Source organism: Sphingomonas sp. BL2 (genome assembly GCF_056680015.1).
Genome location: NZ_CM155261.1, coordinates 1,635,515 through 1,691,846, shown reverse-complemented (window position 1 = coordinate 1,691,846; position 56,332 = coordinate 1,635,515). Strand labels below are relative to the sequence as shown.

At 65.8% G+C, this 56,332-nt stretch carries 52 protein-coding genes, 1 tRNA gene and 1 pseudogene (2 of these 54 cut by a window edge); 27 read left to right on the top strand and 27 right to left on the bottom strand.

Annotation, left to right across the window (positions count from 1 at the left end):
- The 5 genes from AC1ME3_RS07845 to AC1ME3_RS07825 all read left to right on the top strand — a co-directional run.
- Nucleotides 1-1,393 carry the 3' portion of a PepSY-associated TM helix domain-containing protein gene (locus AC1ME3_RS07845; protein WP_480955528.1) on the top strand. It extends 167 nt beyond the left edge of the window, so the window shows 1,393 of its 1,560 coding nt (coding positions 168-1,560); the start codon falls outside the window, past its left edge; it ends in the stop codon at nt 1,391-1,393.
- Nucleotides 1,386-1,691, top strand: a complete 306-nt coding sequence (locus tag AC1ME3_RS07840; RefSeq protein WP_480955527.1) for a hypothetical protein — start codon at nt 1,386-1,388, stop codon at nt 1,689-1,691. Before AC1ME3_RS07845 ends, AC1ME3_RS07840 begins: the two co-directional genes overlap by 8 nt.
- 86 nt (nt 1,692-1,777) lie before the next feature.
- Complete coding sequence (locus tag AC1ME3_RS07835) at nt 1,778-3,124, top strand: amidohydrolase family protein (RefSeq protein WP_480955526.1); 1,347 nt, start codon at nt 1,778-1,780, stop codon at nt 3,122-3,124.
- A gap of 134 nt (nt 3,125-3,258) precedes the next feature.
- Nucleotides 3,259-4,389 carry an alpha/beta hydrolase gene (locus tag AC1ME3_RS07830; RefSeq protein ID WP_480955525.1) on the top strand — a complete coding sequence of 377 codons (1,131 nt, stop codon included), beginning with the start codon at nt 3,259-3,261 and terminating at the stop codon, nt 4,387-4,389.
- A gap of 327 nt (nt 4,390-4,716) precedes the next feature.
- The gene (locus AC1ME3_RS07825) at nt 4,717-4,950 is read left to right on the top strand and encodes a hypothetical protein (protein WP_480955524.1); all 234 of its coding nucleotides are present in this window, start codon (nt 4,717-4,719) and stop codon (nt 4,948-4,950) included.
- A 73-nt stretch (nt 4,951-5,023) separates the two neighbouring features.
- Here the strand turns inward: AC1ME3_RS07825 and AC1ME3_RS07820 are convergent, their stop codons facing one another.
- The 7 genes from AC1ME3_RS07820 to rpmI all read right to left on the bottom strand — a co-directional run bounded on the left by AC1ME3_RS07820 (nt 5,024) and on the right by rpmI (nt 12,821).
- Complete coding sequence (locus AC1ME3_RS07820) at nt 5,024-6,592, bottom strand: peptide chain release factor 3 (protein WP_107963072.1); 1,569 nt, start codon at nt 6,590-6,592, stop codon at nt 5,024-5,026.
- A gap of 296 nt (nt 6,593-6,888) precedes the next feature.
- Entirely contained in the window at nt 6,889-7,773 is an 885-nt protein-coding gene (locus AC1ME3_RS07815; protein WP_480955523.1) for an aldose 1-epimerase family protein, read from the bottom strand.
- A 184-nt stretch (nt 7,774-7,957) separates the two neighbouring features.
- On the bottom strand, nt 7,958-10,480 hold the full coding sequence (gene pheT / locus AC1ME3_RS07810) for a phenylalanine--tRNA ligase subunit beta (protein ID WP_480955522.1): 2,523 nt from the start codon (nt 10,478-10,480) through the stop codon (nt 7,958-7,960).
- Nucleotides 10,477-11,571, bottom strand: a complete 1,095-nt coding sequence (pheS, locus tag AC1ME3_RS07805) for a phenylalanine--tRNA ligase subunit alpha (RefSeq protein ID WP_480955790.1) — start codon at nt 11,569-11,571, stop codon at nt 10,477-10,479. The genes pheT and pheS overlap by 4 nt, the downstream gene beginning before the upstream one ends.
- A 22-nt stretch (nt 11,572-11,593) precedes the next feature.
- Nucleotides 11,594-11,923, bottom strand: coding sequence for a GIY-YIG nuclease family protein (locus tag AC1ME3_RS07800; RefSeq protein WP_480955521.1), 330 nt, complete (start codon nt 11,921-11,923; stop codon nt 11,594-11,596).
- A gap of 309 nt (nt 11,924-12,232) precedes the next feature.
- Complete coding sequence (rplT, locus tag AC1ME3_RS07795) at nt 12,233-12,598, bottom strand: 50S ribosomal protein L20 (protein ID WP_056054375.1); 366 nt, start codon at nt 12,596-12,598, stop codon at nt 12,233-12,235.
- Between the two features lie 19 nt (nt 12,599-12,617).
- Nucleotides 12,618-12,821, bottom strand: a complete 204-nt coding sequence (rpmI, locus tag AC1ME3_RS07790; protein ID WP_031395289.1) for a 50S ribosomal protein L35 — start codon at nt 12,819-12,821, stop codon at nt 12,618-12,620.
- A gap of 168 nt (nt 12,822-12,989) precedes the next feature.
- Between rpmI and AC1ME3_RS07785 the strand changes: the two genes are divergently transcribed.
- Nucleotides 12,990-15,125 (top strand): AsmA family protein, encoded by a 2,136-nt coding sequence (locus tag AC1ME3_RS07785; RefSeq protein WP_480955520.1) that lies wholly within the window; start codon nt 12,990-12,992, stop codon nt 15,123-15,125.
- 580 nt (nt 15,126-15,705) lie between these two features.
- On the opposite strand, the gene AC1ME3_RS07780 is transcribed toward AC1ME3_RS07785, so the two are convergent.
- On the bottom strand, nt 15,706-16,545 hold the full coding sequence (locus tag AC1ME3_RS07780) for an inositol monophosphatase family protein (protein ID WP_480955519.1): 840 nt from the start codon (nt 16,543-16,545) through the stop codon (nt 15,706-15,708).
- 90 nt (nt 16,546-16,635) lie between these two features.
- Here AC1ME3_RS07780 and AC1ME3_RS07775 point away from each other — a divergent pair, with 90 nt between their 5' ends.
- Both AC1ME3_RS07775 and AC1ME3_RS07770 read left to right on the top strand, forming a co-directional pair.
- Nucleotides 16,636-17,175: a peroxiredoxin gene (locus AC1ME3_RS07775; RefSeq protein WP_056061405.1), complete on the top strand. Its 540-nt coding sequence runs from the start codon at nt 16,636-16,638 to the stop codon at nt 17,173-17,175.
- A 120-nt stretch (nt 17,176-17,295) separates the two neighbouring features.
- Complete coding sequence (locus tag AC1ME3_RS07770; protein ID WP_480955518.1) at nt 17,296-18,324, top strand: GGDEF domain-containing protein; 1,029 nt, start codon at nt 17,296-17,298, stop codon at nt 18,322-18,324.
- Nucleotides 18,325-18,738: 414 nt separating this feature from the next.
- Here the strand turns inward: AC1ME3_RS07770 and AC1ME3_RS07765 are convergent, their stop codons facing one another.
- Both AC1ME3_RS07765 and AC1ME3_RS07760 read right to left on the bottom strand, forming a co-directional pair.
- The gene (locus AC1ME3_RS07765; protein ID WP_480955517.1) at nt 18,739-19,356 is read right to left on the bottom strand and encodes a YbhB/YbcL family Raf kinase inhibitor-like protein; all 618 of its coding nucleotides are present in this window, start codon (nt 19,354-19,356) and stop codon (nt 18,739-18,741) included.
- Between the two features lie 3 nt (nt 19,357-19,359).
- Nucleotides 19,360-19,872 carry a hypothetical protein gene (locus tag AC1ME3_RS07760; RefSeq protein ID WP_480955516.1) on the bottom strand — a complete coding sequence of 171 codons (513 nt, stop codon included), beginning with the start codon at nt 19,870-19,872 and terminating at the stop codon, nt 19,360-19,362.
- Nucleotides 19,873-19,972: 100 nt separating this feature from the next.
- Between AC1ME3_RS07760 and AC1ME3_RS07755 the strand changes: the two genes are divergently transcribed.
- Nucleotides 19,973-20,398 carry a DUF1810 domain-containing protein gene (locus AC1ME3_RS07755; protein ID WP_480955515.1) on the top strand — a complete coding sequence of 142 codons (426 nt, stop codon included), beginning with the start codon at nt 19,973-19,975 and terminating at the stop codon, nt 20,396-20,398.
- A gap of 66 nt (nt 20,399-20,464) precedes the next feature.
- On the top strand, nt 20,465-20,590 hold the full coding sequence (locus AC1ME3_RS07750) for a hypothetical protein (RefSeq protein ID WP_259457500.1): 126 nt from the start codon (nt 20,465-20,467) through the stop codon (nt 20,588-20,590).
- A gap of 153 nt (nt 20,591-20,743) precedes the next feature.
- Here the strand turns inward: AC1ME3_RS07750 and AC1ME3_RS07745 are convergent, their stop codons facing one another.
- Entirely contained in the window at nt 20,744-21,391 is a 648-nt protein-coding gene (locus AC1ME3_RS07745; protein WP_480955514.1) for a DsbA family oxidoreductase, read from the bottom strand.
- Between the two features lie 103 nt (nt 21,392-21,494).
- Here AC1ME3_RS07745 and AC1ME3_RS07740 point away from each other — a divergent pair, with 103 nt between their 5' ends.
- Nucleotides 21,495-22,082 (top strand): alpha-ketoglutarate-dependent dioxygenase AlkB, encoded by a 588-nt coding sequence (locus AC1ME3_RS07740; RefSeq protein WP_480955513.1) that lies wholly within the window; start codon nt 21,495-21,497, stop codon nt 22,080-22,082.
- A gap of 10 nt (nt 22,083-22,092) precedes the next feature.
- On the opposite strand, the gene gyrB is transcribed toward AC1ME3_RS07740, so the two are convergent.
- From gyrB to AC1ME3_RS07705, 7 genes are all read right to left on the bottom strand, one after another.
- Nucleotides 22,093-24,624 (bottom strand): DNA topoisomerase (ATP-hydrolyzing) subunit B, encoded by a 2,532-nt coding sequence (gene gyrB / locus AC1ME3_RS07735; protein ID WP_480955512.1) that lies wholly within the window; start codon nt 24,622-24,624, stop codon nt 22,093-22,095.
- Between the two features lie 517 nt (nt 24,625-25,141).
- Nucleotides 25,142-25,960 carry an OmpA family protein gene (locus tag AC1ME3_RS07730; RefSeq protein WP_480955511.1) on the bottom strand — a complete coding sequence of 273 codons (819 nt, stop codon included), beginning with the start codon at nt 25,958-25,960 and terminating at the stop codon, nt 25,142-25,144.
- Nucleotides 25,961-26,044: 84 nt separating this feature from the next.
- A complete protein-coding gene (locus AC1ME3_RS07725) occupies nt 26,045-27,244 on the bottom strand; it encodes a DNA replication/repair protein RecF (protein ID WP_480955510.1) in 1,200 nt (399 codons plus the stop codon).
- Nucleotides 27,245-27,424: 180 nt separating this feature from the next.
- Nucleotides 27,425-28,234 (bottom strand): Coq4 family protein, encoded by an 810-nt coding sequence (locus AC1ME3_RS07720; RefSeq protein WP_480955509.1) that lies wholly within the window; start codon nt 28,232-28,234, stop codon nt 27,425-27,427.
- Between the two features lie 202 nt (nt 28,235-28,436).
- Entirely contained in the window at nt 28,437-28,865 is a 429-nt protein-coding gene (locus AC1ME3_RS07715; RefSeq protein WP_480955508.1) for a type II toxin-antitoxin system PemK/MazF family toxin, read from the bottom strand.
- An 8-nt stretch (nt 28,866-28,873) separates the two neighbouring features.
- Nucleotides 28,874-29,992 carry a DNA polymerase III subunit beta gene (dnaN, locus tag AC1ME3_RS07710; RefSeq protein ID WP_056017955.1) on the bottom strand — a complete coding sequence of 373 codons (1,119 nt, stop codon included), beginning with the start codon at nt 29,990-29,992 and terminating at the stop codon, nt 28,874-28,876.
- Between the two features lie 130 nt (nt 29,993-30,122).
- Nucleotides 30,123-30,788 carry an outer membrane protein gene (locus AC1ME3_RS07705; RefSeq protein ID WP_480955507.1) on the bottom strand — a complete coding sequence of 222 codons (666 nt, stop codon included), beginning with the start codon at nt 30,786-30,788 and terminating at the stop codon, nt 30,123-30,125.
- A 141-nt stretch (nt 30,789-30,929) separates the two neighbouring features.
- Between AC1ME3_RS07705 and AC1ME3_RS07700 the strand changes: the two genes are divergently transcribed.
- From AC1ME3_RS07700 to AC1ME3_RS07685, 4 genes are all read left to right on the top strand, one after another.
- Nucleotides 30,930-31,613, top strand: coding sequence for a histidine phosphatase family protein (locus AC1ME3_RS07700; protein WP_480955506.1), 684 nt, complete (start codon nt 30,930-30,932; stop codon nt 31,611-31,613).
- The gene (locus tag AC1ME3_RS07695; RefSeq protein ID WP_480955505.1) at nt 31,610-32,083 is read left to right on the top strand and encodes an invasion associated locus B family protein; all 474 of its coding nucleotides are present in this window, start codon (nt 31,610-31,612) and stop codon (nt 32,081-32,083) included. Before AC1ME3_RS07700 ends, AC1ME3_RS07695 begins: the two co-directional genes overlap by 4 nt.
- A gap of 224 nt (nt 32,084-32,307) precedes the next feature.
- Nucleotides 32,308-33,513 carry a dual-specificity RNA methyltransferase RlmN gene (gene rlmN / locus AC1ME3_RS07690; protein WP_480955504.1) on the top strand — a complete coding sequence of 402 codons (1,206 nt, stop codon included), beginning with the start codon at nt 32,308-32,310 and terminating at the stop codon, nt 33,511-33,513.
- On the top strand, nt 33,506-34,264 hold the full coding sequence (locus tag AC1ME3_RS07685) for a sulfite exporter TauE/SafE family protein (protein WP_480955503.1): 759 nt from the start codon (nt 33,506-33,508) through the stop codon (nt 34,262-34,264). Before rlmN ends, AC1ME3_RS07685 begins: the two co-directional genes overlap by 8 nt.
- Here the strand turns inward: AC1ME3_RS07685 and AC1ME3_RS07680 are convergent.
- Together AC1ME3_RS07680 and AC1ME3_RS07675 are read right to left on the bottom strand one after the other, a co-directional pair.
- Nucleotides 34,255-35,799, bottom strand: a complete 1,545-nt coding sequence (locus AC1ME3_RS07680) for an ABC transporter permease/substrate-binding protein (RefSeq protein ID WP_480955502.1) — start codon at nt 35,797-35,799, stop codon at nt 34,255-34,257. The two genes, AC1ME3_RS07685 and AC1ME3_RS07680, sit on opposite strands and share 10 nt — an antisense overlap.
- A 10-nt stretch (nt 35,800-35,809) precedes the next feature.
- On the bottom strand, nt 35,810-36,583 hold the full coding sequence (locus AC1ME3_RS07675) for an ATP-binding cassette domain-containing protein (protein WP_480955501.1): 774 nt from the start codon (nt 36,581-36,583) through the stop codon (nt 35,810-35,812).
- 48 nt (nt 36,584-36,631) lie between these two features.
- On the opposite strand from AC1ME3_RS07675, the gene AC1ME3_RS07670 reads away from it, so the two are divergent.
- A complete protein-coding gene (locus tag AC1ME3_RS07670) occupies nt 36,632-37,423 on the top strand; it encodes an SDR family oxidoreductase (RefSeq protein WP_480955500.1) in 792 nt (263 codons plus the stop codon).
- A 144-nt stretch (nt 37,424-37,567) separates the two neighbouring features.
- On the opposite strand, the gene AC1ME3_RS07665 is transcribed toward AC1ME3_RS07670, so the two are convergent.
- Nucleotides 37,568-37,864 carry a 4a-hydroxytetrahydrobiopterin dehydratase gene (locus AC1ME3_RS07665; protein WP_055881974.1) on the bottom strand — a complete coding sequence of 99 codons (297 nt, stop codon included), beginning with the start codon at nt 37,862-37,864 and terminating at the stop codon, nt 37,568-37,570.
- Nucleotides 37,865-37,912: 48 nt separating this feature from the next.
- Between AC1ME3_RS07665 and AC1ME3_RS07660 the strand changes: the two genes are divergently transcribed.
- From AC1ME3_RS07660 to AC1ME3_RS07630, 7 genes and pseudogenes are all read left to right on the top strand, one after another.
- On the top strand, nt 37,913-38,323 hold the full coding sequence (locus tag AC1ME3_RS07660; protein WP_480955499.1) for a metallopeptidase family protein: 411 nt from the start codon (nt 37,913-37,915) through the stop codon (nt 38,321-38,323).
- On the top strand, nt 38,320-38,892 hold the full coding sequence (ccmA, locus tag AC1ME3_RS07655) for a heme ABC exporter ATP-binding protein CcmA (RefSeq protein WP_480955498.1): 573 nt from the start codon (nt 38,320-38,322) through the stop codon (nt 38,890-38,892). The genes AC1ME3_RS07660 and ccmA overlap by 4 nt, the downstream gene beginning before the upstream one ends.
- A complete protein-coding gene (locus tag AC1ME3_RS07650; protein ID WP_480955497.1) occupies nt 38,889-39,530 on the top strand; it encodes a heme exporter protein CcmB in 642 nt (213 codons plus the stop codon). Before ccmA ends, AC1ME3_RS07650 begins: the two co-directional genes overlap by 4 nt.
- Nucleotides 39,531-39,539: 9 nt before the next feature.
- Nucleotides 39,540-40,250, top strand: a pseudogene (locus AC1ME3_RS07645) (oxidoreductase); the annotation flags it as partial.
- Between the two features lie 183 nt (nt 40,251-40,433).
- Entirely contained in the window at nt 40,434-42,041 is a 1,608-nt protein-coding gene (locus AC1ME3_RS07640; protein WP_480955496.1) for a sensor histidine kinase, read from the top strand.
- Nucleotides 42,038-42,622 (top strand): response regulator transcription factor, encoded by a 585-nt coding sequence (locus AC1ME3_RS07635; protein WP_480955495.1) that lies wholly within the window; start codon nt 42,038-42,040, stop codon nt 42,620-42,622. The genes AC1ME3_RS07640 and AC1ME3_RS07635 overlap by 4 nt, the downstream gene beginning before the upstream one ends.
- A gap of 275 nt (nt 42,623-42,897) precedes the next feature.
- Nucleotides 42,898-43,383: a PilZ domain-containing protein gene (locus AC1ME3_RS07630; RefSeq protein ID WP_480955494.1), complete on the top strand. Its 486-nt coding sequence runs from the start codon at nt 42,898-42,900 to the stop codon at nt 43,381-43,383.
- 11 nt (nt 43,384-43,394) lie between these two features.
- Here AC1ME3_RS07630 and AC1ME3_RS07625 read toward each other — a convergent pair whose 3' ends face one another.
- Nucleotides 43,395-44,018, bottom strand: coding sequence for a TetR/AcrR family transcriptional regulator (locus AC1ME3_RS07625; RefSeq protein WP_480955789.1), 624 nt, complete (start codon nt 44,016-44,018; stop codon nt 43,395-43,397).
- Nucleotides 44,019-44,222: 204 nt separating this feature from the next.
- On the opposite strand from AC1ME3_RS07625, the gene AC1ME3_RS07620 reads away from it, so the two are divergent.
- Nucleotides 44,223-45,548, top strand: a complete 1,326-nt coding sequence (locus AC1ME3_RS07620) for a spinster family MFS transporter (protein ID WP_480955493.1) — start codon at nt 44,223-44,225, stop codon at nt 45,546-45,548.
- Entirely contained in the window at nt 45,545-47,179 is a 1,635-nt protein-coding gene (locus AC1ME3_RS07615; protein ID WP_480955492.1) for a carboxylesterase/lipase family protein, read from the top strand. Before AC1ME3_RS07620 ends, AC1ME3_RS07615 begins: the two co-directional genes overlap by 4 nt.
- A 10-nt stretch (nt 47,180-47,189) precedes the next feature.
- Here the strand turns inward: AC1ME3_RS07615 and AC1ME3_RS07610 are convergent, their stop codons facing one another.
- The 3 genes from AC1ME3_RS07610 to AC1ME3_RS07600 all read right to left on the bottom strand — a co-directional run bounded on the left by AC1ME3_RS07610 (nt 47,190) and on the right by AC1ME3_RS07600 (nt 52,179).
- The gene (locus tag AC1ME3_RS07610; protein WP_480955491.1) at nt 47,190-48,770 is read right to left on the bottom strand and encodes an AMP-binding protein; all 1,581 of its coding nucleotides are present in this window, start codon (nt 48,768-48,770) and stop codon (nt 47,190-47,192) included.
- Between the two features lie 5 nt (nt 48,771-48,775).
- On the bottom strand, nt 48,776-51,019 hold the full coding sequence (locus tag AC1ME3_RS07605; protein ID WP_480955490.1) for a TonB-dependent receptor: 2,244 nt from the start codon (nt 51,017-51,019) through the stop codon (nt 48,776-48,778).
- Nucleotides 51,020-51,297: 278 nt separating this feature from the next.
- Nucleotides 51,298-52,179 carry a 3-hydroxyacyl-CoA dehydrogenase NAD-binding domain-containing protein gene (locus tag AC1ME3_RS07600; RefSeq protein ID WP_480955489.1) on the bottom strand — a complete coding sequence of 294 codons (882 nt, stop codon included), beginning with the start codon at nt 52,177-52,179 and terminating at the stop codon, nt 51,298-51,300.
- Between the two features lie 292 nt (nt 52,180-52,471).
- Here AC1ME3_RS07600 and AC1ME3_RS07595 point away from each other — a divergent pair, with 292 nt between their 5' ends.
- Nucleotides 52,472-53,836, top strand: a complete 1,365-nt coding sequence (locus AC1ME3_RS07595) for a hypothetical protein (protein WP_480955488.1) — start codon at nt 52,472-52,474, stop codon at nt 53,834-53,836.
- Between the two features lie 930 nt (nt 53,837-54,766).
- On the opposite strand, the gene AC1ME3_RS07590 is transcribed toward AC1ME3_RS07595, so the two are convergent.
- Together AC1ME3_RS07590 and AC1ME3_RS07585 are read right to left on the bottom strand one after the other, a co-directional pair.
- Nucleotides 54,767-54,940: a hypothetical protein gene (locus AC1ME3_RS07590; RefSeq protein WP_480955487.1), complete on the bottom strand. Its 174-nt coding sequence runs from the start codon at nt 54,938-54,940 to the stop codon at nt 54,767-54,769.
- Between the two features lie 404 nt (nt 54,941-55,344).
- Nucleotides 55,345-55,420: transfer RNA gene (locus AC1ME3_RS07585), tRNA-Thr, on the bottom strand.
- A 134-nt stretch (nt 55,421-55,554) separates the two neighbouring features.
- Here AC1ME3_RS07585 and AC1ME3_RS07580 point away from each other — a divergent pair.
- Nucleotides 55,555-56,332: the 5' portion of a PAS domain-containing protein gene (locus AC1ME3_RS07580; RefSeq protein WP_480955486.1), read on the top strand. Its footprint extends 389 nt past the window's final position; 778 of the gene's 1,167 nt are visible here — the first part of the coding sequence; it begins with the start codon at nt 55,555-55,557; its stop codon lies beyond the right edge, outside the window.

Sequence of the window (56,332 nt, the reverse complement as noted above, 5' to 3'; positions counted from 1 at the left end):
CGTCTCGACCGCGCACGCCGCGCAGACTGCGGTCACGCACCTGCAACGCGTCGGCGCGGACGATATCCAATGGTTTATCTACCTTCCCGATGCGCGAACCGCGGTCACGCGGATCTTCGAACAGCGCAAGCCGGACCCCAAGACCGCCAAGCGTCGCGCGCCGGAGATCGTGCTCGATCCCGCGACCGGTGACGACGTGCGCGCCCGCGAGACGCGCGGCGGCGAGCATTTCTATCGCTTCCATTTCCAGCTGCAATTGCCGCATCCCTGGGGACGCTGGCTGGCCGGGTTGTGTGCGATGTTCATGCTCGGCGCGATCGTGTCGGGCGTCATCACGCACAAGCGCATCTTCGCGGACTTCTTCACGCTGCGCTGGAACAAGGGGCAGCGTAGCTGGCTCGACGCGCATAACGTCTCGGCGGTGCTGGCGCTGCCGTATCACGCCATGATCACCTATACCGGGCTGATCACGCTAGTGGCGATGTACATGCCCTGGCCGGTCGTCGCGAACTACGCGAAGCCCGCCGATTTCGCGCAAGCCGCGTTCGGCACGCCGACCGAGCGCGAGGCGACGGGTACGCCGGCTCCGCTAGTCGCGATCGGCCCGCTGGTCGCCGATGCGGAGCGGCGCTTCGGTGCGTCCGTGGCGACGGTCGTAGTGCGCAATCCGAACGATGCCGCTAGCACCGTCACGCTGTACCGCCATTCGAGCGCCTCGCTCAACGGACGCGGACCGTCGGTCACCTATGCGGGCAGCGACGGGCGGTTCCTGGAGGGTGCCGCCGATGTCGGGTCCGCGCTCGCCACGACGGGCGTGATGCTCGGACTGCACGTCGCGCAGTTCGCAGGTCCGGCGTTGCGCTGGGCGTATTTCGTGCTGGGGCTGACCGGCGCGGCGATGGTCGGCACCGGGCTGCTGCTGTGGACCGCCAAGCGCCGCAAACCGGGTGCGACGCCGTTCTTCGGACTGAAGCTCGTCGAGCGGCTGAACATCGGGGTCATCGCCGGCCTGCCGATCGGAATGGCCACCTATCTGCTCGCCAACCGCGTGATCCCGGCCGACGCCGCGAACCGCGCCGATGCCGAAGTCGCGACGATGTTCTGGGTATGGGGCGGCGTTGCGCTCCTGCAACTGCTGCGACCGGCGCGCCGCGCGTGGACCGAAGGGTTCGCGATCGGCGCACTCGCGTTCGCGGCGATCCCGTTGGCCGATACGCTCACCACATCGCGCGGACTGCCCGGATCGATGCTGTCCGGCGACACGCTGTTCGCGGCATTCGACGTCGCCATGCTCGCGGTCGCCGCCCTCCTCGCACTGGGTGCATGGCGCTCGGCCCGAAGCAAACCCGTTGCAAAGATCCGCAAACCCCTATCGGAGACCGTTCATGCTTGAGGCTACGATACTGTGCTTCTTCGGCTGGCTGCTGCTGGCGGCGACCGCGTTCAAGTATCGCCGCGACCTCGGGATTGTTGCGCCGTCCGCGATCCGCGTGCTGCGAATTGTCGCGGCGCTCGTGCTCGCGGTGGCACTGTTCCACTGTGGCGCGCCGCTGACCGGCGAGCGTTTCGTGCGGTTCCTGGGCGCGGCGTCGATCGCTGGCGTCGCGCTGGTGATGCTGCTCTCGTTCAAGCCGGTCGAGACGATGCAGCCGATCCGGATCGCGTTGAAGGTCGCGCGCGCTCGGCGTTGACGGACACGGTTCGGAACGGGCGTCATCCGCTGACGTTTCAGGGGGATAGCGTCCCGCCGGCGCATCCTCCCGAGAAGGACATCATCGTGCGCCGAACCAAAATCTCCGCTCGCCTCTGCACGATCGCCCTCGCGGCATCGGCCCTGACCGCCGGGTCCGCTACCGCGCAGACGATCGCGCTGACCGGTGTCCGGTTGATCGACGGGCGCGGCGGCGTACCGGTGGACGACGCGACGATCGTGATCGTGAACGGACGGATCGTCGCGGCGGGCAAGGTCGCGGTGCCGGCGGGCGCGGATCGGCGCGACTATCGAGGGCGCACCGTGTTGCCCGGCCTAATCTCGGACCACAGCCATGTCGGACAGGTCAGCGGCACCGAGACGGGCGCGGAGAACTACACGCGCGCCAACATCGTCGCGCAGCTCGCCCAGTATCGCCGCTACGGCGTGACGACGGTGACGGCGCTCGGCAATAACGGTCCGGCGTTCGTCGGGATACGCGCCGACGCACATGCCGGACGGATCGACGGCGCAGACCTGTTCGGCGTGATGCAGGGGATCGGCGTCCCCAATGGCGCGCCACCGCAGGCGATGCTCAAGGTCGGGCCGGACCAGTTGTTCCGCCCCTCGACGCCCGAGGAAGCCCGCAAGGCGGTCGCGATAATGGCGGCCGAGAAGACCGATCTCGTGAAGCTGTGGCTCGACGATTTCGGCGGCAGCGTACCGGTCAAGATGAGCCCCGCCGTCTACCGCGCGGTGATCGCCGAGGCGCACGCGCGCGGGTTGCGCGTGGCGGCGCATATCCACGATCTCGCTGATGCGGAGGCTATCGTCGCAGCGGGGGCGGACATCATCGCGCACGGTATCCGTGACACGCCGGTGCCCCCTGCGTTCGTCGCGACGCTGAAGGCGAAGGGCATCTGGTACATCCCGACGCTGCAACTCGACGAGGCGACGTTCGCCTGGGCCGATCGCGCACCGTGGACGCAGACGCCGTTCGCCCGCGCCGCGCTGTCGCCTGCCCTCGCGCAACAGGTCGACGATCCGGCGTGGCGTGCCAAGATACTGGCCGATCCGAAGACGGCCGATGCGCGGAAATCGCTGGCGATGAACCTGCGTAACCTGAAGACGCTGTACGACGCCGGCGTGAAGATCGGGTTCGGCACGGACAGTGGAGCAAGTGCAGTGCGCGTGCCCGGCATCGCCGAACACCGTGAGCTGGCACTGATGGTCGAGGCGGGGCTGACGCCCGAGCAAGCCTTGCGGGTTGCGACGGCTGCGGGTGCGGACCTGCTCGGGTTGCGCGATCGCGGCGTGATCGTGGCCGGAACGCGTGCCGATTTGCTGGTCGTCGATGGCGATCCTTCGCGCTCGATCGCCGACGTCGATAGCGTCGTCGAGACTTGGGTCACAGGACGCGCTGCACCATTCTGATACGACAGAGAACGACTTCGGCTGTCCAAAAACACGTGTGAAAAGCGTCGGTTACAAGAGCCTGCGGGAACGTAAACCCGATCGCGCGGTTCTAAGCGGCGAGTGGGGGCACTCGAAACAGGATACCATACCGCATGACCAACCGCTCATCGCGCACGCTGATGGCGCTCGCCACCGCGACCTTGATCACGACATCGGGTATCGCCCTGACGAGCGGCGCGATTGCGCAGTCCGCACGGTCGGTCGATGCGCCACCACCGCCGCCGCCCGCACCGACCGCGACCCAGCCGGCAAAGGCCGCGCCCGACATGCAGGTCGTGCTCGACCAGCTCGCCGCGCTCGGTGGAAAGCCGATCGAGACGCTCACGCCAGCCGTCGCGCGGATGCAGCCGTCGGCAGCCGATGGCGCCAAGCAGGTCATGATCAAGCACGGCCTGTCGGCGACGCCCGACGCGACCGTGACGACGCGCGACGTTCCATACGGCAGCAACGCGAACCAGTTCGCACGGATCTACAAGCCGGCATCGCTCGCCAACGCCAAGAACCTGCCGGTCGTCGTCTATTATCACGGCGGCGGCTGGGTGATCGCAACGGTCGACACCTACGACGCGGCACCACGTTTGCTCGCCAAACAGCTCGGTGCGATCGTCGTGTCGGTCGAGTATCGCCATGCACCGGAGTTCAAGTTCCCGGCGCAGCATGACGACGCAGCCGCCGCATATCGTTGGACGCTGCAGAATGCGGCGAGCTGGGGTGGCGATCCGCGCAAGATCGCGGTCGCAGGCGAGAGCGCAGGCGGCAACCTGGCGGTCGCGACGGCAATCTACGCGCGCGACAACCGGCTGACCACGCCGCTCCACATCGTGTCGGTCTACCCAATCGCGAACAGCAGCATGACGCTGCCGTCGCGGATGGATTCGGCGAATGCGAAGCCGCTGAACGGCGCGATGCTCAAGTGGTTCGGCTATTATTACCAGACCAATCCCGCCGATGCGCAGGACCCGCGGTTGAACCTGGTGAAGGCAAACCTGCGCGGTCTGCCGCCGACGACGATCATCAATGCGCAGATCGATCCGCTGCGCTCCGATGGCGAGACGCTGGCAGCGGCGATGCGCGCGGCTGGCGACAAAGTCGAGCAGCGCACCTTCCCGGGTGTGACGCACGAATTCTTCGGAATGGGCATGGTCGTGCGCGGTGCGCAGGATGCGAACACGCTGGCAATCGCGCGGCTAAAGGCAGCATTCGCCGCCAAGCCTAAGCGCTGATCGAGATGGGCCGGGGTGAAGTGGATCACCTCGGCCCTTTTGTTGGTACCCCGCTCAAGCCGATTGGCCGATTGAGAACATTTGCATGTTACCCGCACGACGATTGATAATTACCTGTTATCAACACCTTTCGACTCATCAAGCTGGTTAATTTGGGATAGTTATCCATACACATCACGATTAGTTGATATTTGCGAACTCTCGTTACCCCGCTAGTATTAGGCGAACTCGTTCAGGGAGTTACATCGTAATTTGGTTATAGTAGATAATTTAATTACAAATCGGCCCGATATTTGATACTCAGCCTATTGGAAGCGGGGCCGATAAATGAACGTTCAATTGATGATTGCGAGTGTATTACTCGTTGCCACTATTACAGGTGCGGTGCGGTGGCAGCAAAAGCTTGCGCGTACCAAACGTTATGGTGCACGGCGCCATCGGCATCGCAAGCCGATCAAACGCGACAACTGGGCAGCGAAATTGTTGCGAGAAAATCCCGCAAGACGCCTGATGGAGCGACGCCATTATCGGTCGCCGGGCAAGACGGACCAGACATTGTGATCCTGCAATCACGACCGACAAGGGTCGAAGACTTCTAGCAGCCTTAGAAGACCTTGTCGGCCGATCCGGTATCCTACCGCTCGCGCGTGGCGGCGAAGCGGATCTTCGCGTAGCGCTCGGCGATGTAGTTCACTTCCCAGGCGCTCTTGGCGAGGAAGACGGGGTTGCCGTCGCGGTCCTTGGCCATCGCGCCGCGGTTGATCTCGGCGAAGGTCTTGAGTTCGAGCGGGTCTTCCGCCGTGATCCAGCGCGCGGTCTCGTACGGCGCTGGCTCCAGCCCCGCCGCGACCTTGTACTCGGCATCGAGGCGCGACAGCAGCACTTCGAGCTGGAGCTGCCCGACCACGCCGATGATCCAGTTCGAGCCGATGTCGGGGTAGAACACCTGCGTGACCCCCTCCTCGGCCATGTCGTCCAAGGCTTTGCGCAACTGCTTGGTCTTGGTGAAGTCCTTCAGCACGACGCGGCGCAGGATTTCGGGCGCGAAGTTGGGCAGGCCGGTGAAGCGGATTGCGGCCTTTTCGCTGAGCGTGTCGCCGACCCGGAGCGTGCCGTGGTTGGGAATGCCGATGATGTCGCCCGGGAACGCCTCGTCCGCCAGCTCGCGGTTCTGCGCGAAGAACAGGATCGGGGAATGCACCGCGATCGGCTTGCCGTGGCCGGTCGGGGTGAGCTTCATGCCGCGCTTGAACACGCCCGAGCACAGCCGCATGAACGCGATCCGGTCACGGTGGTTGGGGTCCATGTTCGCCTGCACCTTGAACACGAAGCCGGTGACTTCGGGCTCATCCGGGGACACAGGCGCAGGCTCGGCCGGCTGCGCGCGCGGTGGCGGGGCATAGTCGGCTAGCGCGGCGATCAGCTCGGCTACACCGAAGTCCTTGAGGGCCGAGCCGAAATAGACCGGCGTCAAATTGCCCGCGCGATAGGCCTCGGGGTCGAAACTCGAATAGCCACCCTGTGCGAGTTCGGCTTCGTCGTTCAGGCGGACCATCGCTTCCGGGCTGAGGATCTTGGCGAGTTCGGGATCGTCGATGCCGGTGAACGGGATCGCCTTGCCCATGAATTCGCGGCTATCGCCTTCGGGACGGCTCAGCGTGTTGGCGTAGAGATCGTAGACGCCCTCGAACTCGCCGCCCATGCCGACCGGCCAGCTCATCGGGCAGACGTCGAGCTGGAGCATCTCGGCCACCTCGTCGAGCAGCGAGAACGGATCGCGGCCCTCGCGGTCGACCTTGTTGACGAAGGTAATGATCGGCACGTTGCGCAGGCGGCAGACCTCGAACAGTTTGCGCGTCTGCGGCTCGATGCCCTTGGCGGCGTCGATCACCATGACCGCCGAGTCGACCGCGGTCAGCGTGCGGTAGGTGTCCTCGGAAAAGTCTTCGTGGCCCGGCGTGTCGAGCAGGTTGAAGGTGATCCCCTGTCGTTCGAAGGTCATTACCGATGAGGTTACCGAGATCCCGCGCTGCTGCTCGATCTTCATCCAGTCGGAGCGCGCGCGGCGGGTCTGGCCGCGCGCCTTCACCTCGCCGGCGAGATGGATCGCGCCGCCAAAATACAGGAGCTTCTCGGTCAGCGTGGTCTTGCCGGCATCGGGATGCGAGATGATCGCGAAGGTGCGGCGGGGAAATTGGGTCATGGCGTGGGTCCGGTGCGCCGAGTCTGGGCTCGGAAGATAGGGTGAGCCGGAATACCGGCGGTCATGCCGCTGCTCTTGGCAGATGCAGCGCGTCGAGGACAGAGGGACGTCCCTCAAGGCTCCAAGTTGGGATCGCGTTTCACGGTCCGATCCTCCCCCGCCAGGGGGAGGTGGCACCGAAGGTGACGGAGGGGGCGGACACGGAACAGAGGTTTCCCCTTCCTCTCCCTCCGTCTGGCAGGAGCCAGCCACCTCCCCCTGGCGGGGGAGGATCGCAGAGGTCCGATGGGCTGGGTTCAACCGGTGGTAGCCACGAGCGTCACGCTCATTTCGATGGTCTTCGTGCCCCCCGCAGCGATCTCGAACACGCCGGGTTTGTCACGATAATCGCCGGTATAGCCTTCGGGGTCGGCGATGCCGTGCCATGGTTCAACGCAGACATAGGCCGCACCGGGCTTGGTCCAGATGCCGAGCTTGCGCGTGTCGGGAAAGGCGATCTTCAACTGCGGGCCGGTCTCGGCGCCGTAGGTCACAAAGTAGGAGTGGATCGGGTCCCAGACCAGCGCATCCTTGGCGAACAGCTCGTCGCGCAGGGCGATGACGCGGTCCTCGACCGGCGAGGGGCGCTCGTCGACCGCGATCTGGCCGTCCGGGCTGATCGCCTTCAGCTTGCCGGGTTCGTCGGCGTCGAACGTGATGCGGTGATCGGCGCGAGGCTCGCCGTACGGGAGCGGCCACGCGAAGGCGGGGTGGAAGCCGAAACTGGCCGGCATCGGCGCGTCTGTGCGGTTGTGGATGTGCGCCTCGAGCGTCAGCGTCGCGCCGTCCAACGTGAAGACGATGTCGAGTGCGAACGCGAACGGGTAGGCCTTCCGGGTTTCCTCGCTGTCGGTGAGGCGGAAGGTGGCGGAGCTTTCCGACTGCGCGACGATGTCGAACGTCGAATGGCGCGCGAAGCCGTGCTTCTGCATCGGGTAGACCTGTCCGTCGAGGCGGATGACGCCTTCGTTGACGACGCCGACGACCGGGAAGAGGATCGGCGCGTGACCGGTCCAGAAGGCAGGGTCGGCGTTGGTCATCAACTCGTGGCCGTCGGCGTCGTGGAGATGCGTGAGCTCGGCACCGTGCGGGTTGATCTGCGCGGTGAGGTGGTCGTTGGCGATCGTGATCAGGTCGGTCATGCGGTTCCTTCCGTGAACCTCAAACGCGCGAGGCTTCAAAACGCTCACCATACTATCCCCGCACCACCACCCCGGCGAAGGCCGGGGCCCAATTGGGAAACGTTGTTAACGAAGGGCATCGCGTCATTACGATGGCCTTCCCAATTGGGCCCCGGCCTTCGCCGGGGTGGTGTTTCGGGGAGTGTTATCCTCTCAGGCTCGCGCCCTGCTTGGCTGCCGCCGCGACCACCTTGTCGGCGATCGCCTTGATCCCTTCGTCGGTGAAGCTCTTGGCGGTCGGTTGCAGGACGATCTCGACCGCGACCGACTTGTGGCCGTCCTCCACCCCTGCCCCGGTGAACACGTCGAACACGCGGGCCGAAACGATCGCGACCTTGTCCGCCCCCTTGACCGCGCGGACCAGCGTGTCGGTGGCGAGCGCCGCCGGCACGAGGAAGGCGAAGTCGCGGCGGACGGCTTGGAGTGCTGGCGGGGTATAGGCCGGACGGGCGAAGCCGGTGGCGCGCTTGGGCGGGATCGCGTCGAGATAGACCTCTACCGCGGCGACCGCACCGTCGAGGTCGAACGCCTTCAGCACCGACGGATGGAGCATGCCGAAGCTCGCCAGCACCGTCTTCGGCCCGAGGCGAAGCGTGCCCGACTGGCCGGGATGCCATGCGTCACCGGCCTCACCCCCTTCGGCTGCGCTCAGGACAGGCATGACTTGCAGGTTGTCGACCGGCGCGCCCAAGGCCGCGAGAAGCGCCAGCGCTTCGGCCTTCGCGTCATACGCGTCGAAGCTGGCGGCCTTGCCGTCGCGCCAGCCGCGGGGGCGGCGGTCGCCGGCGAGGACTACGCCTAGCGTCGCGCGCTCGGCGTCGGCCAGATAGCGGCGGCCGATCTCGAACAGGCGGACGCTCTGCTGGCCGCGCTTGAGGTTCCGGCCGGTCGCTGCGAGCAGGCCGGGGAGCAGCGACGGACGCATGACTTTCAGGTCTTCGCTGATCGGGTTGGCGAGCGTCCAGGCGCCGCCGCCGAACGGTGCCGCTTCGGCGTCGGAGAGGAAGCTCCACGTTACCGCCTCGTCGAGCCCTCGGGCCGCCGCCGCGCGACGCGCGCGACGTTCGAGCTTCTGCTCGGGCGTGGCGGTCGGCTTGGCGACGCCGGGCATGCGCGGGAGCGGCGTCGAGGGGATAGTGTCGATGCCCTCGATCCGGACGACTTCCTCGACGAGGTCGGCAGGACCGTCGACATCACGCCGCCAGCTCGGGATCGTGACCGGCCACTTGCCCTCGATCGTCGAGAACAGCGCATCGCTGAACGCATCGGCGGACGTGATCGCGCCGATCGTGAAGCCGAGCGACAACAGGGTGCGCGCCTGGCGTTCGGGGGCGACGTGGAGGCCACCAAGGTCCGCGCTGAGGCGCGGGTCATAGTGGATCACGCGTGGGTCTAGCGGGGGTTCGCCCGAGCGCGTGACGTCGCTGGCCGTGCCGCCGCAGATGTGGAGGACGAGCGCGGTGGCGATCGCGAGGCCGTCGTCGAGGAACGCGGGGTCGACGCCGCGTTCGAAGCGGCTGCGCGCGTCGGAGGTGAGCGTCAGCTTCTGACCGGTGCGCGCGATGTGGTCGGGATCGAAATACGCGCATTCGATCAGGACGTCGGTGGTGTTCGCGGAGACGCCCGAATGCTCACCGCCCATGATGCCGCCGATGTCGTGCACGGCGGTGTCGTCGGCGATGACGGTCATGGTCGCGTCGAGCGTGTAGGTCTTGCCGTTGAGGGCGACTACCTGCTCGCCGTCCTTGGCTTTCCGCGCGACGAGGCCGCCGGAGAGCTTCGCGCGGTCGTAGACGTGCAAGGGGCGGCCGAGGTCGATCATCAAATAGTTGGTGATGTCGACGAGCGCGGAGATCGGCTTCTGGCCGATCGCGAGCAGGCTGCGGCGCATCCACTCGGGGGAGTCGCCGTTGGTCACGCCGGTGACGGTTTGGGCGAAGAAGGCGGGGCAGCCTTCTGTGTCTAGCGTCGCGACATCGGGTCCGGATCCGGTCCTTGCTCCGTCATTGCCGCGACGGCTGGGATCGAGTTCGCCGTCTGCCACTGCCGCGCCTTGGGTCCCGGCGTCCGCCGGGATGACGGAGGGGGTGGGAATGGTCAGCGGCGTCAGCGTGCCGAGGCCAGCGGCGGCGAGGTCGCGCGCGATGCCGCGGACGCCCATGCAGTCCTGGCGGTTGGGTGTGATCGCGACGTCGATGACCGGATCGGTCAGGCCGGCATAGTCGGGGTACGCGGTGCCGATCGGGGCGTCTTCGGGCAGTTCGATGATGCCGTCGTGATCTTCGCCGAGTTCTAGCTCGCGCGTCGAGCACATCATGCCGTTGGATTCGACGCCGCGGATGCTGGCCAGCTTCAGCGTCACGTCGAGGCCGGGGACGTACGCGCCGGGTGCGCCGAACACGCCGACCAGACCGGCGCGAGCGTTGGGGGCGCCGCAGACGACCTGGAGTGGCCCGTTACCGGCATCGACCGACAGGATCTGGAGCTTGTCGGCTTGCGGATGGCGTTCGGCGCTGAGCACCTTGGCGATCTTGAACGCGGCGAGCTTTTCGCCGGGGTTCTCGACGCCTTCGACTTCGAGGCCGATGCGGGTCAGCGCCTCGACGATCTGGTCGAGCGTGGCGTTGGTTTCGAGGTGCTGCTTGAGCCAGCTGAGCGTGAACTTCATGCGCCGACTCCGCCGGACAAGGTGGGGACGTCGAGGCTCGAAAAGCCGTAATGCTTGAGCCAGCGGATATCGCCGTCGAAGAACGGGCGGAGGTCGTCCATGCCGTATTTGAGCATGGCGAGGCGATCGATCCCGCAGCCGAACGCGAAGCCCTGCCATTCGTCGGGGTCGAGCCCGCACGCTTCGATGACCTTGCGGTGGACCATGCCGGAGCCAAGGATCTCGAGCCAGCCATCGGGTTCGGCGCCGCCGACGACGCGCTTGCCCTTGACCAGCGTGTAGCCGACGTCGATCTCGACCGAGGGTTCGGTGAACGGGAAGTAGCTCGGGCGCAGGCGGAGCACGATGTCGTCGCGCTCGAAGAACGCTTTCACGAACGTCTCGAGCGTCCACTTCAGGTGGCCCAGCGTGATGCCCTTGTCGATGACGAGCCCCTCGACCTGATGGAACATCGGCGTGTGCGTCGCGTCCGAGTCCGAGCGGTAGGTGCGGCCGGGGGCGATGATGCGGATCGGCGGTTTCTGGCTCAACATCGTGCGGATCTGGACCGGCGACGTGTGCGTGCGGAGCAGCGAGAAGGTCGTCTTCTCGTCGGCGGTGCCGGCGGCCTTCGCGTCGATCCCCTGCTGGAGATAGAAGGTGTCGTGCATCGCCCGCGCAGGATGCGTTTCCGGAATGTTGAGCGCGGTGAAATTGTGCCAGTCGGTCTCGATCTCGGGCCCGGTCGCGACCGCGAAGCCTAAGTCGGCGAAGATCTCGGCGAGTTCGTCCATCACCTGGCTGACGGGGTGGATCGTGCCGGCGGGCGTGGCGTCCGCGGGGAGCGTCATGTCGAGCGTCTCGCTGGCGAGGCGCGCATCGAGTGCGGCGCGTTCGAGCGTGGCCTTGCGCTCGGCGATGCCGTTGGCGACGGCTTCGCGGAGGCCCTGGATCTGCGGGCCCTGCACGAGGCGTTCTTCCGGCGTCATCTTGCCGAGCGTCTTCAGCAGCGCGGTGATCGTGCCCTGCTTGCCGAGCGCCTCGACCCGGCACGCGTCGAGCGCGTCGAGCCCGGATGCGGCGGCGATCGCCGTCAACATGTGGTCGCGCATCTGGTTCAGGTCTTGCGTCACGTCATACTCCCAGGGCGGGTTCGGTTAGGCGGGGCAGCCCGAGGCCGATACCCAGATCGTCCCAATTTTCGTTGCGCGCTTCGATCAGGTCGATCTTCCACGCTCTTCGCCAGTCCTTCAGCCGCTTCTCGCGAACGATCGCGGCCTCCATCGTGTCGAACATCTCGTAGTAAGCGAGATGCTTGATGCCGTACCGGCGAGTGAAGCCGGGGATCAACCCCTCTCGGTGCTGAACCAGCCTTGCGAGCAAGTTTGAGGTGACGCCGATGTAGAGCGTGCCGTGGCGGCGGGAGTAGAGGATGTAGACGCACGGCTGAAAGGTTTCGCGCATTTTCGTGCTCCCCTGATCGCCGCGTCCCGGATGATTAGCATCCGTGATTTTAACTCCGTCATCCCGGCGGACGCCGGGACCCACGGTAGCGGGCGGGTGATGTTAGCACGTTATCGCCGGGTCCGCCGTAACCGTGGGTCCCGGCGTTCGCCGGGATGACGGATAGGGGGGCGGGGACGACGGAGATTAGAGAGTCGGGGGAGCTTCTGGACCTCTCGGCACCAGCGCGTTCCGATCAACCCCCAAACGCAGAAAGGGCGTCGGTGGTCTCCCACCGGCGCCCTCCCGAAACTCACCTCAGTCGCGAAATTACGCGGCCTGGGGGAGAGCCGCCTTCACCTGGGCGACGATGGCGCTGAATGCAGCGCCCTCGTGCATGGCGATGTCGGCCAGGACCTTCCGGTCGAGCTCGATCCCTGCAAGCTTCACGCCGTGCATGAACTGCGAATACGTCAGACCCTCGGCGCGGACGCCGGCGTTGATGCGCTGGATCCAGAGGCCCCGGAACGTGCGCTTCTTAACCTTGCGGTCGCGGTAAGCGTACTGTCCGGCCTTCTCGACGGCCTGACGGGCGATGCGGATGGTGTTCTTGCGACGGCCATAATAGCCCTTCGCCTGAACCAAAATACGCTTGTGCTTGGCGCGGGTGGTAACACCCCGTTTTACGCGTGCCATTGTCTAATTCCTTCTCAGCTCAACGCAGGCCGTAAGGCGCCCAGGCCTTCACTGCTGCGGTATCGGCCTTCGACAGCAGCTTGGTGCCGCGGTTCTGACGGATGTACTTGCCGTTGTGATGCGCCAGACGGTGACGCTTGCCGGCGACGCCGTGCTTGAGCAGGCCGGTGGCGGTGAGCTTGAAGCGTTTCTTGACGCCGCTCTTGGTCTTCAGCTTGGGCATTTTTATCCTTTCGGTTACGAAGGAGGACGCTGAAATCGCCGCGGCAGCCCACACTGGCCGGGCGATTCGTAGAACGCGTTCCCTTCGAGGAAGCGGGCCGCATAGACGCATTAATGCGGCATATCAACCGTTGTGGAACTGACGCGGCTGTCGTGCGATAGGCCACGCATGGACGACAGCCCGACGCAGCCGATCGAGAACCCTCCCCCGGCCCCTGCGCCGGTCGATGCGCAAAAACGTCGCAAGCGGCGGATACTGCGCAACATCCTGCTCGGGATCGTCGCGGTCATCGTCGCGATCTGGCTGGTGCTGTACATCACCAAGGGGCGCTTCCTGAAGCACCCGTTCGAGCGCGTCGTCGGGTCGCTCACGCACCGGACGCTGACCGTGCGCGGCGATTTCCAGCTCTATTTCGCGCCGTTCCGTATCAAGCTGTATGCGGAGAACTTCACGCTCTCGAACCCCGATTGGGCGAGCAAGCCCAATTTGTTCCAGGCGGACAAGCTCGACACGCGGATCGCGCCGCTGTCGCTGCTGTTCGGCAAGCGGCGGCTCTACTGGCTCGATCTCGTCAACGGCGCGGTCGATCTCGAGTGGAACGCAGCGCATTCGGCCAACACCTGGACGTTCTCGAACAAGAAGGGTGGCAAGCCGCTCGAATTCCCGCGGATCGACGTGGCGACCGTGACGGGGACGACGGTGCGCTATCTCGATCCTCGCATGCGCGTGCTGGCGGACCTTAAGGTCGCCGATATCCGATCGGTCGATGCGACGATCGGCCGCGCGGTCGGGCTGACCGGCAAGGGGCGGTTGCGCGAGACGCCGTTTACCGTGACCGCGCAGTTGCTGTCACCCGATGCAACCGCCAATCGCGGGCAGAACAAGCTGGTCGCGCGGGCGCGGGCGGCGGGGAACATCATCGACGTCGCGGGCACGCTGCCGAGCATCGCCGATGTCGAGAACGTGCCGCTCGCCGTCACTGCTCGCGGCGCTAATCTGTCGACGCTGCTGGGCGTGATCGACGTCGCGATCCCCAACACGCGGACCTATAAACTGCGCGCACAGCTCATCAAGCAGGGCGACGAATACGCCTTCACGCACCTGCGCGGCTTTGCGGGCCGGACCGATCTCGCGGGCAAGCTGACGATTACCAACGGCGCGCGCATCCATCTCGATTCGGTGCTCACGACCAAGAGCCTCGACATCATCGATGCGGCGCCGTTCATCGGCTTTAATCCCGACATCGTCGAGTCGAAGGGCGCGGTGGCAGCCGCCGCCGCGACGGGCGCCGCTCCGCAACGCCTGTTGCCTGACGGGAACCTGCCGGTCGCGACGATGCAGATCTTCGATGCCGACCTGAAATGGACGATCGGGGTGGTGAAGTCGCGCAACCTGCCGATTTCCAACATCGACCTGACGCTCGACCTGGAGCGTGGGCGGCTGGCGCTGTCGCCACTGACCTTCTCGATGGCGCGCGGCAACGTGGCCTCGGACGTCATCTTCGACACGCGCGCGCGGCCGAGCGCGGTGTCCTACGACATCCGACTCGCGCCGACGCCGCTGGGGCGGCTTCTCAAGGGCTATGGGCTGACCGAGGCCGGGACCACCGGGACCGTCAAGGGCCGGATCAAGCTTGATGGCCGGGGCGACTCGATCCACGATTCGCTGGCGTCATCGCGCGGGCGGATCGCGTTCGTGCTGCCGTCGGGAGCGCTTTCGGTGCGCAACGTTCAGTTGGCCGAGCTCGACATCGGCACGTTCGCCCAGCGGATGTTCCAGGGGAAGCTGGACGAGCCGGTACAGATCAATTGCGGGCTGATCGGCTTTACCGTGCGCGGCGGTGTCGCGGCGGCGGACCCGATCCTGATCGACACGCGCAAGAACGTGATCGTCGGGCGTGGCGGGTTCAGCTTCCGTAACGAGGCGGTGGATCTGGCGTTTCGGGCGGATTCGAAGAAGTTCAGCCTGTTCGCGGGGCAGTCGCCGGTCGGGGTCGGCGGTTTGTTTGCGGCGCCGAAGCTCAGCGTGATCTCGAAGGATCTGCTTGCGCGGGTCGGCAGCGGACTCGGGCTCGCGTTGGTGGCGACGCCGGTCGCGGGAATCCTGGCGTTCGTCGATGTCGGCGATGCGAAGTCTACCGCGTGCGGGCCGGTCCTGTCCGGGGCTACGGCGGCGGCGCAGCGGACGACCAAGGGTAAGCCGCGCGATGACGTGGGCCATGGGACGACCGCCAAGGCTGAGGACGGGAAGACGTCGGACGCAGAGCGGAAGGGGCAGCGGAAGAAGTTCCTAGGGATCTTCTGAGGGCCGCGGCGGCGAGTGATACGGTCCCTTCCCTACATCGCCCATTCTGGGGTCAGGCGGGTGCCGGTGCCAGCGGTTGGGCGCGCGTAGACGGCGGGCGTTGCGTGCCCGTGGGTCCCGGCGTCCGCCGGGATGACGGATTGGGGTGTGAGCGGGGCTCGGTGGTGGACATGCGGGTCGGATGTTGCCCGTGGTCGGTTGTTGCCGGTGCCCCGTTGCTGCCTGTGGCCGGTGTCGCACGTAGGTGTGAAGTACATACGCTGCCGGAGCTGGATAGCGACTTGGCTACGACGCAGCCGTCGCTAAGCACTTACTCCTCACCACACCAACCCCGTCACCCCGGCGGACGCCGGGGCTCATGGTTGGGTCCGCTCAGACGGCGAGCGTTGCGCGTCCGTGGGTCCCGGCGTCCGCCGGGATGACGGATGGGGGGTGGTGAGATGGGGGCGTTGCGGTTTACGATGCCGCCTTTTGGCTCCCCTCCCGCTTGCGGAGTTGAGTAGGGCTGAACGCATTCCGGTCGCCGGTACGTACGCCGCGCCCTCCCCAGCCCCTCCCGCAGGCGGGAGGGGAGTTTTTCTCAGTGGCCGTGGCCGTCATGCCCATCGTGATCGTGCCCGTGATCCTGCAACCGGTGCATCGCTTCAAGCACGTCGTCCATTCGCGCGGGGTCGCCGATCGCGAGCACATGACCTTCGCTGTCCGCCGTCAGCGGGTCGCCGTTCCAGTCGCACATGCGGCCGCCTGCCCCCTCGACTACCGGCACCAAAGCCGCAAAATCGTAGAGCTTCAGGCCTGACTCGCAAACCACGTCGAGATGGCCGCTCGCGAGCAGGCCGTAATTGTAGCAGTCGCCGCCATATACGGGACCTTGCCGTGGGTTGCCGCCCGAGATTGCCGCGACCAGCGCCAAGTAATGCGGCACGTCGACCTCGTCGAAGAGATGCGGGCTGGTGGTGGCGATCGTCGATCCTGCCAGTTCACGGCAGGTGCGGGTACGGACCGGTACGCCGTTCAAAGTCGTCGGTCGCCCTGCGACTCCCACCCAGCGTTCGCGCTGGATCGGCTGGTCGATGATCCCGAGCACCGGCCAGCCATCCTCGACCAGCGCGATCAGCGTGCCGAAGATCGCGCGCCCGACGGTGAAGCTCCGCGTGCCGTCGATCGGGTCGAGCACCCATTTGCGGTTGGTGAAACCCGCCTTCTCGCCATACTCCTCGCCGACGATGCCGTCGCCCGAGCGCTCGGCGTCGAGCAGCCGGCGCATCGCCGATTCGGCTTCTCGGTCGGCGCGGGTGACGGGGGACTGGTCGTCCTTGATCTCGACGCCGTGCTCGTGACGGAAATAGGGTCGGATGACGTGGCCCGCAGCATCCGCGAGGCGGTGCGCGAGATCGATATCGGCTTGGGTTACTGGCATATTTCCAGCCTATCGAGCGCGGACGTCACGGGCAATGGACGGATCGATCACGCCAGCGTAGGTCATTGCGATCTAAACGGAGTATCATCCATGCGCCTCGTCTCGACACTTGCTACCGCCGCTGCCCTCCTCGTCGCGGCGCCTGCGCTGGCGGCACTCGCGCCCGGTGCCAAGGCGCCGGACTTTACGACGCGAGGGGCCATCGCCGGCAAGGTGTTCACCGTCCACCTCGCCGAACAGCTGAAGAAGGGCCCGGTCGTGCTCTACTTCTTCCCGGCAGCATACACCGGCGGCTGCAACGCCGAGGCACATGCTTTTGCGGAAGCAATCCCCGCGTTCACCAAGGCGGGCGCAACCGTGATTGGCATGTCGGCCGACAATGTCGAGACGCTCAGCAAGTTCTCCGCCGAGAAGTGCGCGGGCAAGTTCGCGGTCGCCAGCGCCGGTCCGAACGTGGTCAAGGGCTACGACGTCGCGCTCGGCAAGCAGATGGCAGGACGCGACATCACCAAGCGCACCAGCTACGTCATCGCCAAGGACGGCCGCATCGCGTTCGTGCATGACGAGATGAACCCCGAGGCGCATGTCTCGACGACGCTGGCTGCCGTCCAGAAGCTGACGGGCAAGTAAGGATTGATATCGGACCGGCAAATACCTGCCGGTCCGGTGACACTATGCTAACGCTTTCGGGTCTATCGCCTCTACAGGGACGCGGGGGATAAGATGCGCGGTGTTAGAATAGCGGGTTCGTTGTCGAACGCGGAAACGGATGCCGACCTTTTCGAGCGGATCGGACTGTTCCTGAATGAGCACAAACTCAGTCCGGACCCCTCTCATTATGCGTTCGCGTTCGCCGTGCTGTCAGCCCCTGACGGTGTGCTTGCAGAGGCCGTTGCGCATATCACGCGCAACGGCGTTCGATTGACCCGGTCGGATATCGAGCAGCTTGGCGGAACGGTCGTGGATGGACCTCCGCTAACACTGTCGCGCCGCGCGGGCCAAAAGGAGCGGGCTACGGCGGATACGACGCCGGACACCGCCGTAGCGTTGGTGATCGAAACGCAACAGCAGGTCGACGGCTTCGCGCAGATCGTCCGAACGATACGCGAAGAAACGCACGGCTTCGGCCGCGACTTGGCTGATAGCGCGGCGGCGATCACGCAACTCGCCGAAATCGATGGCGTTGCCGAGATCACAAGCGCGATGATCCAGCGTATCCATGACAGCGAAGTCCGCTTGGCGGCGGCGACGGCGGAAACGGATTCGCTACGGTCGAAATTGGCCGAGGCGCGCGACACGGCGCGGCGCGACGTGTTGACTGGCCTGCCCAATCGACGTGCGTTCGAGGAGGCGTTCGCGGCGCGCGATCAGGCCGCCGGCCCGTATTGTATCGCGTTATGCGACATCGACCGGTTCAAGCGCGTCAATGATGTGCACGGCCACGCGGTCGGCGATCGCGTGCTCGTCGCGATCGGCCAGGCGATGGCCGTCGCCTGTGCGCCGCACCTTGTCGTGCGGCACGGCGGCGAGGAGTTCGCGATGCTGTTACGGGGACTAGACCTGGTCGACGCGGCGGCCGTGCTAGACTCAGTTCGCGCTACCGTCGCTGGCAAACGCTTTCGCAATCGCGAGACCGACACCGCGCTTGGCGTCATCACCGTATCGGCCGGCGTCACCGCCGTGCACGCGGACGAAGCGGTAGACACCGCGTTCCAACGTGCCGACCGCCTGCTCTATACCGCCAAGTCGGATGGCCGCGATCGGGTCTGCACGGGCTAATCCCGCCCATTGGCGTAATGTGCGACCCGGAAGTGGTGGGATTTCCCAACTTGATCACCGCCAAACAAGGTTATCCTTGATATTCAACAAGATAAGAAACTGGCACGCGCCATGCAATTCATTCGATATCGGCAGCCGGATGGTCCGGCGCCCGACCATCGAAGGAAATATCTCATGTCGATCCGTTTCGAAACCGCTCAGCGCATCGCCTTCTCGCTCGTCGGCGCATTGTTCTTCGCAGCCATCGCAGTCGGCACCGCCGTGCCGATCATCCCCATCGCCTGATCAGGACGCTCATCATGAACCGCAGCATCCTCATCGGCCTCATCGCCTTTTCGACCACCATCCTGCTGATCGCGACACAGACCGGCGGCGCGCTCGCCTGACCGACGAGGCGCCTGCCGAGCGTCACGGTCAGGCGGGTGAGGCCAGTCCCACCGGCCCTATGGGGGCCTCTTCTTCACGCGAATACGTGCCGATCAACAGCCCTGCCGCCAGCACATGCCCGGTGATGGCCTCGATCACAGCAGAGCGCCCGGGTGTCGCACCGACATCCCCTGCGCCCGCGCCGATCGCGAAGACCTGGAACGCATAGCGATGCTCGCGGTGGCCGCTCGGCGGATCGGGCGGCAACCAGCCTTCGCGTAGATAGGAATTACGACCGACATCGCGACCTTTCGCGTCACCTTCACCGTCCGCAACGATCGCGCCTTCAGCTAGCTGGCCCGCATCCGCTTCGAGTCCCCAGATGATTGCGTGCACCAGGGGTTGCGGCGCCGGAGCATCGGCATCCTCGACGATCAATACCATGCGCTCGGTCCCTGCCGGCGGTTCGCTCCACACAAGCGGTGGCGACACGCCCTCCCCGTCCGCAGTGAAGCGAGGCGGCATCCGTGCTTCGTGCGCGAACGCCGGGCTGGTCAGGGTCAACGTCTCGAAGTTCTCGCCGAGCTGGACGATCGCCAGCTTGTCGATACCGGCACGCAGGCCGCTCATCGCGTGGCCAAGCCAGGCGGGGATGTGTTCGAGCATGGCTTATCCTTCGGAAGGGCAGGTTTCGGCGCGGCGGGCGGGGGCCGCGCCGTCATACCAGTCGCTCTGCGGGCCCATCTTGGCTGCGTCGTGGTAGCAGACCTGGGTCTTGCCGCGCTTCGGATCGACGATCACCGTCCAGTTGCGGTCGCCGCAATTATGCTCTTCGCAGCCCCAGGATGCGACGCGGTCGCCCATCTTGAACACGGGTGTAGCGGGCCCCGATCGACCACGGATCATCTCACGCAGCTTCGCATCGCCGACCGCGTTGACGAGGCCGGTCGCAACGTCGGTGCGGTCGAAGAAATCGACGCCGTCGACCGCATCATGCGGGTATTTGCCGACATAGGCGGTGATCGGCGTGGTCTGCGCCTGACCTGCTATCGGCGCGGGCGCGCGGGTTTCGGGCGGGGTGAAGCCGCTGGGCGCGGCGGTCTTGGTGGGATCGTCGTTGCGTCCGCATCCACCGACGAGAAGCGGCACCGCGAGCAACGCGACCGCGATTGCCGTCCTCATGATCGCACCGTCGTCATTACCTGATCTCCTCAGCCCCCTTCGCAACGCATCGACCGGCATCGTGGTTGCGGAGGGGAGCCGATGCGACCATCTCGGGTGCATGGAGCATGATCTCGATCGTTTCGTCGCGGCGCAGGACGGCGTCTATCCGCAGGCGCTGGCGGAATTGGAGCGCGCGGCCAAGCGCAGTCACTGGATGTGGTTCATCTTCCCGCAGATTGCCGGGCTGGGGCAGAGCGAGATGGCGCGGACCTATGCGATTGCCGGGGCGGACGAGACTCGGGCATATCTTGCGCATCCGGTACTCGGTCCGCGACTGATCGAGGTCACGCAGACGGTGACGGCCGCGCCCGGATCCGCCGAGGCTATTCTGGGCGGGATCGATGCGGTGAAGTTGCGGTCATCGATGACGCTGTTCGCCGCGGTTGCCGACGATCCTTCGCCGTTCCGCGCGGCGCTCGACCGGTTCTTCGGTGGCAAAGACGACCGGGCAACATTGGACCTGCTTGCGTCGGGTCCGCGATAAGACGGGTGTATCGCTTGCGAAAGGTGTAGCATCCCAGCGGGGCCTTCCGCCCCATGAGGTGCCGTGATGGCGAAGAGCCAGAAGAAATCGAGCAAGGAAGTCCGCAAGCCCAAGGCCGAAAAGGCACCCAAGGCGAACGCGTCCAACCCGACCACCAAGGGCAAGCCCGTCGAGATGACGACGCTGAACTAAGGCGCGCTGGGGCGGGTCCCGCGCCGGCGAGATCTTCGACCGGGTGATAACGGAGCGCCCTCCGTTGTTCCGGTCGATCGAGCGCAGTGCAGTGTGCCCGAGACAGTTACGCGTCAAACGGCTCAACCCTGCTGCCCGATCGCCCGATCTGGGTCAGCCGGCCGCGGCGATCTGGCGCAACGCCTGTTCAAAGACTTCGACCGGTTGGCCGCCCGAAATCAGGTGCCGGTCGTTGATCACGATCGCCGGCACCGCATTGATCCCGCGAGCGCGCCACAGTTCCTCCGCCGCGCGAACCTCGTCCGCGTAGCGTCCCGACCGAAGCACCTCTTCGGCGGCAACGGGATCAAGGCCGGCCTTTGTCGCGGCATCGACCAGCACGCGGTGATCGCCGGGATCGACATTATCAGTGAAATTGGCGGTGAAGAGCGCGTGCTTCAGCGCCGCTTGGCCCCCTTCGATCTGCGCCCAGTGCAACAGGCGGTGCGCGTCGAACGTGTTGTAGATCCGGCTCGTCTCGGTCATCGCCATCGTGAAGCCGAGGTCGCGCGCGCGGTCGACGATCATCGCGCGGTTGGCCGCCGACTGCTCGGGCGTGGACCCGTATTTCTCCGCGATATGCTCGCCGATGTTCTGGCCGCCAGCGGGCATCGCCGGATTGAGTTCGAACGGCTGGAAGACGATTTCGGCGTCGAGCGTATCCGCCGCGCGGGCCAACGCCTCTTCCAGCGCGCGCAGTCCGATGATGCACCAAGGACAGGCGATGTCCGATACGAAATCGATCTTAAGATGGGCGGTCATGTCAGTCTCCGGCAAGCGCGTACCGCGGTAGATGGCGGCGGTCGGATGAGCAACCGCGGGGCTTTCGGCTGGCCACGGCCGCCCGCATCCCTACATGCCGTCGATGGCCAATCCGACCGCAGACCTTTTCGGCACACCCGTCCTGCCAGGGCTCGAGTATCGCGACGCGCTGCTCAGCCGGGACGAGGAGACGGCGCTGATCGCCCGGATCGACGAACAGGATCTGGCGCCGTTCCAGTTCCAGGGTTGGCTAGGCAAGCGACTGACCCGATCGTTCGGCTGGCATTACGACTTCGACACGAGCCAGTTCGGCGCGACCGATCCATTGCCCGACTGGCTGCTGCCGATCCGCCAGCGCGCCGCCGCGTTCGCGAAATTGCCGGAGGAATCGCTCGTCCAGGCGTTGCTGATCCGGTACGATCCGGGTGCGGGGATCGGCTGGCACCGCGACCGGCCGGTTTTCGAGCATGTCGTGGGTCTTTCGCTCGGCGTACCGGCGACGATGCGGTTCCGGCGGCGCACGGCGAGCGGCTTCGACCGCGCCGCCGTCCCACTGGCGCCGCGGTCGGTGTACCATCTCAGCGACGAGGCGCGCCACGACTGGGAGCACAGCATCGCCGAGATGGAGGTGACGCGCTGGTCGATCACCTTCCGCAGCTTTACCGCCAGCGCGCGGCCAGACCGGCGCTGACGGTCGAAACTCAGACGTCGAGGTTGGCGACGTTGAGCGCGTTGTCCTGGATGAACTCGCGGCGCGGTTCGACGACTTCGCCCATCAGCTGGGTGAAGATCTCGTTCGCGCTCTCGGCGTTGACCGCGGTGACGCGGAGCATCGAGCGGACCGATGGGTCGAGCGTGGTTTCCCACAGCTGTTCCGCGTTCATCTCGCCCAGGCCCTTGTAGCGCTGGATCGCGAGCCCCTTGCGCCCCGCGGTCAGGATCGCGTCGAGGAGGTGGCTCGGACGCGAGACCTGGGTCGAACCGCGTGCGGCGACCGCGGTGACCGAGCCGATCACACCGGCACCTGCCTCCGCACCCTCTTCAGCCTCGGGCTCTTCGGCCGCCGCCGCCTTGCTGGCGGGGACGAGATTCGAGGTGTGGGCATAGCTCTCGGCATGCTCACCCGACAGCGCGTGCAGTTTGCGCGCCTCGGCCGAGACGAGGAAACTGGCCTCGATGATGTGGTGGTCGGTGACGCCGCGCCATGCACGCTGGAAGTGGATGCCGCCGTCTTCGGTCAGCACCGCGGTCCAGCGGGCATCGCCGTCGTCGAGTTCGAGACGACGCGTGACGATCTCCAGACGCGACGTCCGATCCGCGACCGACGCCTCGGGATCGAACACGCCACCGAGCGCAAGCGCCTCGATCATCCCGGCGTCGTAGCGCTTGGGAACGTAGCGCATCAGCGTCCGCATCCGGCGCGCGTGATCGACCAGATCCTTCAGGTCGCGCCCCGAACGACCGCCGCCGGGACCGTCGAGCACCATCGTGTTGACGCCCGCATCGACCAGATATTCGTCGAGCGCCGCATCGTCCTTGAGGTACACCTCGGACCGGCCCTTGGTCGCTTTGTAAAGCGGCGGTTGGGCGATGTAGAGATAGCCACCCTCGATGATCTTCGGCATGTGGCGATAGAACAGCGTCAGCAGCAGCGTACGGATGTGCGCGCCGTCGACGTCTGCGTCGGTCATGATGACGATCTTGTGGTAGCGCAGCTTGTCCGCGTTGAAGTCGTCGCGGATGCCGGTGCCCATCGCGGTGATGAGCGTGCCGATCTCACGGCTCGACAGCATGCGATCCTCGCGCGCGCGCTCGGTGTTGAGGATCTTGCCGCGCAACGGAAGGATCGCCTGGAAATGACGGTCGCGGCCCTGCTTTGCCGAGCCGCCGGCGGAGTCACCCTCGACCAGGAACAGCTCTGACTTGGCGGGATCGCGCTCCTGGCAGTCGGCAAGCTTGCCGGGGAGCGAGGCGATGTCCATCACGCCCTTGCGGCGCGTCAGTTCGCGGGCACGCTTGGCGGCTTCGCGCGCGGCGGCGGCGTCGATGATCTTGGCGACGATCGCTTTCCCGTGCGCGGGGTTTTCTTCCAGCCATTCGGCCATCTTGTCGGCCATGAGGCTTTCCAAGGGCTGGCGGACTTCTGACGAGACGAGCTTGTCCTTGGTCTGGCTGCTGAACTTGGGGTCGGGCAGCTTGACCGAGACGATCGCGGTCAGGCCTTCGCGCATGTCCTCGCCGGTAAGCTGGACCTTTTCCTTCTTCAACAGCCCCGATTTCTCGGCGTAGTTGTTGAGCGTGCGGGTCAGCGCGGCGCGGAACGCGGCCATGTGCGTGCCGCCGTCGCGCTGCGGGATGTTGTTGGTGAAGGCGAGGACGTTCTCGTAATAGGAGTCGTTCCACTGCAGCGCGACGTCCATCGTGACGTCGTCGCGCGTGCCGCTGATCGCGACCGGCTCCGGCATCAACGGCACCTTCGCGCGATCGAGATACTTCACGAACGCGGCGATGCCACCCTCGTAATAGAGCTCGACGGTCTTCATTTCCTCGTGCCGCGCATCGGAGAGGAACAGGCGGACGCCCGAGTTGAGGAACGCGAGCTCGCGATAGCGATGTTCGAGCTTGTCGAAGTCGAAATCGGTGATCTTGAACGTGGCGGGCGATGGGAAGAAGGTGACGCGCGTTCCCTTTTGGCCTTCGGTGGCGGGACCGACGACCTTCAACGGCGCGACCGCATCGCCGAATGCGAAGCGCATGTAATGCTCCTCGCCGTTGCGCCAGATCGTCAGGTCGAGCCATTCGCTGAGCGCGTTGACGACCGAGACGCCGACGCCGTGGAGGCCGCCCGAGACCTTGTACGCGTTCTCGTCGTTGGTGTTCTCGAACTTACCGCCGGCGTGGAGCTGGGTCATGATGACCTCGGCTGCGGACACGCCTTCCTCTGTGTGAATGCCGGTCGGGATGCCGCGGCCGTTGTCGGTGACGCTGACCGAGCCGTCGGCATTGAGGACGATGTCGATCCGGTCGCAATGCCCGGCGAGCGCCTCGTCGATCGCGTTGTCGCTGACCTCGAACACCATGTGGTGGAGGCCGGAACCGTCGTCGGTATCGCCGATGTACATGCCGGGGCGTTTGCGGACCGCGTCGAGGCCCTTCAGGACCTTGATCGAGTCCGCGCCATAGTCGCCCATGTTCGGGAGGTTGGGATTGTTGGTTTCGGGGTTGGATGCCATGCCGAGTATATAGGCATTCGAGGGCCGAAACGGAAGCGAAATGGCCTGTAGGGGCGAGGCGTGCCGCGCCGGAAGTGCACGAAGTGCAGACGCTGGGAGCGTTTTGCGGCGCGTGTGCACTTCGAGGGTCGGGCGGGCTGGTTTCGAAGGGGTTGGGAGCGCCATGCGGGGATGATGACAGGGGTGGGCTGTGTAGGACAGCGCGCGCATCCTAGCACCGCGCCGGCGAAGGTAGCACCACCCCGGCGGAGGCCGGGGCCCAGTTGGAAAGGTCGCAGTAACGACGAACTGCGCTCAGTCAACAATGTCCCCCAACTGGGCCCCGGCCTTCGCCGGGGTGGTGCAGGTTGGGTCGGGCTTGTCCCTCTCCCCTTGGGGAGAGGGAAGGAGGAGCCTTAGGCGACGGGAGGGTGAGGGGGAGTTGGGATCAGCCTTGCGAGCCTCACTCCCCTCTCCCTTCCCACGGCAAGGGCCGCGGGCCCCTTCCCTCTCCCCGGAGGGGCGAGGGAGACCGGCTTCAGAAGCGGTCGGCGCGCTGGCCTAGCAGGGTTACCTCGACGCGGCGGTTGAGGCGCATGCCGGCCGGCGTTGCATTCGTGGCGACAGGGTCGCGCTCGCCGTGGCCGACGACGCTGAAGCGGGCGCGGACGACGTCCATGTCGTCGAACGCCTGGCGGACGCTCGCCGCGCGACGTTCGGACAGGTCCTGGTTATGCGCGTCCGTCCCGCGCGAGTCCGTGAAGCCGTCGATCGCCACGCGGACGCCGGGGTTGCCGCGCAAATAGCGGGCGAGCGGACGCAGTTTCTCGATCGCGCCGGGACGCAGCACGTCGCTGTCGGTACGGAACAGCACGTCCTCCTGCAGCGTCAGCGTCGCGCCGCGCGGGGTCTGGCGGAAGCCGTAGTTGCGCATCGCGCCGCGGTCCCAGGTCGTGGTGGTCTCGACCACCGTGGTGCCGCCACCGCGGTCACCGCGATAGCCGCGCGGGTCGCGGCCGTACGCATCCCAATCGAACCGGTCGCGGCGGGGGCCGGCGATGCGTGCGAATTCGCGATTGGCGTCGTCGGCCTCCCGCGGGCTGATCCGGCCATCGCCGTTCGCGTCGAAGTTCGGCATCACGAACGCGATGCCGCGCGGCGTATTGCGCAGTTCGGGGAAGAGCACAGGCACGCCGGCGCCTTCGAGGCGGTAGCCGGGGCGTAACCAGGGGGCACGGCTCATGTCGTAGCGGCCCTCCGGACGTCCGCCGTCACGAGCTTGTGCGAAAACGGGGGCGGTGGTGGCTGCAACCATCAGGACGCCAAGGGCTGCGCGCGTGAAATTCCGGGTCATCATGATCTCTCCGTGTCTTCGATGGACGGAGCTTTGCCCGCGCCCGCTTGAACGCGCGGTGAGCCTGCTCGACAGCGCGCGTTCAGCCTAACGCCCGACCGCGATGCGCGTTGCCTGGGTGCCGATCGCGTCGAACAGCGCGTCTTCGGTGCCGGTCATCCACACCTGGCCGCGGCCTGCGAGCCGCGCGAACAGCGCCGCGCGGCGGGATGGGTCGAGGTGTGCGGCGACCTCGTCGAGGAGGAGGACGGGGGGCTGGCCGGTGCGTTCCGCGACCAGGTCCGCGTGCGCGAGGACGATGCCGAGGAGGAGCGCCTTCTGCTCGCCGGTCGAGGCGAGCGACGCGGCGCGGTCCTTGTCGAGGTGCGTGACGATCAGGTCGACGCGGTGGGGTCCGCCGAGCGTGCGCCCGGCAGCGGCATCGCGCGCGCGGCCCTGGGCGAGGTCGGCTTGCAGGCGCGTGGTGTCGCCAGCCCAGCCTTCGAGTGTCAGGCCTGCGCGGGGGAATGGGCCGTCGTCCTGATGCGCAAGCCTCGTGCCGAGCAGGGTGACAGTCTCGCGCCGGGCCGCATCGACGGCGGCGCCATGCTCGGCCATCTGCGCTTCGAGTGCTGAGAGCCAGTCGCCGTCGGGGCGGCCTTCGTCGGCGAGCAGGCGGTTTCGCGCGCGCATCGCGGCGTCGTAGCGGGCGGCGTGGTGGGCGTGGCTCGGGGCGAGCGCCAGCGTGAGGCGATCGAGGAAGCCGCGGCGCTCGCCCGCGGGGGCGACGAACAGGCGGTCCATCGCAGGCGTGAGCCAGAGGATCGTGAGCCACTCGGCTAGTGCGTTGGCGGTGGTGGTGGCGCCCTGGATGCGGACGATGCGGCGTTCGGGGGCGGAGGCGAGAGTCCCGGTTGCGACGTCGACTTCGCCGACTGCGGGCGCCTCGCTCGGCTGCATCTCGTCCTCTGCTAACTCCCCTTCCGCTTGCGGGAGGGGTCGGGGGAGGGGCGCGCTTTCCTCGGGAGCGGACGCCAGTACGTACGTCGCGCCCTCCCCTAACCCCTCCCGTAAGCGGGAGGGGAATAAGGTGGCTGCTACGCCGAAGCCGCCTGCCCCACCTTGTCGCGTCATCTCGCCGAGTGCGGCTCTCCGCAGCCCGCGGCCGGGGGCGAGCAGGGACACCGCCTCCAGGATATTCGTCTTGCCCGCGCCGTTCTCGCCGGTCAGCACGACAAACCCTGGTCCCGGCGTCAGCGTCAGGTCGGCGTGATTGCGAAAATCGGTGAGGACGAGGCGCGACAGCATTGCCCCCGCCTTAAAGGACTTTCGGAGCCGATTGCATCGCCCTTTTCCGTTCGGCCCGAGCGAAGTCGAAAGGCGTGGCACAAGCGACGGTGCTTCGACTTCGCCCAGCACGAACGGGTAAGGGCCCGATCCGATCACATCTGCGCCAGCGACACGCCCCATCCGCTATCGAGCATCGCGTCAGGCGGCTATCCGCTCCGGCACGACTGCGGGTGCGGCCGTCGCGGTCGCCGCCCTCTGCGTGCTGAGATACGATGCGAGCGCCGGTCCGAGTTCGCGCTGCGCCCGCAGATACGCGACCGGCGTGACGATCCCTAGCCGTTCGCGCGCGGCCTCCAGCGGTTCGTGGAGCAGTTCGAGATAATCCTCGCCCGACACCCACTTCGCTTTCCGCCCGTTGCGATAGCCTTCCCAGACCGCCTTCGCGAACAGCTTGCTGCCGGTGACGCGCATGCTCTTCAGCGCCGCCGCGGAGCCGATCAGCGCCCAGCCGAGCCCGCCGACCTGCGCGTAACTGAACGCGACGAGTGCCGCTTCGCCCATGCTTTCATCCGCCTTGTAGCCGGTCAGCACGTGCCAGATATCGTGCGTGTCGCGCACCCGCCGGCCGAACCACGCATAAGGATGCGCCAGATCGTCCTCGGACGGCACGAGACGCGAGACCTCGACCAGCCCGTCGGCGGAATAGCCCGTCGTCTCGAGGAAAGTGCGATACGCCGCCCCGACCGTGCCGGGCGCAAAGCTCGCGACGAACGCGGGGTCGGAGAAACGCTGCGCCAGTTCGACGCGGTCATAGGCGATCCGCCCGCCCTGCTCCGTTGCGATCAATCGCGCGTAATTCATCGGCGCATTGCCGACGTTGAGCGCGCGCATGATCCGGAACACCTGCGTGGTGTCGTCGCCGTTGGCGAGCAATTTCTTGATCGCATCGAACGCCGTACGCCAATCACGACGACCGGTCGTACCGGGGAACGGAGGAAGCTTCGCCATCGAGTCGACTCCTTACTGACATTGCTGTTAGTATCAGGTTTAACGAGGCGTTCAAACGAAAAAGGCCACCCCGCAGGATGGCCTTTCGATCACTACGACTTCACATGCTTGGTATCGCAATATGTGAAGCCGGCTGCCCGTTTCCGGACAGTCTCCAAGCCCGATGCTTTCGCAGAGCGGGAACGCTAAAATAGGTGGGCTGTCAAACCCGGTTTGTCAAGGAATCAAGGCCGAGTCCGAAAAGCATGGCTGTCAGAATATCCTGCAACTGTTCGCTAGATACGCGTCCCGTCAGCCACTTTCGCGCGGCCCCGCCAGATGTTCTCGAGCCTTTGAACCGATCCAGCCGGTCCAGCGACACGGTCGTGATCATATCGCACTTCGCCCACATGGCGATGTTATCGAACGGCGGTGGAAGAGCCTCCGATAACTCGATCCTGCAGTGATAATTCTCGATCATCTGAGGTGCCGTCGTGCTGAGCGGTATGATCGTCGCCAATCGTCCGCGTCGTCGCAACCGTGGGCCGACGATAACCACGGGCCGGGCTTTCCGCATCTCGGGTGAAATCACCACGTCCTCATAGTGCCACATGACGATCTCACCCGGCTCCGGATGATAGAGAAGCCCCATGCTGAGTGTTAAACCCGCATCGGCATCAGCACGTACAGCGCGGGCGACTTATCGTTCTCGCGGATCAGCGTCGGGGCGGCGGCGTCCGCCAGATGTACCTCGACCATGTCGCCGTCGATCTGCGCGAGGATGTCCATCAGATAGCGGCTGTTGAAGCCGATCTCGAACGGGAGCGCGACGTAATCGCCGGGGACCTCCTCCGCGGCGGTGCCGTTTTCGGGCGAGGTCACCGACAGCGTGATCTTGTCGCGGTCGAGCGCCATCTTCACGGCGCGCGTCTTCTCCGTCGCGATCGTGGAGACGCGGTCGACGCCTTCCATGAAGCTTTTCGGATCGATCTTGAGGATCTTGTCGTTGCCGGTCGGGATCACGCGGCTGTAATCGGGGAAGGTGCCGTCGATCAGCTTCGAGGTCAGGATCGCCTGGCCGAGGTCGAAGCGGATCTTGGTGGGCGACAGAGATACGCCGACCGAACCGTCGACCTCGTCGAGCAGTTTGCGCAGCTCGCCGATGCATTTGCGCGGCACGATCACGTCGGGCATCGATTCGGCACCCTCGGGGCGCGGCAGCGTGACGCGCGCGAGGCGGTGGCCGTCGGTCGCCGCGGCCTTCAGCACCGGGTTCGAGCTGTCGCCGTCCGCGACGTGCAGGAAGATGCCGTTGAGATAATAGCGCGTCTCTTCGGTCGAGATCGCGAAGCGCGTCTTGTCGATGATCTGCTTGAGCGTCTCGGCGGGCAGCTCGAACTGGGTCGGCAGTTCGCCTTCCGCGATCACCGGGAAATCGTCGCGCGGCAGCGTGCCGAGCGAGAAGCGGGCGCGGCCTGCGACGATGCTCATCCGGCCTTCCGACGCGGCGAGCTGGACTTGAGACCCCTCGGGGAGCTTGCGCGCGATGTCGAACAGCGTGTGCGCGGACACCGTGGTCGCGCCGGGCTGGTCGACGGCGGCTGCGATCGATTCGTTGATCTGGAGATCAAGGTCGGTCGCCATCAGCTTGAGCGTGCCCTCGGCAGTCGCCTCGATCAGCACGTTCGACAGGATGGGGATGGTGTTGCGCCGCTCCACCACGGACTGGACATGGCTCAGCCCCTTGAGGAGCGTTGCGCGTTCGATCGTCGCCTTCATGAAAATCCCCCATGCCGCCGCGGTCGGACTCGATACCGGGGGCAACTCCAAACCTACCTACCCAACAACAAAGGGCCGGGGCAAGCACCCCGACCCTTCGTTTATTCAGGTAAATTCAGGGTTAACCGGATCAGAAGCGGAAGCCGTAGCTCGCCACGACCTGATGGCGGTCGGTATCGACGTCGAAGCGGCTGCTGGTGCCGCCGGTCGCATAGTCGATGTTGCCGCGCTCATAGTTCGAATAGCGGTATTCGAGCTTGGCATAGCTGTTCGGTCCCATCGCGTGCTCGGCACCCGCACCGACGCGCCAGCCGCCGAGCTTGAAGTTGGTGTCGGTGGTCTGGCTGGTGCTGCCAGCGAGCACGCTCAGCTTCGAGTTGGTGTAGCCGCCCTTGACGTACAGCATCGTCGTCGGTGCGACGACATAGCCCGCGCGCGCGCCGACGTAGATGTCGCGGCCCTGCTTGACGCGGCCATAGCCGAAGTCGCTGGTGTAGTCGTTGCGGTTGCTCTTCGCGGTCGAGCCGGTCAGTTCGGCTTCGGCGCCGAGCACGATGTTGTCCGACGTCGCGATATCGTAGCCGATGCCGCCGCCGTACAGCAGGCCGTCGATCTTCTGGTCGTCGCGCCCGTTGTTGTTGGACACGCTGCTGCCGGCGCCGGTGTGGTCGTAGCCGAGCGTGGCCTCGACGCGGGGGCCGGTGAAGGTCGGGTTGGTCTGCGCGAGGGCGGGTGCTGCCCCGAAACTGATGGCGGCGGTGGTGGCGAGCAGCGAGACGGCGATGAGCGTACGCATTGGGGTTACTCCTTTACTGAACCGGCGCCCCATTACGCGGGGCGGACCGCTCCAATGGACCAACCGTGCGGGCGTTGCATGAACCCCAGATAAACGCGGAAATCCGTTGCTTTTGCGCCACAGGGGGTTGAAACGCGGGCCATGATTCCAAGCCAACGGCAGGGTGAAGGTGACGCCCGATCAACCGATATTCCAGCCCTTCGCAAGGGTCGCGATTTCGTCGCGCGGCACGGCGAAACCGTGTTCAACGCGGCGCATCGATTGCAGGGGGATGCGGCGCATACGCCGTTGACGCGGGCGGGGTTCGCGCAGGCGGACGAGCTTGGGCGGGCGTTGCGTGAGGTGCTTGGGATGAAGCCGGCGCTGACGCTGTGGTCCTCCCCGACCGGCCGCGCGTTGCAGACGTTGGCGGTGATCTGCGAGCACCTGGAACTGGACTGGCATGACGCGCGGACCGATCCGCGGCTGGTCGAGATCGACATGGGATCGTGGGGCGGGCGCTACTACGCGGACGTCGTCGACGAGGTCGGGCCGGTGATGCTGCCGGGTGGGACGCTGAAGCCTGCACCTGATGGCGAGACCTATGGAGAGATCGCGGCACGAGTCGGCGGGTGGCTGGCCGATACGGCGGAGGATCCGGGCGATCGGCTGGTGATCATGCACGGGATTTCGAGTCGGGTGATGCTCGGCGTGATGACCGGGGCGGCGGTCGATCCGTTGCTGGGCGCGCCGGTTGCGAGGGGGTTGCCGCAGGGGTCGGTTACGCTGGTCGAGAATGGCCGGGCGACGGTGCCGCATCTGGGTACGGGGTTCGCTCCGGCGTGAAATTCGCATTCCTGCTGGCGTTGGCGATCGCTGCTCCGGCGGCGGCGCGGGACACGATCGGCATCTACAAGGGGTGGGGTGCGTTTCGCGATGCCAGCCCGGCACGGTGCTACGCGATTGCGCGGCCGGTGATGGCGGGGGGGCGTTCGTCCGGGTTCGCCAGCGTTGCGACGTGGCCGAAGCGGGGTTTACGCGCGTCCTTGTATGTGCGGCTCAGTCGCGAGAGGGATCGGTCGGCGGGGGTGACGCTTACGGTCGGCGAGCGGCGATTCGCGCTGGTGGCGAACGGCTTGGATGCGTGGGCTGGCGATGCGCCGAGCGATCGCGCGATCGTGGCGGCGATGCGGTCGGGGCGAAGCATGAGCGTGGAGGCGGTCGGTGTCGGGGGGCGGCCGTTCGTCGATGTGTATGCGCTGTCGGGGGCGGCGACGGCGATCGATGCGGCTGTGTTGGCGTGTAGCGGGGGGTGACGTTTTGTGGAGCGTATCCCAATCCGATGGCACCACCCCGGCGGAGGCCGGGGCCCAGTTGGAGAGGTGGTCATAACTACGGGCTGAGCGTCACCATCTTCGTCCCCCAACTGGGCCCCGGCCTTCGCCGGGGTGGTGCCTGTCTCCTGAGAGACGGCTGAGCGATTCCGCCCTCGTCCAGCAGCCAGTAGAAAAATCACGAAAATTCCGCTACGGGCTCGCGCATGCAGACCGCCGCGAACCTCATGCCTATTCCCGGGCACATCGATCCCGTGCCCGTTCCCCGCAGCTTCGTGCCGCGCAGCGATGGGCGGATCGACCTGCTCGGGCTGTCGCTCGCCGATCTGCGGATGGCGCTGGAGACGTCGCAGCTCGAGGAGAAGCAGGCCAAGCTGCGCGCCAAGCAGCTGTGGCACTGGATTTACAATCGCGGCGCGACCGAGTTCTCGGCGATGACCGATATCTCGAAGACGATGCACCCGTGGCTGGAGCAGCGCTTCGTGATCAGCCGGCCCAACGTGGTCGAGGCGCAGGTGTCGACCGACGGCACGCGGAAGTGGTTGCTGCGGTCGGATGACGCGCAGGATTACGAGATGGTGTTCATCCCCGACGCGGATCGCGGCACGCTGTGCGTGTCGAGTCAGGTCGGCTGCACGCTCAACTGCACGTTCTGCCACACCGGTACGATGCGGTTGGTGCGCAACCTGACGCCCGCCGAGATCGTCGGCCAGGTGATGCTCGCGCGCGACTCGTTGGGCGAATGGCCGAGCCAGCCGGAGGGGCGGATGCTCACCAACATCGTGATGATGGGGATGGGCGAGCCGCTCTATAATTTCGAGAATGTCCGCGATGCGCTGAAGCTGGTGATGGACGGCGCTGGCCTCGCGCTCAGCCGGCGGCGGATCACTCTGTCGACGTCGGGCGTGGTGCCGATGATGGCGCGTGCGGGGGCGGAGATCGGCGTGAACCTGGCGGTATCGCTGCATGCGGTGACGAAGGAAGTGCGCGACGAGATCGTGCCGCTGAACCGCAAATACGGCATCGAAGAGCTGCTTCAGGCGTGCGCGGACTATCCGGGCACCAACAACGCGCGGCGGATCACGTTCGAATACGTGATGCTGAAGGACAAGAACGACTCCGACGACGATGCGCGCGAGTTGGTGCGGTTGCTGCGGAAGTACGAGTTGCCGGCAAAGGTGAACCTCATTCCGTTCAATCCGTGGCCGGGGGCGCAATACGAGTGCTCGACGCCGGAGCGGATCAAGTCGTTCTCCAGCATCGTGTTCAGCGCGGGGATCTCGGCACCGGTGCGGACGCCGCGCGGTCGCGATATCGATGCGGCGTGTGGGCAGCTGAAAACCGCGTCGGAGAAGAAGAGCCGCGCGCAGATCGATCGCGAGGCCGCCGCCGAGTCCGACGCTTTTGCTTGAGTGGACTGCGGTCGCGCTGGCGGCAGGGGCTGGGGTTCTCGGCGGGGCGATGAACGCGCTGGCGGGCGGTGGCAGCTTCGCGACGATGCCGACGCTGATCGGGCTCGGCGTGCCCTCGACCTTCGCCAACGCGACCAGCAACGTCTCGCTCCAGCCGGGTGCGATGGCGAGTGCATGGGCGTATCGCCACGGACTCCAGCCGATCTCTGGCGTCAGCATGAAGACGATGGCGGGGATTACGTTCGTCGGCGGGCTGGTCGGCAGCCTGTTGCTGGTGGCGACGTCGGCGCGTGCGTTCGACCTGATCGTGCCGTGGCTGCTGCTGTTCGCAACGCTGGCTATCGCGTTCGGCACGCGCGCGTCGCTGTGGCTCCGGTCGCGGGTCGAGATCGGGCCGAAGTCGCTGGTCGCGGTGCAGGCGTTGCTGGGGGTGTATGGCGGGTATTTCGGCGGCGGCGTCGGGCTGATGCTGACCGCCGCCTGGGGGCTGCTGTCGGGCGCGACGCCCGCGACGCTCGCGCCGCCGCGGACGCTGATGCTGGCGGTCGCCAACCTCGCCGCGACGATCATCTTCATCGTGACCGGGATGGTGGTGTGGGCGCTATGCGTGCCGATGCTGATCGGCGGGATCGTCGGCGGGCATTTCGGGGCTAAGCTGGGGTTGCTGCTGTCGCCGCAGGTGATCCGCGTGTGGACGCTGCTGGTGACGATCGCGACGACGATCGTGTTCTTCTACCGCGCCTATTCCTGAAGCCCGGTCTTGGTGGCGAGCCATTTCGCCGCGGCCTCGGGCGTCTCCTTGTCGGTATCGCGATCGACCCGATAGTTCGCGGCGCGCATCGCCTCGACCGGGATGCGTCCGACCATCGGCTTCAGCGCAGCGAGGAACTTGGCGTCCCCTGCCCGCTTCGGCGCGACCATCAGGATCGCGTCGTAGCCTGGGATCGCACGCCGCGGGTCGGTCAGCACGGTAAGCCCGTCCGCAGCGATCCGGCCATCCGACGAGAAGGCGGAGATGACGTCGACATTGCCGCTCTCCAGCGCGCGGTACATGAAGGTCGGGCTGTACGGCGTGGTCTTGGCGAAGCGGAGCGGATAGGCGCGCTTCACCGCGGCCCATTCGGGACGTTCGAGGAATTCGAGATCGCTGCCGAGCGTCATGCCGGGCGCGGCCTTCGCCAGATCGTCGAGGCTGGCGATGCGCTTGGCCTTCGCCGCGTCGCCCTTCATCGCGAAGGCATAGGCATTCTCGAACCCTAGCGAGCCGATCAGGCCGACATGATGCTCGCGCCTCGCCCAGTCGCCGATCGCGGCGACCATCGCCGGGCGTTCGGGGACGTCGTTGCGCTTCATCTCGTTCGCCCAGATCGTCCCGGCGTAATCGACATAGACGTCGATATCGCCTCCGGAGAGCGCGCCGAACACCACCGCCGAGCCGAGGCCATCGCGATATTCGACGGTATAGCCCGCATGTTCGAGCCGGTCGCCGATCAGCCGCGCGAGGATGTATTGTTCGGCGAAGTTCTTTGCGCCGACCACCACGGTGCGGTCTGCGCCACCCTTCGGCCACAGCGGGGCGGTCGCCGCCGCGGTTCCCACGACCAGCACCACCGCGCTCGCGATCCACAGCCAGCGGCGGCGCGCGCGGATGCCATATTCGATCGCGCCGATCAGCGCGTCGACCGCCAGCGCGAGTGCGGCCGCCGACACGCAACCGGCGAGCACCAGCGCCCAGTTCTGCGTCTGGAGTCCCGCAAAGATCATGTCGCCGAGGCTCGGTTGGCCGACCGTCGTCGACAAGGTCGCCGCCCCGATCGTCCAGACCGCCGCGGTGCGGATGCCGGCGATCAGTACGGGCGCGACCAAAGGTGCCTCGACCAGCCGCAGTTTCTGCGCGGGCGTCATGCCGACCGCGTCCGCCGCCTGGATCACCGCGGGATCGATGCCGTGCAGCCCCGCCACCGCATTCCGCAGGATCGGGAGCAGCGCATACAGCGTCAGCGCGATCAGCGACGGGAGGAAGCCGAGCGCGGGAATGCCGCCGCCGACCAGCGCGGAGAGGCTGAGCAGCAGCGGGTAGAATAGCGCGAGCAATGCAAGGCTCGGGATCGTCTGGACGAGGCTCGCGAAACCGAGCGACACGCGCGCCACGGTCGCGTTGCGCGCGGACCATATGCCAAGCGGCAGGCTGATCGCGATGCCGAGCAGCAGCGCCGCCGCGGAGAGCAGGACGTGGTTGGCGAGCAGCGGCGGCACGCGGCCGAGCGCATCGAGGAACGCGCTCATGCGACCCCCCTCATGCGACCAGCGCCTGAAGGCGTTCGGCCTGCGCACGCGGCACCTGCACCAGCGCCTGCGCGTCGTCGCCACCCTTGCCGGCAACGAGGTCGGCGGGCGTGGCATCGGCGACGATCCGCCCCGCCTTCATCACCAGCACGCGGTCGGCGAGCAACAGCGCCTCCGCCATGTCGTGCGTGACGAGGATGGTGGTCAGCCCGAGCCGGTCATGGAGCTCGCGGATCCGCGTGCCGAGCGCATCGCGCGTGACCGGGTCGAGCGCGCCGAACGCCTCGTCGAGCAGCAGCAGTTTTGCGCCAGGTGCGAGCGCGCGGGCGATGCCGACACGCTGGCGCTGGCCGCCCGAGAGCGCGTCGGGCATCCGGCCGGCGATGTCGCGGGGCAGGTCGACGAGGTCGAGCAGTTCGCCGACCTTCGCCTCGTCCGTGCGGCCGGCGATGCGCAGGCCGATCGCGATGTTCTCGGCGATCGTCATGTGCGGGAACAAGCCGATGTTCTGGAAGACGTAGCCGATCCGGCGGCGCAGTTCGGGCGCGGGCTCGGCGGCGACGTCGGCACCGTCGATCGTCACGCGGCCTTCGCTCGGCTCGACCAGGCGGTTGAGCGTCTTCAGCAGCGTCGACTTGCCCGAACCGGACGTGCCGACGAGTGCGACGAAACTGCCGCGTGCGATCTCCAGCGAGACTGCATCGACGGCGATCGTCGTGCCCCCAGCGCCTGGGTATCTCTTGGTGACGCGTTCGAAAGCGAGCGCTGGGGAATTGTCTGGCATCTGCGCGCAGGATGCGGGAAACATACCGGAAAATCAAATGGAGAGGGTATGAGCCAGCAGGGCATTTTCATCACCGGCGGCGGATCGGGGATCGGCCGCGCGACCGCGATACTGTTCGCGCGGAAAGGCTGGCGGGTTGGGCTCGCCGACGTCAACGTCGCAGGGCTTGCCGAGACCGCCGCGATGCTGCCCGCGGGCATGGTCAGCACGTATCAGATGGACGTGCGCGACCGCGATGCGTGGGTGGCGTCGCTCGACGCGTTCGTCGCGACCACCGGCGGGCGGCTCGACGTGCTGTTCAACAATGCCGGGATCGGATCGGGCGGACCGCTCGCGGAGACCGATTTCGCCGAGATCGACCGGGTGATCGCGATCAACCTGGTCGGCGCGCTGAACGGGGCGCGGATCGGCCATGCGTATCTTAAGCGGACGCCGGGATCGTGCCTGCTCAACACCGCGTCGGCGTCGGCGATCTATGGATCGGCGGGGCTCGCGCCCTATTCCGCGACCAAGTTCGGCGTGCGCGCGATCACCGAGGCGCTCGACGGCGAATGGGCGGCGGACGGCATCAAGGTGCGCTCGATCGTACCGAGCTTCATCGACACGCCGCTGCTCGATTCCGCGGCGGGGAACACGAACCACTCGATCCGCGAGACGGTGACGGGGGCGGGGCTGGAACTGACCGGGGTGGACAAGGTCGCGGAGGCTGCTTGGGAGGCAGTGCACGGCGACAAGGTGCACACGTTCGTGGGGAAGACCGCGCACCGGATGGCGTTCGCCGCGCGGTGGATGCCGGGTGCGCTGCGCAAGCGGATGCGGCGGGATATGCGGAAGGGCTGAACCCGCTTTAATCCTCCCCCGCCAGGGGGAGGTGGCTGGCACTTGCCAGACGGAGGGGGCGGTACGCGATGACCGAGGTTCCGTGTCCTCCCCCTCCGTCACCTTCGGTGCCACCTCCCCCTGGCGGGGGAGGATCGTTTTACCTCAGGCGTCGCCGACGATCGCGTCGATCGCTTCGGCCATCTCGATATCGCGCGGTGACAGCCCGCCTGCGTCATGCGTCGTCAGCAGGATTTCCACGCGGTTCCAGACGTTCTTCCATTCCGGATGGTGGTTCGCGCGTTCGGCGATCAGCGCGACCTGCGTCATGAAGCCGAACGCCTCGACGAAATCGGCGAACACGATCGTCCGCGTGATCGCGTCGCGCGCATCGTCGTAATCCCACTCGTCGAGCCCATCGAGCGCCTCGGCCCGCTCGGTATCGTTCAGCGCTTCGATCATCGGGCTCTCCCTTGCCGCAACAGTTCGCCGACGCGTATGGCTGGCGGCATGAGCGGGCAAGCGACAATATCCGGGGAAGCCCCCGACGCCGACACGATCGAGGCGATCTGTCGCGCGACGATCGCCAGGCTGCCCGCGCAGTTCGCCGAGCATCTTGGCGACATCGTGTTCGCGGTCGAGGAGTTTGCCGACGAGGAGACGCTGGCGGCGCTGGGCCTCGAACACCCGCTCGACCTGTCGGGGCTGTACCACGGCCGTCCGCTCGGCGAGAAATCGTCGATGGACGTCGCGCCGATGCCCGATCGCATCGTGCTGTACCGCCGTGCGATCCTGGAGGAATGGATCGAGACCGGGGTGCGCCTCGACGATCTCGTCGCGCATGTGACGATCCACGAGATCGGCCATCATTTCGGCCTCAGCGACGACGACATGCACGCGCTGGAAGACTCCGCCGCATGAGTCTCGCGTTTCGCGACGTCGCGTGCGTACGGGGCGGAAGATTGCTGTTCTCAAGCGTGTCGTTCGACCTCGGGCCGGGCGATGCGGCGATCGTCACCGGTCCCAATGGCATCGGCAAATCGAGCCTGATCCGTATCGCCGCCGGCCTGCTCGCGCCATTCGAAGGCGCCGTGACGTGTGACGCGGACAAGGCGTTGCTGACCGAGGCAAGCGCGCTCGACTCGGACCGCACGCTGATCGCGGCGCTTCGTTTCTGGGCCGCGTTGGACAATGCGCCCGCCCCCGATACCCGGATCGCCCACGCCCTGTCCGCACTCGATCTCGATGCGCTCGCGGACATTCCGGTCCGCCTGCTGTCGACCGGGCAACGCCGCCGCGCGGCGATCGCCCGCGTTGCCACTAGCGGAGCACCGGTCTGGCTGCTCGACGAACCCGCCAACGGGCTCGACACGGTGTCGATCGCTCGACTGGAAACGCTGATTGCCGAGCACCGCGTCACCGGGGGTATCGCACTGGTCGCAACGCATCTGTCGCTGGCGCTTCCCCACGCGCAGGAGATTGCGTTGTGATCGCGCTGATCCGTCGCGATCTGCGGCGCAGCGTGTCGAGTGGCGGCGCGACGCTGGTGGTCGCGTTCTTCCTGCTGGTGGCGACACTGTTCCCGTTCGCGATCGGCCCCGACGCGGCGTTGCTCGCGCGGATCGGCGGCGGGGTGATCTGGACCGCGGCATTGCTTGCGGCCTTGTTGCCGGTCGAGCGCCTCGTCGGTCCCGATCTGGAGGCGGGCGTATTCGACCAGTTCGTCGTCCGCAGGATGTCGCTTGCGCTGGTCGCCTTGGCGAAGACGATCGCGCACTGGCTGAGCTTCGGCCCCCCGCTGATGCTCGCCGCGGTGATCGCCGCCGGCCTGCTCAACCTGTCGGCCGACACGCTGCTCCGCGTCGAGATCGGCCTGCTGATCGGCACGCCCGGCCTCGCCGCACTCGCGGTTGCGACGAGCGCGCTGGTCGCGGGCGTTCGCGGCGGCGGGGCGGTGACGGGTCTCGTCATGCTGCCGCTCGCGGTGCCGTTGCTGATCTTCGGAGCGGGATCGCTAGACCCGGCCGGCGGCGCGGGCGCGGTGAAACTGCTCGCCGCGGTCAGCCTCGTGCTCGTCGCGGGCGCACCGTTCCTGGCAGCCGCAGCGATCCGCGCGGGCATGGACTGAGGGGTGAGCATGACGGACGAGCAAGCCGGCCCCATACGCGTCGGGCTGATCGGCTACGGGTTTTCGGGCAAGACCTTCCATGCCCCGTTGATAACGTCGGTCGCGGGGCTCGAGCTTTGCGCGGTCTCGTCGCGCGATGCCGGCAAGGTGCAGGCGGACTTTCTGGGGATGGTGGTCCACGCCGATCCGCACGCGCTGATCGCGGCCGAGGACATTGACCTGGTCGTGATCGCGACGCCGAACGAGACGCACGCACCGCTTGCGAGGGCAGCGATCGCCGCGGGGAAGCATGTCGTGATCGACAAGCCGTTCACGCTAGACCTCGACGAGGCACGCGGGCTTGTCGGACTGGCGGAAGATCGGGGGGTACTGCTGTCCGTCTTCCACAACCGGCGCTGGGATAGCGATTTCCTCACCGTGCGCGCCGCGATCGACGCAGGTGTCGTCGGCGACGTCACGCATTTCGAATCGCACTTCGATAGGTTCAGGCCGGACGTCCGCGACCGCTGGCGCGAGCGGTCGGGGCCGGGCAGCGGTGTCTGGTACGATCTCGGTCCGCATCTCGTCGATCAGGCATTGCTCCTGTTCGGCCTGCCGGACCGGGTGCAGGCCTCGATCGCGACGCAGCGGCCGGGCGCGATGACGGACGATTGGGCGCACGTCGTCCTGTCCTATGGCGAGCGCCGCGTGATCCTCCAGGCGAGTATGCTGGTGGCGGGCCGCTGGAGCGCAGCGCGTCGGCCAAGATCGCTGCCCTGACGCTGAGCCTCAGGGCCTCGTTCGGCGATCCGCCCTATTGGGACTTACCGCCGAACGATCGCGGCGTGCCACCTTCGGCCTAGGATCGCATTCCGGGATACGCCCGGATAGGCTGCGGCGTTTCGATCTGGCAGAGAGGCCGTAATGACGACGCTCGCCAAGCCCTTCGTAGAGCCCCGTACCCCCTCCCGCGCCACCGCCGTCCTGCCGACGATCGCCGACCTGCCCTGGCTGGTCGGGTATGCGCTCGCGTTCCTGGCGGCGCATCATATCGCCGCCGAATGGGGCGGGCGCGGTTTCTATTCGCTGCTGTATCCTGCGGCCGGCTTCCGCATTGCGCTGCTGTGGCGGCGCGGGCCGCGATTGACCCTTGCGATCATCGTGACCGAAATCCTCGTGCAGATTGGCACCGGCGTGATCGATCCGCGGTCGGCGGGATGGCTGACCGCGCTGATCGGCGTGATCCGTCCGCCGCTGGTCTATGGCCTGATCGTGCTGCTGGTCCGGACGATGGCGGATCGTGCACAGACGAGCATGAGCGTTGCGCCGATGCCGCTTGGCCTCGCCTCGGTCGGCGCGCCCGCCGCCGCGGCGTTGACCGCGCTGCCCTGGTCGTTGCTACGCCCCGATCTCACCGGCGTGTCCGGACTGCGCGAGACGGTGACGTCGCTGACCGGGTTCGTCGTCGGCGACCTGCTCGGCGTCCTGCTGCTGGCGCCGCCCCTGCTCTGGGTGGCGGACCTTGCGACGGGCGGCACATTGCGGCCCGGACGCCCGAGCATGGCGTCGGTCGCGGAGGCCGTGGTGATCCTGGTCGCGTCGTTCGCGATCGAGATCCTGCTCGCGCGGATCGGCCTGGGCACGCCGCATACCCCCGTCCTGCTCGCGGTCGCGTGGATCGGGCTGCGGTTCGGGCGGCTGGCGAGCTGGCTGGCGATCGTCGTCGTCGCGGCGATGGTCCTGCCGCAAACCGCGATGCCGATGGACATGGGCGGGCGCCTCGCGCTGCACATGAGCCTCGCCTCGATCATGGTCGTCGGGTATCTGGCGGGCAGTTTCGCGGATGCGCAGGCCAAGGTGCGGGTCGATCTCGAACGCCGCGATCGCCTGTTGTTCCAGGCCGAACGGCTGAAGACGTTGCGGGCGATGTCGGTGGCGGTCATCCACGAGATCAGCCAGCCGCTTTCGACGCTGGCGATCGAGGCTAAGCATCTGCACGAGCTGACCGTCTCGGCCGATGTCGAGATCGCGACAGCTGCTGCGCTGATCGACCGCAAGGCCGCCGCGTTATCGACGCTGGTCCGCCGACTCCGGCGGTTCGGCGGGCGGACGGTCGACGTGCCGACGCCCCTGCCGCTCGCGACGTTGATCGACACCGTCGCGGCGCTGGCCCGGCCCGAGGCGAAATCGCAGGGTGTCACGCTGTCGATCGACGCCGTCGCGCCCGACCTCGTCATCCTCGCGCAGGAAGTCGAATTGGCGCAGGCAATCGTCAACCTGGTGCGCAACGCGGTCCACGCCTGCGGCGACGGCAACGTGACGCTCGGCGTGACCCGCACGAACCGAGGCGTCGAGCTGGTGGTCGTGAACGGATCGCGACCCGCCCGCCCCGAGCAGTCCGGCATGGGCGTCGGCATCCTCGTCGCCCGCGCGATCGTCGAGGCGCATGGTGGCACCCTGTCGCGCATCACCGATACGGCGGGGCAAACGTGCGCGACCATCGCCCTTCCGCTTGTTGGAGAGCCCGCATGACTGATACCGCGTGTGGCATGGTGTATGTCGTCGATGACGACCAGGACCTCGGCGCTGCGGTCGCACGGCTGCTTCGCCGTCACGGGCATGTCGCGGAACCGTTCCTGGATCCCGCCCCGTTGCTGAAAGTGTACGAGCGCGCGCCAGCGCACTGCATCGTCACCGACGTGATGATGGGCGAGATCGACGGGTTCGACTTTGCCGACCGCGTCCGCCTGCTCGACCCCGCGGTCGCGATCATCTTCATGACCGCATGGCCGACGACCGCCAACGCGGTTGATTCGGTGCGTCGCTATGGCGGCCTCGACTATCTCGAAAAGCCGATCGACGAGGACCGGTTGCTCGCCGCCATCGCCGAGGGGGTCGCCTGGTCCAAAGTGCAACGCTCGGCACTCGCTCGGACCGCGGGGCTGACGCCGCGGCAGCGCCAGGTGTTCGACCTGCTCGTGAAGGGCCACAACAACCAGGCGATTGCCGCCGCGCTCGACATTAGCCCAAAGACGGTGGAGGATCACCGTGCCGCGATCGTCGCGAAGACGGGGACCAGCGGCATCGCCCAACTGATCGCGCTCGCACGGTAATCCGCAAGGTCAGTCGAACACGCGCGGCGACTGCGTTGCGCGTCTGGGGGACCGGTACATACCGCCCGACGACATTGATGCGGTGCGTCGGAAGTGGGTGACGGATGTGGAAATGCTGGGACCGTTGATCGGTCGACGCGCGCTGACCCGTCTCGATGCGCCATCCTTGGCGCTGTCGGCGATGCATGACGCGTCTCGGTATATTTCCCGGATGGGGTGCGCTTCGACACCGGGATACGCATTCTGGACGATGATCCAACCAGATCGGATGAGAATTGCGCGTTTTGAAGGAACTCTCGGTTCCCTGTCGCATGAATGTCGGCGGCAAATGGTCGAACGGATGCATTCATGACGTGTCCGACAAGGGCCTGCTTGTATCGAGCAGCGAACCGCCGATCCTTGGGACCTATGTCGATATTCGCCGCGGGACTCTTGTCATCATTGGTCGTGTGGTGTGGAACGGCGGCAGCCGCTTCGGCGTGCGGACGCAGGATCCGATCAGCCTCGCAACATTGCTGAGCGAGCCGATCCTGGATCGCCAACCGAAGACGCTCGATAGACGAAGTGTTGTACGCGCAGATGCCACGCAGCGAGGTGTTCAGCGATCCGCCAAGTTCAAGCACCGCTCGTCGGCATTCGAATTCATCTGCATTGCGACGCTCGGCGCAGGTCTCGCAGGCTTCGCTGCCGTATCCAGTTACCATGCCTTGTCAGCGCCATTTACCACTGCTGTCGTCGTGCTCGATGGCGCAGCACACTGATAAACGTGCCGCTATTTTTCCGGCGCACTGCAGATCGAGCGGAAGCCGGCGGCCATGAAATTAGCCATGACCTCCTTCACCGCGGGGAAGTCGTCCGAATGGCATAGACCGCCGGACAGCTTGTCGATCCGCCCGGTGCGCGCAAGCGTAAGCATCAGCGCGCCGGTGACGAAGTGATAGCCCCAGAAGATGCGGTCCTCGGGGCAATCGGGCAGCGCGCGCTTGAGCAGTTCGATTAGGCGCAAGACGACCGGATCGAAATGCCGGTCCATCAGATCCGCGCCCCATTCGGGCGTGTTCGCGACCTGCGCGCCGAGCTTGGCGTAATTTTTCCAGCCCTCCCCGCCTTTGATATAGGTGTCTAGGTCGGTGTCCAGAAATGCGTGGAGCGCGCCCTCGACGGTCGGCGCGTCGCCCGCCGCGCGTTCATAGTCGTCCAGCGCCGTCATCCGGCGTTCGCTGGTCACGCCGGCACGCCGCGCGAAGACCGCGTCGAACAGCGCCTTCTTGTCGCTGAAATAGTAGTTCAGCAGCGTGTGATGGACGCCAACCTGCTTGGCGACGTCCTTCAGCGTGACGCCGTGCAGCCCATGCTTCGAGAACAATTCCTCCGCGGCGTCGAAGATCTGTTCCATCGTCTCGGCACGCTGATCGGCCTTGCGCGAGCGGCGAGCGGGTTTTTCGGTTTGCGTCACGTCCCGATCACTCCCGCCTAATGCCGCATGCGTCAAGCACCGCGCGCGCGCACCCGCGTGTTCACAAGCAAGAGAGTGTGCATTGACAGTCGCCAAGCCGTCCAGCATTCTCAGCGCATAATCCACGCCAAGTGGGAGAGGTTGATGGCGGTCCTGAGCAGCGTTGCGACGTCGGAGTCGCAGCCGGTAATACCCATGGCGCAACGCCCCGCCACCAAACGTCCCCGGCGCCCCGGCATCGTGCTGGCGATGCTGACCTTCGTGTACGTGCTGAACTTCCTCGACCGACAGCTGCTGGGCATCCTCGCCAAGCCGATCCAAGATTCGCTGCATATCACCGATGGCCAACTCGGGTTGATCGGTGGACTGTATTTCGCGCTGTTCTATTGCTTAATCGCGATCCCGGTCAGCTGGCTGGCCGACCGTACGAGCAAGGTCGGCATCCTGACGCTCGCCTGCGCGATCTGGAGCGCGGCGACGATCGCGTGCGGCATGGCGCGTACGTATCCGCAACTGGTGGCCGGCCGGATGCTGGTCGGGTTCGGCGAAGCGGGCGGCGTCCCGCCCTCCTATGCGCTGATCACGGATACCTTCGCACCGGGCAAGCGCGGCGTGGCGTTCGGCATCTACAATCTGGGCCCACCGATCGGTGCGGCGCTCGGAATCGCACTCGGCGCGTCGATCGCGGCGGCCTATGACTGGCGCGACGCGTTCATCACGATCGGCATCGTCGGCATCGTCGCCGCCATCGCCCTGCCGTTCATAATCCGCGAGCCGGCGCGGGACGGCGCGACCGACGGCGATGCAGTTACGCGCGACCGTGCGCCGTTCTGGGGCACGGTAAAGGCGTTCTTCGCAAACCCGGTGATGACGCTGGCCGCGTTCGGCAGCGGCGCAACGCAGTTCGTCACCTATGGCCTTGGCAATTTCGCGGTACTGTTCCTGATCCGGGAGAAGGGCATGACGCTGCCCGAGATCGCGATCTGGTACGCCGTCGCGATCGTGGTCGGAATGGGCGGCGGGATGATCGCGTCGGGGCGGATCATCGACCGCTTCACCCGCGGATCGCGCCGCGTCTTCGCGATCGCGCCGGCAGTGTCCCTGGCGGTGTCGATGCCGTTCTACCTGGCGTTCGTCTGGGCACCGACCTGGCCGCTGGCGCTCGCCCTGCTGACGATCGTGATGTTCTTCAACTATTTCTACCTCTCCTGCTCGGTGACGCTGGTGCAGGAGGAAGCTGCGCCCAACCAGCGCGTGCTGGCGGGTGCGTTGCTGCTGCTGGTGATGAACTTCATCGGCCTCGGCCTCGGACCGACCTGGGTCGGTGCCGCCAGCGACTGGTTCGCCGCACATGGCGCGACCAATCCGCTGCAGCTGTCGCTTTACACGCTCACCCCATTCTACGCAGTCGCGATCGGCCTGTTCCTCTGGCTCGCGCGCACGCTGTCCCGTCAGGAGTCCCGCATATGAAGGCGTATCACGGTCTGGTTTCGCTCCTGCTCGCAAGCGCTACGCCCGTCTTTGCAGCAGACAGAGCGCCCGTCGTCGATGCGCCTGCAGGCCGCGTGTCGGGCACGGCCGCAGGCGACGTCCGCGTCTTCAAGGGCATTCCCTACGCGGCCGCGCCGATCGGCAAACTGCGATGGCGTGCGCCCGTCGCGCTGCCGCGCTGGTCGGGCGAGCGTGCGGCGATCGACTTCGGACCGGCATGCGTGCAGCCCCAGGGTGGCACCACGACGATCTATTCAGGTCCGCCGATGCCCGTCAGCGAAGACTGCCTGTCGCTCAACGTCTGGACGCCCGCCAACGCGAAGAATGCGCCGGTGATGGTGTGGATCCACGGCGGTGCACTCGTCACCGGATCGAGCCGCGAGCCGACCTATGACGGCCGGAAGTTCGCCGAACGCGGGGTGATCGTCGTGTCGATCAACTACCGGCTGGGGGTGCTCGGCTGGCTCGCCCATCCGTGGCTGAGCCGTGAATCCGCGCAGCGTGTATCGGGCAATTACGGCCTGCTCGACCAGATCGCGGCGCTGAAATGGGTACGCGACAACATCGGTGCGTTCGGCGGCAATGCCCGCAATGTGACGATCGCGGGCGAGTCCGCCGGCGGCCTGAGCACGCTGTACCTGATGACGTCGCCCGCTGCCCACGGCCTGTTCGCCAAGGCAATCGCGGAAAGTTCGTACATGATCTCTATGCCCGAGCTGCGCAAAAGCGTGTTCGGTGCGCCGTCAGGCGAAGGCGGCGGGGAAATGCTGACCGGGGCGTTGCAGATGCCGGACGTCGAGAGTCTCCGCGCGATGGATGCGCAGACGCTGACGGACACCTCCGCCAAGCTTGGCTTCGCACCGTTCGGCGTCGTCGATGGCGCGGTGTTGCCGCAGCAGATGGTCGACGCGTTCGACCAGGGCAAGCAAGCGGCGGTGCCGGTGCTCGCGGGCTTCAACCAGGGCGAGATCCGCTCGCTGAAGATGCTTGCGCCCAAGCCGCCGCAGACCGCCGAGGCCTATGAGCGTACGATCCGCGATCGGTACGGCGACCTGTCCGATGCGTTCCTGCGGCTCTATCCCGCCAGCAGCTATCAGGAGAGCATTCTCGCGACGACGCGCGACGCGCTATATGGATGGACCGCGGAACGGGTGGTGCGGAAGCAAGCGGCGCTGGGCGTCCCGGCGTATCTCTATCTTTTCGATCACGGCTATCCCGCTGCCGACCAGGCCGATCTTCATGCCTTTCATGCGAGCGAATTGCCGTTCGTATTCGGTAATTTCGACGGCACGCCGCCGCGCTGGCCGAAGGTGCCGGATACCGAGGATGAACGAGCATTGTCGGAGGCGATGATCGATTACTGGGCGAGCTTCGTTCGCGACGGCAAGCCCGTCGCGCGCAACGCAACGCCGTGGCCCTCCTATACCGCGAACCAAAGCTATATGCATTTCGGCGCAACACCGGTGGTGCAGCAGACGCTGATGCCGGGGATGTTCGCGCTGAACGAAAGCGTGATGTGCCGGCGACGTGCGACCGGCAGGATCGGGTGGAACTGGAACGTCGGCCTCGTCGCGCCGAAGCTGCCGCCGCCGGTCGCGACCTGCGACTAGCGGCGCGCCGTCAGACCTGTTCCGCGACGATCAGTCCCTGCTCATAGTCGGTGCGGAGTCGGGTCTTGTCGATCTTGCCGGTCGACGCGAGCGGCATCGTGCCGACCATTGCGACGCGGTCGGGAATCCACCAGTCGGCGACTTTCCCACGCAGCAGGTCCAGCAACATGCGGGCGTCGTCGCTCGGTTCGCCCTCGACGACGAGCAACGGACGCTCGCCCCAGCGCGGATCGGGTCGCGCGATCACCGCGACGTGCCGTACGGAGGCATGCGCGCCGATGATGGCCTCGATCTCGGCGGGATTGATCCACTCGCCGCCCGACTTGATCAGGTCCTTCGCGCGGCCGCAGATGGTGAGGTTGCCCGCCGCGTCGATGGTCGCGAGATCGCCCGTGTCGAAATAGCCCTCGTCGTCGAGCGCCTCCGTATCGGCGTCGAAATATCGGTCGAGGACGCTCGCCCCCCTCACCTTCAGATGCCCCTGCACGCCGCGCTGTTCGGGAAGGCTAACGCCGTTCGCATCGGTCAGCTTCAGGTCCAGCCCGAGCGGTGGCGGGCCTGCGGACCCGGACGGTCCCAGCGCGGCGGTGGCCGGCGATATCGTCCCGATCGGCGAAAGCTCCGTCATGCCCCAGCTCGTCTGCACCCGCGCGCCGAGCCGCGTCTGGAGACGATCGAGCAAGGCATCCGGACAGTTCGACCCGCCGATGATTACGCGTTCCAGCGATGGCAGGTCCTCACCCGTGCGATCGAGATGATCGACCAGCCCAAGCCATACGGTCTGCACGCCGACCGCCACCGTCACGCCCCCGGCACGAATGATCTGCGCCAGGCTCGCGCCGTCGAGATGCCGACCAGGGAGGACCATCTTCGTTCCCGCCGCGGGCGCCGCGAACGGCAGCCCCCAGCCATTGGCATGAAACATCGGTACCGCGAGCAGCAGCACGTCGCGCGCCGTCAGTCCCACGACATCGGCTTGGAGCGCCCGCAGCGTGTGCAGATAGTTGGAGCGGTGCGTGTAGAGGACACCCTTCGGCCGCCCCGTGGTGCCCGACGTGTAGCAAAGCCCCGCAGGCGCGTTTTCGTCGAACTCGCCCCAGTTTACAGGCGCGCCATGCGCCGCGACCAAGGCTTGCTTGGACCATGTTGCGCCGGTCGTTGGCTCTGCCTCGTCACCGTCCAGTTCGATGACGTGCCTGACGCCGGGACAGTGCGGGCGAACCTGCGCGACGAGCGGCATCATGTCGGTCGCGACCGCCAGGATACGGTCGTCCGCCTCGTTGATCATCGCCGCCAACTGCGCCGGAGTCAGTCGCGGGTTGAGCGTGTGGCAGACGCAGCCGATTCCCATCACGCCGTAATAGACTTCGAGATGATCCCGCGTGTTCCAGGCCAGCGTGCCGATCCGGTCGCCCGGCTGAACGCCGAGCGCGACCAGCGCGCCCGACAATCGGTTGGCCCGCTCGCGCAAGTCCGCATAGCCGAAGCGTGCGACCGGAACGCCCTTCTCCGCCCAGACCACTTCGTGATCGCCGAACCACTTGGCCGCGTGGTCGAGGAATTTGTCTACCGTCAGTCCGTAGCTCTGCATGGTCGTCAGAACGCCTTCAGCAGCTTCAGGCCATATTGCCGCGGCGATCCCGCAAAATAGAGCCCGCTGTTCAACGCCGCGGGATAATGCTGGTCGGTAAGATTGGTCGCGTAGGCCGTGAGCGTGACGGTGCCACGATTGTAGGCGAGCTGTGCGTTGACGATATTGCGCGCCTCCAGCCGATCGCCGAGCGCGCGATTCTGGAACAGCGTCGCCCATTGCGGCGCGATGTGCCCGTAATTGGCACGCGGCGTCAGCGTCGAGCCGCCGCCCAGCGCGATCTCGTAACTGGCGCCGACATTGAACGTGAAGTTCGGCGCATAGCTCTGGTCGACGCCCTTCAGGTTGCGACACGATACGCTGGCGGGCCCGGTGTTCACGTGGCAGGCGGCGACCGCCAGGATGCGCGGATCGGTCGCGAAGAACTGACCGAGTTCGCTGCGCAACACGTTCATGCCGACGTCGAACGTCAGATTGCCGAACTTAACGTCGGCCTCGGCCTCGATCCCGTAGATCTTGGTCTTGCCGGGCACGTTCACCTGGAGCCCGAACACCGGGATGGTCGGGTTGCCGATCGTAACCTGGAAAGCCTCATAGTCGTTGTAGAAGGCGCTGACGCTGGTCCGGATACGACGGTCGAGGAAGTTCGCCTTCCAGCCGGCTTCGTAGGATGTGACCTGCTCGGCACCGAACGGCGCAGGGTTGCCCAGGCCGACAGGTACGTTGAGCCCACCCGGCTTGAACCCGGTCGCGACGAAACCGTAGAGATACTGGTCGCGGCTGACCTCCCACCCGAGCGAGGCCTTGTACGAGAAATCGTTCGAGCTGGTCGTCTGCTCGGCGAGGATCGGCGTGCCATATTGCAGCACGTCGATGTCGTTGCGGCTGCGGCTGGTCGTGTAGCGGCCGCCGACCTCGAGCTTCAGCTTGGGCGTGATCGCAAAGCCGAGCTGCCCGAAAGCGGCCAGCGAGCGGTTCGGGTTGATACCCTGCAACCGATATTCGGTCAGCGGATTGCCGAGCGGCGCGCCGATCACGAACTGATAGGGCGATTTGAAATCGTATTTGTTCCAGACGCCGAACGCACCGAGCAGGTACGAGACGCGCGCCGTATCTGGCGAGATCAGCGTCAGTTCCTGCGAATATTGGCGCTCGTCGACGCTGTCGAAGAACGTCCGGTTCGCGGTCGCGGTGCCGTCCAGGTCGGAGCGGTATTTGGTGTTGCCGCTCGCATAGGCACTGACCGAGCGCAGCTGGATCCCGTTGTCGAACTCGTAGTTGATGCGCAGGATCGAACGGTAGAACTTGTCGCGCGCCTCCTGCGGGGCGTTCGCGGTGATGTCGAACAGGTCGCGGTAATTGGGGTTCGGCGTCGTGCTGCCGACCGGCAGGTACCGGAACTGGTTGGTGAACGGGCTGGCGGGATAGGCCCCCATGTCGAGATAATCGACGTCGGTCTTCGACAGGATCGACAGCCGCGACGTCGGCTTCCACAACAGGCTGAAGCGGCCGGCAAGCTGGCGGACGTCGCCGTTGTTACCTGTGTATTTCGATCCACCCGGCCCGGTGATATCGTAGAAGCCGTCGCGCCGCTGGCCATAGACCGCGAACCGCGCGGCCAACGTGTCGCTCACCGGGATGTTCACCGCGCCCTGTACGCCGACGTCGGAGTAGTTGCCGACGTTCGCGTTGATATAGCCGCGATAGCCGCCGCCGATGATCGGGTCGTTGCTGTTGACGAACACCGCGCCGCCCGTCGCGTTCTGGCCGACGATCGTGCCTTGCGGACCGCGCAGCACCTGGATGTTCGCGACGTCGTAATAGGGTTCCTGCGCGAAATAGCCGGGGAACGTCGGTGCGCCGTCACGGTAGGTGATGACGCCGGTCGCGGTCTGCGTATTGTGCTCGCCCTTGCCGATGCCGCGGACGTTGAAGTCGATGCCCTGGCCGAAATTGTTCACCACCACGCTCGGTGTGGCGAACTGGAGCGCATCGACGCTCGATACGCCCTTGTTCGCCAGATCGGTGCCCGACAGGACGGAGCCGGACAGCGGCGTGGTCTGCAGATTTTCGTTGCGGCGGCGCGCGGTGACGATGATGTCGCCCTGCTGCGGCGCGGGGCTTTCCGCTTGCTCGGTCGACGCGCCGGGATCGGCCGGGACCGACTGGGCGACGGCCTGACCCGTCGCGAGGCCGGTCGATAGCAAAGCCAACGCGGACACACCGAGCCAGCACGAACGAAGCCGCATAATCCCCTCCGATGTTCACCAGCGTTCTTCGACGCCACTGACCGTTTGGTGCATCAAACCATCGATCGATGCAAGATTAATTCTCTCCAGAGTGAATAATGCAGGAGGGTGAGGCGGTAGCGGGCGCCGGTACGTGGTTTGGCGCGATGCCGACCAAACATGCGATCCGCGCGACATGCTTGCAGGGCTTGCGTTCGAAAGTTTTCGATGCCGCCGCCCCGCCCGCGAGACGCACCACGCTGGACACGGCATAGCCGGCCCGACGTGGCACGCGTAGGCTACCGCGTCGGCACGGGCTCGGCGCCCGAATAATCGTAGAAACCCCGCTTGGTCTTGCGCCCGAACCATCCGGCCTCGACATACTTCACCAGCACCGGTGCCGGCCGGAACTTCGGATCGCCTGTCCCCTCGAACAAGACGCGCGTGATCTCCAGGCACGTGTCGAGCCCGATGAAGTCGGCGAGCGTCAGCGGCCCCATCGGATGGTTCAGCCCGAGCTGGCACGCGAGGTCGATGTCGCGGACGCTTGCCACGCCCTCGCCGAGCGCGAAGCACGCCTCGTTGATCATCGGCATCAGCACGCGGTTGACGATGAAGCCCGGCGCGTCGTTTGCATGCACGACCTGCTTGCCAAGCCTTTCCGCGAAAGCCTCGACCGCCGCCACCGTCGCGTCCGACGTCGCTAGGCCGCGGATCAGTTCGATCGGGCGCATCACGGGCACGGGATTGAAGAAGTGCACGCCCATGAACCGCGCCGCGTCGGGCGCCGCCTGCGCCAACCGCGTGATCGGGATCGACGACGTGTTCGACGCTAGGATCGCATCCGGCCCCAGCACCTTGCCGACCTCGGCGAAGATCGCGCGCTTTACCGCCTCGCGCTCGGTCGCCGCCTCGACCACGATCGCACAGTCGCCCATGTCGGCCACACTCGCGACCGGCTCGATCAGCGCCAGTGCCGCGTCGCGCGCGTCGCCTGCGATCTTCTCCTTCTCGACCAGCCGCGCGAGCGCCTTTGCTATCCCCGCCTTGCCCTTGGCCGCCTGCTCCAGCGACACGTCCGCCAGCAGCACGCGGTACCCCGCCTGGGCCGACACCTGCGCGATACCCGCCCCCATCTGTCCGGCACCGATCACGCCGATCGCCTGTTCCGTCACGCTCATGTCTCTCTCCTCGATCTTTGCCTCGTCCCTAGCTACTTTTCCCCGCACCGCCAGAGCACCAGACTGCAGCGAGGCTGTGCAAGCCGGTCTTTGCAGCGACCTCGTCGGGCCGTTCGCCGAATATGCAGCAACGACGATCGCGTGGCGTTGGCGTCGCGCAGCGAGCCTGGAACAGACGGTACGCACCGACCTGGACCTCGCCGCCGCGCCGCCATCGGCGGCGCCAAGCCTTTAGCGAAACGGTAAGGTTGCTCCGGCATTGAGATCGTCGTTGCAGTAGCCGGAGGGCGGAATGTCGAGAGCAGCCCTGCGTGCCGTTACACTCGGCGTTTCAGTCGGAGCATTTCTGTTCGGGCTGTTCTACGCCATGAATGCCCTGAGCCTGCGACAACCTACCGCAGCGATGGTCGACCATGTGCGCGCGGCATATCGTCAGGGCGATCTCGACAGCGACGACTACAAGCGTGGCGATACGCGTCTTGGCGAACATCAGTTCAACGATTGCCTGATCCTGGCCATGGCGATCGATCACCGCGCCCCGGAGCGCGACCTGCGCATCAGTCCGACACACGCATTCCCACGGATGAATGACGGGATGTGTCGGAACCTGCGATCCGTCGCGAAGGACGGATTCGGCGCGAGGCCGATCGTCTTCTACCACAATTACATCCATGGCCATGTGACGCTGACGCGGTTTCTGCTGAACAGGCTGCGTCTCGATCAGATCAGGGCGTTATACAAGACGATCGGCATCGCGCTCGTCGGACTTGGTCTGATCGTCGGGCTCTGGCAGCTAGCCAAAGGGCGCGTGCAGGGAGCTTTCTGGGCGCTGATGTTCTTCGTGTTCGGCCGCTGGTTCGGACTCGAGACCTTTGGCCAGTCGCTGGGACATGGCCCCAGCGACATCGTGTTCCTTGGCTATGCGGTGGGACTGGCATTCGCATCGGCGCGGGGCGGCGTCGGCACGCGAACGCTCGTCGTGTCGGCGGCGGCGTACGGAGGGGCAACGATCATATTCGAGCTTCTGACCGGCGGCATCCCGCTCGGACTGGCCCTGCTCGTCGGAGGATTGCCGTTCGCCTGCTCCGATGGCGTACGCATCGGCCGCTCAGTGATCTTGAGCGTGTTCGCCTATTGCAGCGCCATTGTTACCTGCTGCGTCATCAAGCTGATCCTCGTCGCGCACGTCTTCGGTTGGGGAGCGGTGATGCATATCGGCAACCAAGGCGCGCAGCGGATCGCCGGCGCTCCTGCGACGGAGACCGCAATCCCTCTCGGCGTCATGGTATGGGTGTCAAGCATCTGGGGGCAGATGACGGGACTGGCGTCGGGCATGGCACCGTTGACACTTCTAGTCCTGGAAACCTCCGTCATCGCAGGCATCTGGGGCATCGCCACGATCCGCTCGCGCGCTGGCGGGACGATCGGCGTCCACGTCGCCTGCCTGGCGCTGTCCAATGCGCCCATCGTCATCTGGATGGCGGTGTTCGCACAGCACACCATCGTGCACGCATGGTTCATGGACAGGATGTTCGCGTGGACGATCGTAACAGGTGCCGCGATTTTCATGATCGCCGTCGGCAGGACCCACGGCGCGCGCTGGTCGAGAGGCTGGCCCGCTCCAGAGATCGGCATTCCGGCTGCGCGCTTCGAATAGTTGGAACGCGGTAATAAACCCGCGCCTCACCGCGCTACGGGATAGCGCTCATACCTGTGTCGCGGTGGGCAAGGCCGTGCAGCTTTTCGCCAACTCGACAAGTTGGTGCCTGTTCTCTCGATCTTCGAGATTTCTATAAAGCTGGACGGTATTCTCGAGAGATCTTCTCAGGCCGGACTGAAGATCACGAAGACCTGGAATATTTCAGCTACACTTAGCCGTAGCAAGGGCTTGTCTACGTGTTCCTGACGGTTGGGGAATTACAGATGCCGGCAAAAATCATCTCTGTAATTTAGGCGTGAGTGGCCTTAGCCCGGCAGAAGTTCAGATAGTCAGTGATTTCCGCGCTTAGTTAGAAAAGATTAAAAACGATACAACTCCTGCATTTTTCGAAGAAGCGAGCCGCTGTAACGAAGGCGAATTGTATCGCTCCGCCATTGGTATGTCTTGGCTTGCGGCCGTTGACGTTCTTCACCGGACAGTGGTCGCTAAATATCCGCCAGATTTCAATGTATCGGCGAAATTGCTCGATGGCAAATGGCGCAACGCGGTAAATTAAGATGGCCTCGGAAAGATGAATGAAGAAGTATTTCTCGAGCGATGCCCCGCTAGTTGCGTAATAAAAAAATCAAAAAGACAAACTTTTGTAAGGTTTGAAACTACGCAACGGCTTCGGTCACCCTAACGGCCTAAAGGTAGGTCCAAACTCTGTTGGAAAACAATATCGAGATTCTGCTGCTAAACGCGTTTCACCGCTTGCAGTGTAATATCTTATCTTATTTGTTGACAGCTACCTGCATCCGATACTTAGATACATAATTTCCAATTCGTCTGCAACCGACTGGTAGCGCGCTACAAACTTTAACACGGCGTGACATAATAGACGATGGCCATCGTAATAGAGCAGAGGTCCGATTTCGCCGGTTATGGTCAGACGCTTGCGATCGCCGAGGGTAGGTCGCCCCTATTGCCAACCGCTGCCGACAGCGAGACGTACGTGTCATCGACCGGCAGACGTTCTCCGCGCACACCGCCACGCAAGCGCGGCGACAGCTTGCCGGCGGTAATCCGAAACGCCGTCGAGCGGCGCGAGGAGCGAGTCATTAAGGCAAAGGTCAAACGGCCCAAAATCCTGCTCATTGCAGACTGACTTGGAACGGATCCGGAGTGCTATCATCCTCTACTCTGGTGAAGTGCCGCTATAGTTCCAACCTGCAAACCATCCAACGCCGGCTACCCGACTGCGTTCAGATCGACATCCACCTTCAAGTCTGCGTCCTCGAAGTGGCACTTGCTCACCAGAAGCTGCCAATCAGGTACAGGCACGGTTTGCGACGATGCGGGGGCCACTGCTACGAGTCCGGCCAACGCAGAGGCACAGATCAAGCGAAGCATAGCCACGACTTCCTACCCAAAGCGCCCCACGTAGGACCCAAACGAATAGCCTAGCTAGACCGCCTCCCGTAGGAAACATACTGCTGACCAACGTTATGTAACTTAAAGAAGGGTGGTGCCGCTTACAGGACTCGAACCTGTGACCCCCGCATTACGAATGCGATGCTCTACCAGCTGAGCTAAAGCGGCCCGATGACGGATGTATCCGGTCGAGGGGGCGGCAACTACCAGCGGTTTTGCGGGCTGACAAGCGGTTTGCGAGTTTACTCTGTGTTTACCAAGCGCGGTGCACAAGCGGGGCGACGATACGGGGATCTTTGGGCATGACAACGGCGCGCAGCGTAGACGACGGACGCGCAGCGGGCGCAGATACCGAGGCGCTTGTCGGCACTTCGCTGCGGACAGGCTTGGACGCCGGCGTGCGCGATTCGGCCGATGCTGGCGTCAACGACGTGATGTTCGATCTCGGCGGTGACGAGCGGCGTATGCACGTGCGCGCCTACAACCATTGGGTGTCGCTGCTGAAGGATCGGCCCTACCCGTCGATCGCGGATCTCGAGCCCGAGACGATCACCGATTTCGGGCCGCACAGCGTGCTGCTCGATTTCAGTCACGGCATGGGCGATCCGAAGATCGCGTATCTCGGGCGGGCGCTGCGCGAGGAATGTGGGCTTGAGGGGCCGATCGCGACGATCGCGGACGTGCCGAGCCGGTCGCTGCTGTCGCGGCTGACCGATCATTACCTGCAGATCATCGCCAATCGCGCGCCGATCGGCTTCGAGGCGGAGTTCGTCAGCAGCCGGGGACGGACGACGCTGTACCGTGGGATCCTGATGCCGTTCGCGTCGGGCCCGTCTGCACCTAGAGGCGTGACGATCGACTTCATCTATGGCGTGATCAACTGGAAGGAGCTCGCGGACGCCGATCTTCAGGCGGCGCTTTCCGCGGAGCTCGATGCCGCCGTTCACGCGATTCCGTACGGACCGGGTGCGACCGCGCAGGTGTGGGCGGATGGGCCGAGCGGTGGCTTCGATATCATGCCTACCGAACCGGAGCCCGCGGCCTTGCCGGAACTGGTGCTGGATGATCCGTTGCCCGCCG

Coding starts and splice junctions, on each gene's coding strand:
- AC1ME3_RS07840 (WP_480955527.1), top strand. CDS start 1,386: ATGCTTGAGGCTACGATACTGTGCTTCTTCGGCTGGCTGCTGCTGGCG.
- AC1ME3_RS07830 (WP_480955525.1), top strand. CDS start 3,259: ATGACCAACCGCTCATCGCGCACGCTGATGGCGCTCGCCACCGCGACC.
- AC1ME3_RS07825 (WP_480955524.1), top strand. CDS start 4,717: ATGAACGTTCAATTGATGATTGCGAGTGTATTACTCGTTGCCACTATT.
- AC1ME3_RS07820 (WP_107963072.1), bottom strand. CDS start 6,592: ATGACCCAATTTCCCCGCCGCACCTTCGCGATCATCTCGCATCCCGAT.
- AC1ME3_RS07815 (WP_480955523.1), bottom strand. CDS start 7,773: ATGACCGACCTGATCACGATCGCCAACGACCACCTCACCGCGCAGATC.
- pheT (WP_480955522.1), bottom strand. CDS start 10,480: ATGAAGTTCACGCTCAGCTGGCTCAAGCAGCACCTCGAAACCAACGCC.
- pheS (WP_480955790.1), bottom strand. CDS start 11,571: ATGCGCGACCACATGTTGACGGCGATCGCCGCCGCATCCGGGCTCGAC.
- AC1ME3_RS07800 (WP_480955521.1), bottom strand. CDS start 11,923: ATGCGCGAAACCTTTCAGCCGTGCGTCTACATCCTCTACTCCCGCCGC.
- rplT (WP_056054375.1), bottom strand. CDS start 12,598: ATGGCACGCGTAAAACGGGGTGTTACCACCCGCGCCAAGCACAAGCGT.
- rpmI (WP_031395289.1), bottom strand. CDS start 12,821: ATGCCCAAGCTGAAGACCAAGAGCGGCGTCAAGAAACGCTTCAAGCTC.
- AC1ME3_RS07785 (WP_480955520.1), top strand. CDS start 12,990: ATGGACGACAGCCCGACGCAGCCGATCGAGAACCCTCCCCCGGCCCCT.
- AC1ME3_RS07780 (WP_480955519.1), bottom strand. CDS start 16,545: ATGCCAGTAACCCAAGCCGATATCGATCTCGCGCACCGCCTCGCGGAT.
- AC1ME3_RS07775 (WP_056061405.1), top strand. CDS start 16,636: ATGCGCCTCGTCTCGACACTTGCTACCGCCGCTGCCCTCCTCGTCGCG.
- AC1ME3_RS07765 (WP_480955517.1), bottom strand. CDS start 19,356: ATGCTCGAACACATCCCCGCCTGGCTTGGCCACGCGATGAGCGGCCTG.
- AC1ME3_RS07760 (WP_480955516.1), bottom strand. CDS start 19,872: ATGAGGACGGCAATCGCGGTCGCGTTGCTCGCGGTGCCGCTTCTCGTC.
- AC1ME3_RS07755 (WP_480955515.1), top strand. CDS start 19,973: ATGGAGCATGATCTCGATCGTTTCGTCGCGGCGCAGGACGGCGTCTAT.
- AC1ME3_RS07750 (WP_259457500.1), top strand. CDS start 20,465: ATGGCGAAGAGCCAGAAGAAATCGAGCAAGGAAGTCCGCAAGCCCAAG.
- AC1ME3_RS07745 (WP_480955514.1), bottom strand. CDS start 21,391: ATGACCGCCCATCTTAAGATCGATTTCGTATCGGACATCGCCTGTCCT.
- AC1ME3_RS07740 (WP_480955513.1), top strand. CDS start 21,495: ATGGCCAATCCGACCGCAGACCTTTTCGGCACACCCGTCCTGCCAGGG.
- gyrB (WP_480955512.1), bottom strand. CDS start 24,624: ATGGCATCCAACCCCGAAACCAACAATCCCAACCTCCCGAACATGGGC.
- AC1ME3_RS07730 (WP_480955511.1), bottom strand. CDS start 25,960: ATGATGACCCGGAATTTCACGCGCGCAGCCCTTGGCGTCCTGATGGTT.
- AC1ME3_RS07725 (WP_480955510.1), bottom strand. CDS start 27,244: ATGCTGTCGCGCCTCGTCCTCACCGATTTTCGCAATCACGCCGACCTG.
- AC1ME3_RS07720 (WP_480955509.1), bottom strand. CDS start 28,234: ATGGCGAAGCTTCCTCCGTTCCCCGGTACGACCGGTCGTCGTGATTGG.
- AC1ME3_RS07715 (WP_480955508.1), bottom strand. CDS start 28,865: ATGGGGCTTCTCTATCATCCGGAGCCGGGTGAGATCGTCATGTGGCAC.
- dnaN (WP_056017955.1), bottom strand. CDS start 29,992: ATGAAGGCGACGATCGAACGCGCAACGCTCCTCAAGGGGCTGAGCCAT.
- AC1ME3_RS07705 (WP_480955507.1), bottom strand. CDS start 30,788: ATGCGTACGCTCATCGCCGTCTCGCTGCTCGCCACCACCGCCGCCATC.
- AC1ME3_RS07700 (WP_480955506.1), top strand. CDS start 30,930: ATGATTCCAAGCCAACGGCAGGGTGAAGGTGACGCCCGATCAACCGAT.
- rlmN (WP_480955504.1), top strand. CDS start 32,308: ATGCAGACCGCCGCGAACCTCATGCCTATTCCCGGGCACATCGATCCC.
- AC1ME3_RS07680 (WP_480955502.1), bottom strand. CDS start 35,799: ATGAGCGCGTTCCTCGATGCGCTCGGCCGCGTGCCGCCGCTGCTCGCC.
- AC1ME3_RS07675 (WP_480955501.1), bottom strand. CDS start 36,583: ATGCCAGACAATTCCCCAGCGCTCGCTTTCGAACGCGTCACCAAGAGA.
- AC1ME3_RS07670 (WP_480955500.1), top strand. CDS start 36,632: ATGAGCCAGCAGGGCATTTTCATCACCGGCGGCGGATCGGGGATCGGC.
- AC1ME3_RS07665 (WP_055881974.1), bottom strand. CDS start 37,864: ATGATCGAAGCGCTGAACGATACCGAGCGGGCCGAGGCGCTCGATGGG.
- AC1ME3_RS07660 (WP_480955499.1), top strand. CDS start 37,913: ATGAGCGGGCAAGCGACAATATCCGGGGAAGCCCCCGACGCCGACACG.
- ccmA (WP_480955498.1), top strand. CDS start 38,320: ATGAGTCTCGCGTTTCGCGACGTCGCGTGCGTACGGGGCGGAAGATTG.
- AC1ME3_RS07640 (WP_480955496.1), top strand. CDS start 40,434: ATGACGACGCTCGCCAAGCCCTTCGTAGAGCCCCGTACCCCCTCCCGC.
- AC1ME3_RS07635 (WP_480955495.1), top strand. CDS start 42,038: ATGACTGATACCGCGTGTGGCATGGTGTATGTCGTCGATGACGACCAG.
- AC1ME3_RS07625 (WP_480955789.1), bottom strand. CDS start 44,018: ATGGAACAGATCTTCGACGCCGCGGAGGAATTGTTCTCGAAGCATGGG.
- AC1ME3_RS07620 (WP_480955493.1), top strand. CDS start 44,223: ATGGCGGTCCTGAGCAGCGTTGCGACGTCGGAGTCGCAGCCGGTAATA.
- AC1ME3_RS07615 (WP_480955492.1), top strand. CDS start 45,545: ATGAAGGCGTATCACGGTCTGGTTTCGCTCCTGCTCGCAAGCGCTACG.
- AC1ME3_RS07610 (WP_480955491.1), bottom strand. CDS start 48,770: ATGCAGAGCTACGGACTGACGGTAGACAAATTCCTCGACCACGCGGCC.
- AC1ME3_RS07605 (WP_480955490.1), bottom strand. CDS start 51,019: ATGCGGCTTCGTTCGTGCTGGCTCGGTGTGTCCGCGTTGGCTTTGCTA.
- AC1ME3_RS07600 (WP_480955489.1), bottom strand. CDS start 52,179: ATGAGCGTGACGGAACAGGCGATCGGCGTGATCGGTGCCGGACAGATG.
- AC1ME3_RS07595 (WP_480955488.1), top strand. CDS start 52,472: ATGTCGAGAGCAGCCCTGCGTGCCGTTACACTCGGCGTTTCAGTCGGA.
- AC1ME3_RS07590 (WP_480955487.1), bottom strand. CDS start 54,940: ATGACTCGCTCCTCGCGCCGCTCGACGGCGTTTCGGATTACCGCCGGC.